Below are 56,569 nucleotides of genomic sequence, written 5' to 3'. Positions count from 1 at the left end.
AAATTGCCGCCAGTATTTTTTCTTCCAGTTCCTCTATATCGTCTAGCTCGGTGTTGCCAACAACAGGTATCAGCACCAGCAGGTCGTAGTCCGAATCGGCCCGGGCGTCGCCCCTGGCCCGCGAGCCGAATAAGATAACCCTGGCATCGGGCACAATGGCCTGGATGGCCTGTTTGCAGCGTTTGAGCAATTGGCGTTCCTCGGTGGATAAATGCTCGGGCAGGCCGGACATGCTTTCAGCTCCCGTTAATCCATTTTAAGGAAATATTAGCACTTTTCCGCCCCGCGGTCAAATTATTTGTGCACAAAGCTGGGCACAAGAAAGCATGTTGGGGCAACACTATTTTAAACTGGTTTATTTTACAGGCACTGGATGCTATACTGTTAATAGTTAACAAAACCGGGGCGGTTAATGCGGTGGCCTGTGCGGTGGAAACCAGCAGCTATGGGCAGCGGATGCAAAAGGCGGGAGAAATATGGGGGGCAGGTGCGATTAAAGCCAGTGCGCAAAGTGAACTATGATAGTTACATGGAAAAGTTGCGGTTGAAGTCACTGCATCTGTATACACAGTGGGCTGCCTCCGGGAATAGTCCGGCCCGCTCCAGTAAGCCCCGGGAGCGGGAGGAAGACGTGTTGCTTTTTTTGCTGGATTACCTGCGCTGGCAGAAGGCCCTGGATAGCGGAATGATCGAGAAGATCGGCTCCCGGAGGTATCGCTGGAATGGGTGAGCAACAAACTACCTCCACCGGGCTGCGGTTAAGGCAGGGGTGGAAGATTACCTGCAAAAGGTCTGGCAGCAGAGCCAGGCTTATTTAAAGCTGTCAGCAGAGCAATAATAGGGCGATTAATTGCGGAGAATATATCTGCCATTGACACTGGTGGGCGCTGCCTATATAATATCCCTGTCAAGTAAAAATACTTGTCAGTGCCGCCGCGGGTGCAACTGCGCCGGCGGCGCCGGAGTAGCGCATGGAAAAGCACGCCTGGATGAACCTGCTCTATGATTTCTACGGCCAGCTGCTCACCGAAAAGCAGCGCCGGCTCATGGAAATGTACTACGCCGGCGATCTCTCCCTGGGTGAGATTGCCGAGCAGCTGCATATCAGCCGCCAGGCGGTGCACGACGTGCTGCGCCGCTGCCAGCTTACCCTGCTGCGCTATGAGCAAAAGCTGGGCCTGGCGGGCCGCTTTTTGCAACAGCGGGAGCAGCTGCAGCAGGCCCGCCGTCTGCTGCAGGAGACACTGACAGTGAACCGCCAGCCTGAGCTGGTTGGGTATCTGGCCAGGTTGCACAGGTTGCTGGAGGATGTGCAGCTTTAAAGGGTAAAAGACCGGGCGGGCGGAGCGGGCGCAGTGCCTCTGGTGAGTGAAAGCAAATGAGTGGGAATAAATAAGAAGAACAATCTGCCTCAACAAAGGAGGCGCTATCCATGGTTTTTTCCGGCCTGGCCGAAAAACTGCAGGAAACCTTTCGCAAGCTCAAGGGCAAGGGCCGCCTTTCCGAGGCCGATGTGGACGAGGCCCTGAAAGAGGTGCGCCGCGCCCTGCTGGACGCCGATATCAACTTCAAAGTGGTCAAGGACTTTCAGAAAAAAGTCAAGGAGCGGGCCATTGGCCAGGACATCCTCACCAGCCTGACGCCGGGCCAGCAGGTGATCAAGATTGTGCACGAGGAGCTTACCGCCCTGATGGGCGGCACCCAGGCCAAAATCAACCTGGCCCAGAAACCGCCCACCGTGGTTATGCTGGTGGGCCTGCACGGCGCCGGCAAAACCACCACCTGCGCCAAACTGGCCAACTATTTGCGCAAGCAGGGCAGAAGGCCGCTGCTGGCGGCCTGCGATGTCTACCGCCCGGCCGCCATCAAGCAGCTGCAGGTGTTGGGCAAGCAGCTGGACATTCCGGTATTCACCATGGGCGAACAGACCAGCCCGGTGGACATCGCTCGGGCGGCCCGGGAGCACGCGTTAAATTACGGCAATGATGTGGTCATTCTGGACACTGCCGGCCGCCTGCACATCGATGAGGAACTGATGAGCGAGCTGGAGGCCGTGAAAAAGGCCGTGCAGCCCCACGAGGTGCTGCTGGTGGTGGACGCCATGACCGGCCAGGTGGCCGTGGAAGTGGCCGAGACCTTCCACAACCGCCTGGGCCTGGACGGGGTCATCCTGACCAAGCTGGACGGCGACACCCGGGGTGGCGCGGCGCTTTCGGTCAAGGCGGTTACGGGCTGTCCGGTGAAGTTTGCCGGGGTGGGGGAAAAGCTGGACGCTCTGGAGCCCTTCCACCCCGACCGCATGGCCGACCGCATCCTGGGCATGGGCGATGTGCTCACCCTGATTGAAAAGGCCCAGGCCAGCTTCGATGCCGAGCAGGTGGCCAAACTGAACCAGAAAATCCGCAGCCAGGATTTCACTCTGGAGGATTTCCTGCAGCAGATCCAGCAGGTGAAAAAGCTGGGGCCGCTGCAGCAGATTATCGGCATGATCCCCGGCCTGGGCAACATGAAAAAGCTCAAAGACCTGGGCGACATTGACGATAAAGAGCTGGTTTATGTGGAGGCCATCATCAATTCCATGACGCCCTGGGAGCGGGCCAACCCGCACCAGATCAACGGCAGCCGGCGGCGGCGCATCGCCCGGGGCAGCGGCACCAGTGTGCAGGATGTCAACCGGCTGCTCAAGCAGTTCGAGCAGACCAAAAAGATGATGAAGCAGTTTGTGGATATGGAAAAAACGCTGAAAAAAGGCGGCAAGCTGCCCAAACTGCCCTTTATGGGGCCGGGCGGGCCGCCCGACATGCTGCGCTGAGCACGGCAGCGTGCTAACATTGCCGAGCAAGCCAAACCAGTAAAGGGAGGTGTGACATTAACATGGCTGTAAAAATTAGACTGCGCCGCATGGGGGCCAAGAAAAGGCCCTTTTACCGCGTAGTGGTGGCCGATTCCCGTTCGCCCCGCGACGGCCGGTTTATTGAGGAGATTGGCTATTACGATCCTCTGCAAAACCCGGCGGTGATCAAAATTGACGAGGCCAAAGCGCAGGACTGGCTGAAGAAGGGCGCCCAGCTCACCGACGCTACCCGGGCGCTGTTCAACAAGGCTGGCCTGCTGGGCGCCGGCAAGTAAGCGGTGCCGGTGCAGTGGCAAACGATGGGCAACCGTTTTAAAGGGGGCCATATAACCAATGAAAGAACTGGTGGAAGTTCTGGCCAGAGCACTGGTGGACCACCCCGAGCAGGTGTCCGTCAGCATGGTGGAAAAGGAAAAATCCTGCAACATTGAACTGCGCGTGGCTCCGGATGATATGGGCAAGGTTATCGGCAAGCAGGGCCGCATTGCCCGGGCCATCCGCACGGTGGTGAAAGCCGCTGCCACCCGGCAGAAAAAGAAAGCCAATGTGGAAATAATGTAAAGAGGGCCGCCGGTGCCCTCTTTTACCATATTTACCGCTCATGCTCCTGCGGCGGCCTGATGCACAGCAGACATAGCGTAAACAGCTGCATCCCGCAACGCCGCAGGGCATTGCCAGTATTACCGGGATTGACTGTATTAAACTGAGTGCCATTGGGGTGGCTATTTTGCAACTACTGAATCGCCTTACCATTACCCGGCCGGTGCTGATTAAGGCCATAGTCACCGAGCAGTACAAGCAGCAGGCTGCGGCCGGGCTGCAGCAGGAACTGGCTGCCCTGGACGCCTCACTGGCGGCCGTAAAACAACGCCTGCAACAGTTGCAGGCGCAGGAGGTGACCTTGGCCCGCCCGGGGCGACCGGGTCAGCTGCAGGAGCCCGGGTGCAGTACCGAAAAATGCGGGGCGGCACAGCCGGCCGGCAGTGGCGGGTCAGTGCCAGCTGCTGCGCCACAGGCGGCGGCCGTCTCCCTTCAGCAACTGCGCCGGCAGCTGGAGGAAAACTGGCGCCAGGCTGCCGAAAAACGCGGCCGCGTGCTGGAGCAATTAAAGGCGCTGGCCCGGTTGCCCCTGGGCGCCGAAGTAGTGCAGGGCCGGGCGGAGAGCCTGGTGGAGGTAGGGCCGGGCGATGACCTGGGCGCCATCATGCAGGTGGAAATAGTGGTGCGGGACGGCATCATTGAACAAATCCGGCAGGGGGAAAAGATATGTCCGAGCAAATGATCACCATTGGCAAAATAACCGGCACTCAGGGTAATAAAGGGCTGGTGCGCGTCTATCCGCTCACCGACTACCCCGAGCGCTTTTTCAGCATGTCGCAGGTCACCCTGCTGCTGGCCGGTCGCTACCTCACCTATCATATTGCCGAGGCCCGCGCCTACAAAAAGTTCATCCTGCTCAAATTTGCCGAAGTGCCCGACATGACCGCGGCGGAAAAGCTCAAAGGGGCGCTGTTGCAGCTGCCGCGCTCCCAGCTGGTGCCGCTGCCCGCCGACACCTTTTATATCTTCGACATCATTGGCCTGGAGGTTTACGACACTGCCGGCTGCCACCTGGGGCAGGTGAGCGATGTCATCCAGACCGGGGCCAATGATGTTTATGTGGTGGAGCGCCCGGCTGCCGGCGAGCCGGTCGGGGGTGGAGGGGAGGCCGCCATGGCGGGGCAGACCCGGCGCACTGCGGGCAAAGCCCGGCCCCCTCTGTTAATACCCGCCCTGAAAAGCGTGGTCAAACAAATTGACCTGGAGGCGCGACGCATGCGGGTGGAACTGCCGCCCGGCCTGGAGGGAGACCCAAGTGCTGATTAATATTCTCACCCTGTTTCCAGCCATGTTCAGCGGCCCTTTTGACGACAGCATCATCAAACGGGCCCGTTTGAGCGGCCATCTCACCATCAATCTGGTCAACATCCGCGATTTTTCCACCAACAAGCACCACACTGTGGACGATACGCCCTACGGTGGCGGCGCGGGCATGGTTATGGGGCCCGAACCCATTTTCCGGGCCGTGGAGCAGGTGCGCCGGCAGGCCTCCTCGCCCGGCAGGTTGATCTACATGAGCCCGGCCGGGCGGGTGCTTACCCAGCCCCTGGTGCGCCAGCTGGCGCAGGAAGAGCACCTGATCATCCTCTGCGGCCACTATGAAGGAATAGACGAGCGGGTGCGGGAGGTCCTGGTGGATGAGGAGATCTCCATCGGCGACTATGTGCTCACCGGGGGCGAACTGCCGGCCATGGTGCTGGTGGATGCCGTGGCCCGCTTTGTGCCCGGCGTGCTGGGCAAGCAGGATTCGGCGCAGGAGGAATCCTTCAGCGACGGCCTGCTGGAATACCCCCACTACACCCGGCCCCGCTCCTTTCGGGGCCTGGAGGTGCCCGAAGTGCTTTTAAGCGGCCATCATGAAAACATTCGCCTCTGGCGGCGGCGCCAGTCGCTGCTGCGTACCCTGGCCGCACGGCCCGAACTGCTCAAAGAAGCCTCCCTCACCGCCGAGGACAAAAAAATATTGCGCCGGGTGCTGGAGGAAATCCAGCAGGTTCTGGACGGTACGTAAACTTTTTTTAAAATAAAAACCCGGGCCGGCGCTGCCGGATAAACTTGCCTGTGGCTGCGCCGGCGTGCTATAATATTGGCTGTTGGATCAAGGGTGGTCCTCTGTCGGTATTGCGCCGCGACACGAACACCCCCAGGAAGGAGGCAGAAAGCATGAACCTGGTGCAGTCTCTGGAAAAGGAGTACTTAAAGCAGGAAATTCCCGCGTTCAAACCCGGCGACACCGTCAAGGTGCACTACAAAGTTATTGAAGGCAACCGGGAGCGGATTCAGGTCTTCGAGGGCGTGGTCATCCGCCGCCGCGGCGGGGGCATGAGCGAGACTTTCACCGTGCGCCGTGTATCCTACGGCGTGGGTGTGGAAAGGACTTTCCCGCTGCACAGCCCCAAGATCGACCGCATTGAAGTGACAAGGCGCGGCCGGGTACGGCGGGCCAGACTGTACTACCTGCGCCAGCTGCGCGGTAAAGCCGCCCGCATCAAAGAAGCCGGGAGAAGATAGGTACGGAAACAAAAGGGACTGCCAGTCAGTCCCTTTTTTACCTCTGGTGCCGGATGCTGGCCCGGTACTCATTTGCTCCGCACTGGGAATGTGTGCGGATCAGCAAAACCTGCCGTTTTTCTTGCGGGTATGGCCGGGGCCGGTGCGCCCGGCCGGGGATAAACCGCCTGGAGGAGTGTGACATTTCCATGGCTGAGGTTTTGCCAGAAAAAAAGAAAAAATCACCCGCCCGGGAAGTGCTGGAGTCCATAGTCATAGCCGTTGTCCTGGCGGCGCTCATCCGCATGTTCATCATCCAGCCCTTCTACATCCCCTCGGGCTCCATGGAGCCCAATTTGCAGATCAACGACCGGATTATTGTCAGCAAGTTTACTTATCACTTCTGGCAGCCCCGGCGGGGTGACATTGTGGTCTTCAAATACCCCCTGGACCCTTCGCGCGACTTTGTCAAGCGGCTGATCGCCTTCGAGGGGGAAACCGTGGCCATCCGGGACGGCCGGCTGTACATCAACGGCAAACTGCAGCCCGAGCCCTACTTGCCGGTGGGTCTGAAAATGGCCGACTTCGGCCCGGTCAAGGTACCGCCCGGCCATTACTGGATGATGGGCGACAACCGCAACAACAGCGACGACAGCCGCATCTGGGGCCCACTGCCCAAAGAGAATGTGGTGGGCAAGGCGGTATTTATTTACTGGCCGATTGGGCATATTAAGATCTTGCGCTAAGACTGCTCTGTGAACTGGCGGGCGTGGCTTTCCTGAGCTATTTATTCGGGCGAGCGCAGGATGCACACCCACTCACGAAAATTGAAATTGCGCTGTAGTGCTAATTTACTATTTGCAAGGAGGTTTCGGGCTGTCGTGCAGATCCAGTGGTACCCCGGCCATATGGCCAGAGCCCGCCGGCAGGTGCAGGAAAACCTCAAACTGGTGGACGTAGCTATCGAACTGCTGGATGCCCGCATCCCCTTGAGCAGCCGCAACCCGGACATTGACGCCATCCTGCAGGGCTATCCCCGCCTGGTGGTGCTGAACAAGGCCGATCTGGCCGACCCGGCGGCCACTGCTGCCTGGCGGGAATATTTCGCCCGGCAGGGGCACACCGCCCTGGCGGTGGACAGCCAGCGCGGCGGCGGCACCGAGCGCATCCCGGCCGCCGTAGCCCGGCTGGCTGCGCCCCGGATGGCTGCCCTGACTGCCCGGGGCCGCCGCCCCCGGCCGCCCCGCTGTCTGATTGTGGGCGTGCCCAATGTGGGCAAATCCTCCCTGTTAAACCGCCTGGCTGGCCGCAAAGCCACCCGCACCGCTGACCGGCCCGGTGTCACCCGCGGTCCGCAGTGGGTACGCCTGTCCGGCGCCGTGGAACTGCTGGACACACCGGGCATCCTCTGGCCCAAATTCGCCGATCCGGCCGTGGGCCTCAAACTGGCCCTCACCGGAGCGATTAAGGAAGAGCTGTACAATGTGGAAGAATGCGCCCTGCGCCTGATTGACTACCTGTTGCTCACCCGGCCGCCGGCCCTGGAGGAACGTTACGGTTCGGCGGGGGAGGAGGTTGCCGGCAGACCGGCCGGGAGAGCGGGCGAAATGAGCACCGGGTTGCCGGATGGCACACCCGCTCTGCAGGAGATTGCTCCGCCAGCCGCTTTACCCGCCGACCCCTGGCTGCACCTGCTGCAGAGCGAGCCCTCCGCCGCCGCCCGCTGCTGGCTGGCGGCCATCGGCAAAAGGCGCGGTCTCTTGCTGCCCGGCGGACGGCCCGACCCGGCCCGCGCCGCCGTACAGCTGCTGCACGACTTCCGCGAGGGCAAACTGGGGCGCTTTACTCTGGAATTGTGTGATTGCGGCGGCGAAATGCACAATGTCCGCCTTCGATGAGCTTGACGATCTGCAGCGGGTGTGCCAATCCTGAGCGAGCCCGGCACGGAATTCGGGCGAGCGAATGATGCACACCCGCCCTGGGTAAGTGCTTGATGCAGTTCCGTATGCGACGACCGGGTGAGCGTTGCACATGCTCGCCCCAACCCCAAACCGTTCACCCAAAAAATATTTACATTCGGGGCAGGGATTTGTCCTTTCATCGCGAAAAAATGTTATACGGGAGGGTGGCGGAAATGTCCAAAACATCGGAAAATCCAGAAACGTCAAAGCCATCTGACCCGCCAGCAACTTCCGAAATTAACGCTATAGACAGCCCGGTGCCGCCGGAGTCCCTGGAAAGCCCCGCCCGGCCGCCCTCCCCCGACCAGTTCCTCCGGCAGTGCGGCCTGGAGTACATCGCCGGCGTGGACGAAGCCGGGCGCGGTCCCCTGGCCGGGCCCGTGGTGGCGGCCGCCGTCATCCTGCCGCCCGACTGCCGGCTGCCCGGCTTAAAAGACTCCAAACAGCTCACCGCCCGGCAGCGCCAGGCTCTGGCCGCCGCCATCCAGCAGCAGGCCCTGGCCTGGAACGTGGCCCTGGCCACTGTGGCCGAAATAGACCGCCTCAATATCCTGCAGGCCAGCCTGCTGGCCATGCAGCGCGCCGTCCGGGGGCTGAGCATAGCCCCCCAGCATGTGCTGGTGGACGGCCGCTTTATCGTGCCCGGCCTGGACCTGCCCCAGACCGCCCTGGTGCGGGGTGACACTTTAAGCCCCGGCATTGCCGCCGCCTCGGTGCTGGCCAAAGTATACCGCGACGACCTGATGCAGGCCCTGCACCAGCTCTACCCGCAGTACGGTTTCGACCGGCACAAGGGCTACCCCACTGCCGAGCACCGGGCCGCCCTGCGGCAGTTCGGTCCCAGTCCGGTGCACCGCCGCACTTTCCGGGGTGTATGTCAATAATTGCTGGTCTACCAGCCAGTCAACTTGCAGTATAATAACACAGTGAGCCATTGTCCAGGCTAGAATCACGCACAGAAAGGGGGGAAACCAATGCTTTCCGACTGGGGCGCAATCGCCATCTTCCTCATCGTGGGCATCGTCTTTGGCGCCGGGGGCATCATCACCAGCTTCATCATCCACCCGCGCCGCACTACGCCGCAAAAAGTGGAAGTTTACGAATGCGGTGTGGACACCATCGGCCCCACCTGGGTGCAGTTCAAAACCAGCTACTTCCTGTACGCTCTGCTCTTCGTCATCTTCGACGTAGAAACCATCTACCTGTACCCCTGGGCCGTCAAATTCACCAGCCTGGGGCTTTTCGCCTTCATTGAAATGATCATCTTCATCTTCATCCTGATTGTGGGCTTGTGGTACGCCTGGAAGGAAGGAGCATTAGAATGGATGTAAACAAAGAAGTCCATCCGGTGGAAAAGCTGACCAAAGACCCGGCCATCATCAATGAAGTGAAGCGTCTGGTCTATCTGGCTCCGCTGGAAAAACTGCTGAACCTGGCCCGGGCCCACTCTCTTTGGCCGCTGGGCTTCGGCCTGGCCTGCTGCGCCATCGAGGGCCTGATGGCCGCCAACATGGCCCGCTTCGACCTCTCCCGCTTCGGCTACGAGGTGATGCGCGGGTCGCCGCGCCAGGCCGACGTGATGCTGGTGGCCGGCACCATCACCAAAAAGGCCGCTCCCTTTGTGGTGCGCCTGTACGAGCAGATGCCCGAACCCAAGTGGGTGATCGCCATGGGCAGCTGCGCCATTTCGGGCGGCCCCTTTGTGGACTCCTATCACGTGGTGCCCGGGGCGGACAAACTCATCCCCGTGGACGTATATGTGCCCGGTTGCCCGCCGCGGCCCGAGGCCGTTATTGAAGCCTACCTGATGTTAAAAGAAAAAATCCTCAATCCCAAGGTGGTGAACCAGATCCGTGGCCCAAAAGCAATTACCGGCTGAACTGCTGGCAGCCCTAAGTGAAAAATTCCCCGGCCTGCAGGTGGCGGAGAACCAGGTGCTCACGGTGGACGCCGCTCAGCTCCTGCCGCTGATGCAGGAGCTGAAGGAAAATCCGGACTACGCCATGGATTACCTCACCAACCTCACCGGGGTGGATTACGCCGATCGTTTTGAAATGGTCTACAACCTGATTTCCTTTGAACACGGCTACGAACTGATGGTCAAATGCCCTCTGCCGGACAAGGAAAACCCGTCCGTGCCTTCGCTTTGCCCGCTCTGGGGCGGCGCCAACTGGCAGGAGCGCGAGGTCTACGACCTGATGGGCATCAACTTCACTGGCTACCCGGGTCACCCCACGCGTATTTTCCTGGAAGACAACTTCCCGGGCCATCCGCTGCGCAAGGACTTTCAGTGGGAAGGGGGCAGAGAGGCGTGAAAACCCAAACCTATGTGCTGAACCTGGGCCCCCAGCACCCCAGTACCCACGGTGTCTTCCGCATTATTCTGGAGCTGGACGGGGAAACCGTGGTCAAGGCCACGCCCGTGCCGGGTTACCTGCACCGGGGCATTGAAAAGCTGGCCGAGGCCCGCACCTACACCCAGGTCATTCCCTACACCGACCGCATGGACTACCTGGCGGCCATGCTAATGAACTGGGGCTATGTGGCGGCGGTGGAAAAGCTCATGGGCATTCAGGTGCCCGAGCGGGCCGAGTACATCCGGGTCATTGTGGGCGAGCTGTCCCGGATTGCTAGCCACCTGGTGGCTACCGGCGCCTATGGTGCCGACATCGGCGGGCTTACCGCCTTCATCTACACCTTCCGGGACCGGGAAGACGTGCTGGACATGCTGGAAATGATCTGCGGCTCGCGCATGACCTTCAGCTATTTCCGCATTGGCGGGGTGGCCGAGGACCTGCCCGAGGAGTTCTATCCCAAAATTAAGGAGTTCATTGCCAAATTCCCGGCCTGCTGTGACGAGTACGACGGCCTGATCACGGGCAACGAGATCTTCCAGGCCCGGACCAAGTTTGTGGGCGTCATTCCCCCCGAAGTGGCCGTCAACTACAGCCTGAGCGGTCCGGTGCTGCGGGCCAGCGGCGTCAACTTCGACCTGCGCAAAAACCGGCCTTACAGCGTCTATGACCGCTTCGACTTTGAGGTACCCCTGGGCAAGAACGGCGACTGTTTCGACCGCTTCCGCCTGCGCATTCTGGAGATGCGCCAGTCCATCCGCATCATCGAGCAGGCGCTGGAGCAAATGCCCGAAGGCGAGATCATGGCCAAAGTGCCCAAAGTGCTCAAGCCGCCGGCGGGCGATGCCTACGCCGAAATCGAGAGCTCCAAGGGTATATACGGCGCCTACGTTGTCAGCGACGGCTCCACCAAACCGTACCGCGTGCATTTCCGCCGCCCCTCCTTCATCAACCTGGGCTACCTGGGCCAGCTGTGCGAAGGCTGGAAGATTGCCGACGTCATCGCCATCCTGGGCAGCATCGACATCGTGCTGGGCGAAGTGGACTGCTAGCAAATTCCATGTAGGGGAGAAGAGGTATGGGTGAAAATCTTTTTACAGGGATAGCCGCCGGACTGCGCGGTGCGCTGGAGGGGCTGGGTCTGCCCGCCCTGGGTGCCGACACCGTGGTCATGGTGGTCAAGCTGCTGGCTATCCTGGTGTTTATTCTGGTCAACGCGCTCTGGCTGGTGTATATGGAGCGCCGGGTGGCCGCCTTTATCCAGTGCCGTCTGGGCCCCAACCGGGTGGGTCCCAAGGGCCTTTTGCAGACCACGGCCGACATCGGCAAGCTGCTGGCCAAGGAGATCATCCTGCCCAAACATGCCGACAAGGTGGTCTTTTTACTGGCGGCTGCCCTGATCTTTGCGCCGCCCTTCATGATTTACGCCGTGGTGCCCTTCGGGGAGAACATGGCCGCGGTGGACATGAACATCGGCGTGTTCTACTTCCTGGCGGTGGCCTCGCTATCCACCATCATCTTCTGGATGGCCGGCTGGTCCTCCAACAACAAATACTCGCTGATCGGCGGCATGCGCGTGGTGGCGCAGATGGTCAGCTATGAGCTGCCGCTGGTGCTGGCCCTGCTGGGCGTGGTCATGATCACGGGCACGCTGAATATGTCCGAAGTGGTGAGCGCCCAGAAAAACATCTGGTTTATCTTTACCCAGCCCCTGGCCTTTTTGATTTACTTCATCGCCGGCGTGTCCGAAACCAACCGTACCCCCTTCGACCTGGTGGAAGGGGAATCCGAGATCATCGCCGGTCCTTACACCGAGTACAGCGGAATGGGCTTTGCCATGTTCTTCCTGGCCGAGTACGCCAACGTCATGCTGGTTTCGGCCATGTGCACCGTGATGTTCCTGGGCGGCTGGCTGGCCCCCTTCGGCCTGACCTTCATCCCGTCCTGGGTCTGGTTCTTCCTCAAGATGTACGTGATGATCTTCATCTTCATGTGGATTCGCTGGACTTACCCGCGCATCCGGGTTGACCAGCTCATGGGCTTCGGCTGGAAGGTGCTGGTGCCCCTGTCGCTGGCCAACATCTTTATTACCGGGGTAGGCATGTACCTCTACCGGGCGATGGGGTGGTGAGAGCATGTTCGGACAAGGGTTACTGAAAGGACTGCAGATTACCTGGGGCTGGTTCTTCCGCAAAAAGGTGACGGTGGAATACCCCGACGAGAAAATACCCATGGCTCCCCGCTTCCACGGCCGCTTCGAGCTGGATGTGGACAAGTGCATCGCCTGCGGGCTGTGTGCCAACGCCTGTCCCAACAAGGTGATCCAGTTGGAGCGCACCAAAGTGGGCACAAAGCAGTACCTGACCAAATATATCATGCGCATTGAGTACTGCCTGTTCTGCGGCCTGTGCGTGGAGTCCTGCAACAAGGACGCCTTGAAATTCAGCAATGTGATTGATATGAACCAGTACACCCGCAATTGGGTGCGCCTGACCCTGGTGGACCGCCCGGCTCCCCCGCCCGAAGTGGTGGCCCAGGCCGAAGCCGAGGCCAAAGCCGCGGCCGAGAAGGCTGCTGCCGCCAAGGCCGCCGCGGCCGCCAAAGATGCTGCGGCCAAAGAAAAGCCGGCGGCCAAAGCCAAAGAGGGCGCCCCGGCCAAGGAGGGTAAGTAGTCATGGAAAGCAGTATCTGGACTGCGCTGGCCTTTTATGTTCTGGCGGCCACCATTGTGGGCTCGGCCCTTTTGGTGGTGTGCCTGCGCAACATCGTGCACTCGGTGCTCTGGCTGGCCGTTTGCTTTATCGCCATGGCCGGGCTCTTCCTCACCCTGGACGCCGACTTCCTGGCCGCCGTGCAGGTCATGGTCTACGCCGGCGCGGTCTGCATCATGGTGGTTTTCGGTATCATGCTCATTCAGCGCGGCAATATGGGCCAGACCAACCTGTTTAACAGCCAGACCAAAATTTCGGCTGCTGTGGTGGCCCTGGTGATCACCCTGTGCGGCGCCCTTTCCGCCCGCACCCAGTGGCTGGATGCCGGTGCCCCGGTGCCCGAGAAAACCGTGGAAAATATCGCGCAGCTGCTGCTCAGCAAGTACGTCATTCCCTTTGAAGTGGCCGCGCTCTTGCTGCTGGTGGCTCTGGTGGGGGCCATCTTCCTGGCCCGGGAGGTGAAGGAGTAAATGCAACCTTTAACCATCGGCCTGGTGCACTACACCGTGCTGTCGGCCATCCTCTTCGGCATCGGCCTGTTTGGCGTGCTGGCCAAGAAAAACGCGGTATCGGTGCTCATCTGCATTGAGCTCATGCTCAACGCGGTCAATATCAACCTGATTGCCTTTAGCAAGTACGTCACGCCGGGCGATTTCATCGGCCAGATTTTCGCCATCTTTGTGATCACGGTGGCCGCCGCCGAAGTGGGCGTGGGCCTGGCCATTATCATCGCCATCTACCGGAACAAGCTCACCGTCAACCTGGACGAGTTCGACTGGCTGAAGTGGTAAGGGGGGTGTGGAAGATATTATGGTAGAATTTGCGCTTTACCATGCCTGGCTGGTGCCGCTGCTGCCCGCCCTGGCATTTGTGATCATCATATTCCTGACCAAGCCCTGGCCCAAGCTGAGCGCCCTGGTTTCTATCACGGCCATGGTTAGCTCCTGTGTGATTGCCACGGCTGCCGCCTACGGGGTTTTCACCAGCCACGAGTTTGTGGAAAAACCTCTGGTGTACGCCGCCCGCTGGTTCTCCCTGGGGCCGGCCGGTGCGCCCGACCTGCAGATTAATGTGGGCATTCAGCTGGACCCCTCTTCGGCCATGATGATCTTCATGGTCACCCTGGTGGCCTCGCTGATCCAGATTTACTCGGTGGGCTACATGGAAGGGGATCCGGGCTTCTCGGTGTTCTTCTCCTACCTGTCGCTGTTCGCTTCTTCCATGCTGCTGCTGGTGGTTTCCAGCAACCTGCTGCAGATGTTCATTGCCTGGGAGCTGGTGGGCCTGTGCTCCTATCTCCTGATCGGTTTCTTTTCGCACAAGATCTCGGCCCGCGAGGCGGCCAAAAAGGCCTTCGTCACCTGCCGGGTGGCCGACTTCGGCCTTTTGCTGGGCATCCTCTCCCTGGCCATTGTCTTCGGTACCCTGGATCTGGTGGAACTGGCGCACAAGATTGAAAACTTCCAGCAGTACACCAGCCTGGGTGTGCTGACCCTGATCGCCGTGCTGGTCTTCATCGGGCCCATCGGTAAATCGGGCCAGTTCCCGCTGCATGTGTGGCTTCCCGACGCTATGGAAGGTCCCACCCCGGTCAGCGCCCTGATCCACGCCGCTACCATGGTGGTGGCCGGTGTGTACCTGGTGGGCCGCACCATGTTCCTCTTCCACCAGGTGGATACAGCCATGCAGCTGGTGGCCGTCACCGGCGCCTTCACCGCGCTGTTTGCCGCCTCCATTGCGGTTACCCAGCGCGAGATCAAGCGCATCCTGGCCTACTCCACCGTCAGTCAGCTGGGCTACATGATGCTGGCCCTGGGGGTGGGCAGCCTGACCGCTTCTTTCTTCCACCTCTGGACCCACGCTTTCTTTAAGGCCCTGATGTTCCTGGGTGCCGGTTCGGTGCTGCACGCCCTGCACCACAAGGCCGACGTCTGGGAAATGGGTGGCCTGATCAAGAAAATGCCCATCACGGGCTGGACTTTTGTCATCGGCGGCCTGGCCATCGCCGGTATCCCGCCCTTCGCCGGCTTCTGGTCCAAGGATGAAATCCTGCTCAGCGCCTTTGAAAGCGGTCACTATGTGCTCTTTGCCATGGCGGCCTTCACCGCCTTCCTGACCGCCTTCTACATGTGGCGGATGATCTTCCTGGCCTTCTTCGGCGAGGAGAAACCGGAAAATCACCCGCACGAGTCGCCCTATGTGATGACCGTGCCCCTGATGGTGCTGGCCTTCCTGGCCACGGTGGGCGGTCTGGTGGGTACCCCCTGGACACCTGAGAAATATTCCTGGGCCCACTATATCTACTTCGGCCACCCGCACCACCTGGAGCCCAACTTCCTGATCATGATCGGATCCGTGGTGCTGGCTGTGTGCGGTATCTACCTGGCCTACACCCTGTACTGCGCGGACAAGGACAAAGCCAGAGCGCACGCCCTTGCCGACAAATACCGCGGTTTGCACACCCTGCTCTACAACAAGTACTATATTGATGAAATTTATCTCTGGCTCAACCACAACCTGGTGGACGGCGCCGCCAAACTGTTCTACCTGTTCGACATCTACATTGTCGACGGCGTGATTGTGAACGGCATTGCCGCCATCACCCGCCTGTCCGGCGAGGGCCTGCGCGTGTCCCAGACCGGCCGCCTGCAGAACTACGCTCTGGTCTTCTTCCTGGGCGTGCTGGCCGTGGCCGTGATCCTGGCCTTCACCGCCCCATCCGCCGCCGGGCTTCTGGGAGGTGTCAAGTAAATGAGCGGTTTTCCCGTCCTGACCACCATCCTGCTGGCTCCCGTGGTGGCCGCCCTGATCATGGCCTTCATCCCCCGGGGCGAGGGCAAGCTGATCAAATGCCTGGCTGCTGCCGGCACCTTTGTCTCGCTGGCCCTGTCGCTCTATGTCTACTTTGCCTATGACCAGACCCTGGGCGGCCTGCAGTTTGTGGAGAAAATTCCCTGGATTAAAGATCTGGGCGTCAGCTACTTTCTGGGCGTGGACGGCATCAGCCTGCCCATGCTTTTGCTGACCAACCTGATTGGCTTTTCGGCCGTCTTTGCTTCCTGGAATGTGCAAAACCGGCCGCGGGAGTTCTTTATCCTGCTCTGCCTGCTAATCACGGGCGTGATGGGCACCTTTGTGGCTCACGACCTGTTCATCTTCCTGCTTTTCTACGAAGTGGTGGTCATCCCCATTTACATCCTGGTGATTATCTGGGGTAGCTCCAAGCGGGTGAGCAAGGAATACGCCGGTATGAAGCTGACCATCTACCTGCTGATCGGGTCGGCCTTCCTGCTGGTGGGTGTGATTGCCTTCTTCGTCAAGTCGGTGGGCGTGCTGGGAGCTCCCGACATGAGCTTCACCGCCCTGGCCGAAGCCGGGCAGCAGTTGCCGGCCCGCGACCAGATCTGGCTGTACGCTCTGATGCTCTTCGGCTTTGGTTCGCTGATTTCCATGTGGCCCTTCCACTCCTGGTCGCCCGACGGCTACGCCGGTGCGCCCACGGCTGTGTCCATGATCCACGCCGGCGTGCTGAAGAAGATCGGCGGCTACGGTCTGGTCAAGATCGCTCTGTTCTGCCTGCCCCTGGGGGCCAAATTCTGGGCGCCCTATGTGGCCGTGCTGGGGGTAGCCGGTGTGGCCTATGCTGCCTTTGCCGCCCTGGCCCAGAAAGACCTGAAATACGTCGTAGGGTACTCCTCGGTATCCCACATGGGCTATGTGCTGCTGGCCCTGGCCTCGCTCAACGTGATTGGCGTGAACGGCGCTGTGGCCAATATGTTCGCCCACGGCGTGATGGCGGCCCTGTTCTTTGCCATGATTGGCTTTATCTATGAAAAGACCCACACCCGCTGGATTCCCGACCTGGGCGGCCTGGCCCGGCAGACGCCGCGCCTGGCGGTGGGCTTCATGATGGCGGCCATGGCTTCCCTGGGTCTGCCCGGCCTGGTCAGCTTCATCCCCGAGTTCACCATCTTTGTGGGCTCCTTCCAGGTGTACGGCGGTCTGGCCGTGGTCGGTATCGCCGGGATCATCCTCACCGCCCTCTATGTGCTGCGGGCCGGCGCCAACACCCTGTTTGGCCCACCCCGTCCGGAATACGACCACCTGGAGGACATCCACGGTCCGGAAATGGTGCCCCTGGTGGTGCTGGGCAGTGTGCTGGTGATTGGCGGTCTGCTGCCTTCCCTGATCTTCGACATGATCAACAGCGGCGTGGTGCCGCTCATGTCGCAAATCCAAAACGCCCTGCAGATCGGAGGGGTGTTCTAAATGCCGGTTAATCTCAGTCTGATTATTCCTGAAATGGCCCTGGCCGGCCTGGGCCTGGCCCTGCTCATCCTGGGCCTGATTGTGCCCAAAGACAGCCGGCAGGGCCTGGGCTGGCTCACCGCCCTGGCCCTGGCCGCCGTGGCCGGGCTGACCGTGGCCTGCTGGGGCAACCAGGGCACCACCATGTTCGGCCTCTATATCGTGGACGGCTACGCCTATTTCTTCAAGCTGACCTTCCTGGTGGCCGCCGCTCTGGTGGTGCTGGGCAGCCAGGGCTTTGTGGACCGCCAGCTGGGCGGCTGGAGTGAATATTACAGCACCCTGGTTTTCGCCACCCTGGGCATGGTGGTCATGGCCTCGGCCGGTGATTTCATGACCATGTACCTGGGCCTGGAGTTGATGACCATAGCCTTCATCATCCTGGTCTGCTTCCGCCGCACCGACGGCAAATCGGTGGAGGCCGGCATGAAGTATGTGCTGCTGGCGGGCATGTCCTCGGCCGTGCTGCTCTACGGCCTCAGCCTGGTCTACGGCATCACGGGCAGTGTGGCCGTGCTGGAGGTGGGCCGGGCCGCGGCCTTAAATCCCACCCCCGCCCTCATGCTGGGCGTGGTGCTGCTGCTGGCCGGCCTGGGCTTTAAAATTTCGGCCGTGCCCTTCCATATGTGGTCGCCCGATATTTACGAAGGCGCGCCCACACCGGTCACTGCCTTTTTGGCCGTGGGTTCCAAGGCGGCTTCCTTTGCTGTGCTGCTGCGCATCTTTGTGGCCGCCCTGCCCGGCATCTGGGACAGCTGGAACACCGTGGTGGCCATCCTGGCTGCAGTTACAATTATCGTGGGCAACCTGGTGGCCATTCCCCAGACCAACCTGAAGCGCATGCTGGCCTACTCCAGCATCGCCCAGGCCGGATACATCCTGGTGGGCCTGGTTACAGCCAGTGAGGCTGGCATTAAGGGCGTCATGTTCTACGCCTTCCTGTACGTCTTTGCCACTGTGGGCGCCTTCACTGTGGCCGCCCATTTCTACAACGCCACGGGCAGCGACGAGATCAAGGACTACGCTGGCCTGGCCCAGCGTTCGCCCCTCATGGCCGCCGTGCTGGTGGTGTCTATGCTCTCCATGGCCGGCATCCCGCCCCTGGCCGGCTTTGTGGGCAAATTCTACCTATTCAAGACCATTGTGGACAACTACCTCTGGCTGGCCTTCATCGGCCTGATCATGAGCATGGTCTCGGTCTACTATTACCTGCGTGTGGCCCTGGTCATGTACCGGGATGAGCCTCTGGACGGCACGCCCATTGCTGTAGGCGGCCCGGTCTGGGCCACCCTGGTGGTGACCATGTTGGTGACCCTGCTGCTGGGCGTGTACCCCGGCCCGGTGTCCGAGGTGGTTAACGCCGCGGCGCACACCTTCTTCCTGCACTGAATTAAAAAAGAGAAACTGGAGGTCTGTGCGGACTTCCAGTTTCTCTCCGGTAATTTTTCTGATTAAAAGTATTTCCTTAAAAGGTTTGGCCGGTTGTAGCCACCCCACCAGGGGCACGGACAGCGGCCTTTTTTGTTTACACTCACATTTCCTCGCCGTAATTGCCCTCTCCGCCATAACCGTGGCGGCCGCGTTTGGCCAGGGCGTATCCGGCCAGCAGCAGGGCGGGGATGGTGATCACATGCCAGCCCCACCAGCTGGGGTGGAGCATTTGATTGGCCTTGCGGCTGATGCGGTTTTGTTTGTAGAACATGCTTTGAGTCTCCCTTCATGGAAATAGTTTTGCGCCTGGTGTTAATACTCATCTGTTCGCCCGGCCGGGATGGGCAAATTCTTTGCAAAGGCAAGTTCTTTCACAGGCCAGACCTCAAAAGAAATTCTTTTGTCTATAGGCTGTCCATGTTGCTGGCAAAAATATGACATGAAAAAGCTGGTAAGACGTGCTATACTATCTTCAGGTGTCAGAAAATTAAGTCCGCCGGGTGCCGGCAGGGTACTGCCGGTGAAACCCGGGCAGCCGGCAGGGACTGTCGGTAAAGGAGAGGTGCGCAATGGCTGAAATGGCCTACCGGGGAACGGCCGATTATCTGGCCGATGAGGATTTGCTATACTCGGTGAATATAGCCGCCGCGCTGGGCCGGCCGCTGCTGGTCAAGGGCGAACCGGGCACGGGCAAGACCATGCTGGCCCGCAGTGTGGCGCAGGCCCTGAATATGCCGCTGTATATTTGGAACATCAAATCCACCAGCAAGGCGCGGGACGGCCTGTATGTTTACGATACGGTGCAGCGCCTGTACGACAGCCAGTTTGGCGACCGGGATGTGTCCGACATCAAGCAGTACATCAAACTGGGCCAGCTGGGGCAGGCCTTTCTCTGTGAGCAGCGGGCGGTGCTACTGATTGATGAGATTGACAAAGCCGACCTGGAGTTTCCCAACGACCTGCTGTGGGAACTGGACATGATGAGCTTTTACATCCCGGAGACCGGAGAGACCATCACCGCCCGGCACCGGCCGGTGGTGATCATCACCAGCAACGCGGAAAAGGAGCTGCCCGATGCCTTTCTGCGGCGCTGCATTTTTCATTACATCGCCTTTCCCACACCCGAAATGATGGCCCGCATTGTGCGGGTGCACTTTCCGCGGCTGGAGGAAAAGCTGCTGGCGGCCGTGCTGGAAGCCTTTTATGCCCTGCGGGCGGTGCCCGGTTTGCAGAAAAAGCCCAGCACCAGCGAACTGCTGGACTGGATCCAGGCCCTGGTGCTTGGCGGTATCACACCGGAAAAGCTGCAGAAGGAAATTCCCTTTCTGGGCGTGCTGCTCAAGAAAAATCAGGACTTCGATCTGGCCCTGCGGCGCCTGGCTGCCGGCCGGCCCCCCGAGAAAACCCGCTACAGCTGGAATTGACCGGGGTGATGACAATTGTTCACCGGATTTTATTATGAGCTGCGCCGCTGCGGTGTACCCGTGACGCCCACCGAGTGGCTGGTGCTGCAGGAGGCGCTGGATCGCGGCCTGGCCGGGGCCAGCCTGCTTTGGTTTTACTACCTGGCCCGCGCCGTGCTGGTCAAGAGTGAGGCCCACTACGACCGCTTCGATCAGGCCTTTGCCGGCTACTTTGAGCAGGTGCAGACTTCGCCCGAGCTGGCTGAAAGGGTAGCCCGCTGGCTGCAGAACGCCCTGCCGCCCCTGAAGGTGGACCGGCCAAACCGCTCGCCCTGGCAGGATTTCAGCCTGGAAGAACTGCAGCGCCGCCTGGCCGAGAGGCTGCAGCAGCAGAAAGGGGAGCACCACGGCGGCAACCGCTGGATCGGCACGGGCGGCACCTCCCCTTTCGGGCACTCCGGCTACAATCCGGCCGGTGTGCGTATCGGCGGCGAGTCGGGCAATCGGTCCGCCGTCAAGGTGGCCGGCGAAAGGCGTTACCGCGACTTCCGCCAGGACGAGACGCTGCACACCCGCCAGTTTGAGCTGGCCCTGCGCCGGCTGCGCCGGCTCAGCAGCCGGGTGGACGGCCCCAAAGATGTGCTGGATGTGGAAGAAACCGTGCGGGAAACCTGCCGGCAGGCCGGTTTCTTGAGCCTGGTCTGGGAGCGGGAGCGGCGCAACACCATCCGGGTGGTCATGCTGATGGACTCGGGCGGCTCGATGAACCCGCACGCCCGGCTGTGCAGCCGCCTGTTCACGGCGGCTTCCCGGGCCAGCCACTTCAAGGATCTCCAGACATATTTCTTTCATAACTGCGTTTATGACAAGCTCTTCCTGGACCCCCTGTGCCTGGTCAAAAACAGTGTGAAAACCCTGGACGTGCTCCGGCAGCTTTCCCCGGATTACCGCCTGATCATTGTGGGCGATGCCAGCATGGCACCCAGCGAGCTGCTCATGGAGGGCGGAGCGCTGGACTGGAGTGCCGCCGCCAATGAAAAGGGCATTGTCTGGCTGGAGCGCCTGGCGGCGCATTTTACGCACGCCGTCTGGCTCAACCCGCTGCCGCGCCGGCTGTGGCCGGGAGACGATGCCTACGATACCATAACGCTCATCCGCCGTATTTTTCCCATGTTTGAACTTACCCTGGAGGGGCTGGAAGCGGCGGTGCGCCGGCTGAAGGTGGCGCGCTGAGCAGCGTGGCTCGCCCTGGGGGGTGAGCTGTGCGGGTATTTGCTGGGCAGCAGATGGATCCGGCTAGAAAGCATACCTGCGGAGATGAAGAAAATTGATCTAAAGAAAAAGCCCTGTCCTGGTTTTGCCGGGATAATTTGCTAAAAAGGAGGAACCCACCATGTCTAACCTGGCTGAGGAAAGGGCCCTGATGGCCCGCAATCTGGCCGGAGAACTCTTTAAAGCTGGCTTTAACTGCGCCGAGTCCATCCTGCTGGCTTTCCGGGAACTGCTCAAGCTGGATTTCCCGCCCCAGACGGTGCGCCTGGCCACCGGCCTGGGCGGCGGTTTGGGTCATGCTGGGTGCATGTGCGGCGCCCTCACGGCTTCGGCCCTGGTGCTGGGGGCGCTCAAAGGGCGCACCACGGCGGCGGAAAGCCGGGACGCCGCTTATGAGCTCACCCGCCAGTTTCACGATCTGTTTCAGGAAAAGCACGGCAATACCTGTTGCCGGGCCCTCAACCCGCACCCCTTCGACAGCAAGGAGCACCTGCGCAACTGCTTGAAAATCACCGGCGGTACGGCCAAAATGCTCATGGAGTACCTTCAGCAAAAAGGTCTGGCCTGAAAAATCACTGCCGGTGTAGTGACAGATGTCACTACACCGGCCGGAGCCGCCGGGTGATGACAGTCCCGCTGGAGCGTCGCCGGGCGGCCCTTTTTTTACCCGGCCGGGGAGTGAATTGTCATTGGGGGTTTTAGCTGGGTATGTGAAATATACCACAATATGTTGTTGACACTGGTCGGAGTCTGCCTTAAACTTATTGTTAAACAGGCCGGGAATTAATCGCTCAGCGGACCGGGTTGTCGGGCGGTCCGCTAAAAAACGCGGCAAATCCGGCACAGGGCGGTACCCGGCGGTGGCCCGTCCGCAGGGTGTGGACACAAAATATAATGTGAAAAATAATACAAAAAACCTCTTGACAAGTGTAGTGACACAATTCTAGACTCAAAGCAACACAGCAGGAAAGGCGGGAGGGGGCAGACGGCAAGGGCATAAAGCATTCGGTCAAATTGCGCAAGTGATAGTAAAAACTATCACATACCTAAAGCCAATGCCAGCGCTTAAAGCGCATGCTAATTAGAAAAGGTAAACTGGTGGGTGGCCAATCGGTTAACTGGTCAGTCGTTATATCCAGCCGGTGCGCAAGGCGGCACGGCGTTCCACTGGCGAAGTGACGAGCGGAGGGAGGTGAGAGAGGTCTACAGCGGTGCACATTACTGGGGAGAAAGCAACCCGTAGTAAAAAATGCGAGCAATTTTGGAGGTAGTAATTTTGTGAAGAGGAGGTAGTGTAACCATGCGTGCTGTATATAACACGCTGATGACGGCGGCGCGGGCGCAGGCCCGCTGGGAAATTGAAACCAGCCAGGTCATTTTGCGCGACCGGCGCAAGCTGCTCATTCTGCTGATCATGACCCTGCCCATCATTGTGCCGGCCATAGCCTTTGCTGCCGGTGCCCTGCCCGGATTTATCGGCAGCAAGTCGGCCTTCGGGCCGTCCCATTACACCCCCACCATATTTTACGGTTCCATTCTGGTGGGAATATGCGCCGGTTTGATCACCGGGTGTATTGGCGCCGGGGGCGGCTTTGTAATCACTCCCGCCCTGATGAGCCTGGGAGTTAAAGGTATCCTGGCCGTGGGTACCGATATGTTCCACATTTTTGCCAAGGCGATTATGGGTACCACAATTCACAAAAAGCTGGGCAATGTCAACCTGGCTCTGGCGGTAGCCTTTCTGGTGGGTTCCGGTCTGGGTGTGACCGGCGGAGGGGTGCTCAACCGGGCCCTGTTCAACTACAACCCCGTGCTGAGCGACTTTGTAATCAGTTCGGTTTACGTGGTCATGCTGGGATTCCTGGGCTTTTACGCCCTGTATGATTTCATGAGCTCGCGCAAGGCCCGGCAGCAGGGAACAGCGGGCGGACATGATGATGTGCACGGGGGCGGCTCCGGTGACCTGACAGCCCTGGCTCGCAAGCTGCAGTCAGTCAACCTGCCTCCCATGATCAAGTTCGATGAAGACATTGTGCCCGGCGGGCGCAGAATTTCGGCCGCGTTTGTGGCCCTGTGCGGTGCGGTGGTCGGCTTTGTGGCCTCCATCCTGGGTGTGGGCGGCGGCTTCCTCACCTTCCCCATGTTTGTGTACGGCCTGGGCGTATCCACCTTTACCACGGTGGGCACCGATATTTTGCAAATTATTTTCACGGCCGGTTATGGTGCCATAGCCCAGTATGCGGTTTACGGTTATGTTTTCTACACTCTGGCCATGGGTATGCTGTTGGGTTCGCTACTGGGCATTCAGCTGGGCGCTCTGACCACCAAATGTGTACCGGGCATCTATATCCGCGCTTTTTACGCCCTGGCTATCCTGGCCGGTTTTGTGAACAGACTGTTTGCTCTGCCGGAAAAAATGTCGCAGATGGGCTATATCAAGTTAGATGCCGCTACCGGCAAGCTGATTGCCAGTATCGGCGCCTGGGTCTTCTTCGTCCTGGTGGCTATTTTCGCCCTCTGGATCATTACCGCCTTTATCCGTAATATCCCCCGCTTGCGGGCGGAAAGCGCCATGGCGGCGGCTGGAAAGGAGTGATCAGGTATGATCCGCAACTCCCGTTCTTTTGTCATCGGTCTGCTGCTCCTGGTTTCCTTCATCGGGATTTACTTCTATATCATGTCGCCCTCCTTCGGCAATGGCCGCAACGGGCTGGAGTACGCCGATGACATGTTCAACTCGCTGTCCAAGGGTTCGGCTTACTTCATCCCGGAGGAAATCAGAAAGGCCCACAAACAGGACGGCAATGAGATCGCCGTCACCCTGAAGGCCAGGGATGGCAAAGAGGCAGAAAAATGGGCCCAGCTTTATACCAAGGCTGGAGCCCGCACAGAGATAAAGGATGTAAGTGTGAAAGTGCAGGGTGATCTGGGCAAAATCATGGTCCATGTGCTGGAAGACTGTGACGCTATGTACTACAACAGAGGAGGGCAGTTGCAGAGCAAATACGGTCTGGAGGCGCGGGAAGCCCTTTATGGATGGTATCAGTCCTTCAAGGCCATGGACAGCAGCTTCAAGAAACAGCAGCTTTTCAAAGAATCCAGCGCCATTAACAGCGTCATGAAAAAAGGGCTGGAGCCGGCCTACAACTACTACGGTATTGAAATCAAACATGTGCGCGACAACAAGGCTTCGGTCAGCATTATGCTCATTTTCTACCTGCTGTACACGGTTTGGTACGGTGCGGCCATCTACTACCTGTGTGAAGGCTTCGGTCTGACCACCAGCAAGCCGGTGAAAAAAGCCGAAGTGTAACCGGCCGCCGCCGGTGCAGAGAACAGCCGGCAGGCAGTCCAACCCAAACATGTTATATCGATGGTTTTTTCAAAAATCCATTATCGGGCGACCGGAAACCGGCGCCCTTTTTGTTTGGGACGGTGCTCGCGGTTCCGGTGCTGGTGGCGCAGGGACAAGATCTGGTCCCGGGTGGGCCGGGTTGCGCCGGCCTGAATCTGCGGCCCGGAAGGGCTTTTGCCGGAATATCAGGCAAACCGGTAGCTTCCTCCAAAATGCCACAGGTAGCGCGGGCCGTCCATTTCCCAGCACCAGGCGGGGGCTCTGCCGCTTTGCTGCACGCTGCCCAGAGCCACCGGCTGCAGGCTGGCAATCAGGGACTGGCAGCTTTGGGTTTCCACCAGTTCACCCGGCCGAACAATGCAGTAGGCACCCTGATAGTCGGGACGGCTGAAAATGTACAGGTAGCAGTCGCCGCTGCTCAGGCGGGTGACGGGCGGGCAGTGGAAAAAGTTGCTAATGGCCGTATTGGGAGTAATATCATAGCTGAAAGCGCTGTGCCAGATGGTGGCGGTGCGGGTAAATTCCTTTTTCACCAGATATTTTTGCAGGCAGCGCCAGAGACCTGGCCGGGCCGGGGCAGCCGCTGCATTGGCCGGCAGGGTTCCGGTAAAGGCGGACATGTTTCTCCCCCTCCTTGGGCCTGTTGGAAAGGCAATTATTTGAATTTTATTGTACATTGTCACCACAGTTTTGGCAAGAGAGCGGGTTGCTTGGGAATGTGATTGATGTAACTTGTCATTGGGGTGGGTAAACCAGATTTTTAGACCGTTTGGTTTGCAATGTGGTTTAACCATGGTGCAAATAGGTCGGGGACAACACAAAATATGTGAAATATATCACTCCAAAAAGTTGTGCCGGGCGGAAATTTAAGCTAATTTTTATTGGGCGGCCCCCGCAAAGGATGTCCAAAAGAATGTTCCGACGAGCACCTGGCCGGCGATAAAATACTTGCCCGGGGCCCCCTTTCGGGCATAAAATGCTGCTAGTACAGGGTGCGGCCTGGGGACCGCGGCCTGCCAACGGCCGCGAACCCAAAGCCGCGCCGCGGACAGGGACAGGAGAGTAGCCTTGATGAAAAAGAGATTGTGGCAGCTGCGGGACCACGATCCGGCCCTGCAGTATGTTTTATCCAGAAGACTGGGCCTTTCCGCCGTGACGGCCGGGCTGCTGGTGGGACGGGGGATCTGCACATCGGCCGAAGCCCGGCACTTTCTGGCCGGTGATCTGAACGATCTGTACCCGCCACTCCTGCTGCGGGATATGGACCGGGCGGTGGAGCGGCTGGTGTGGGCGGTGCGGCGGGGTGAATCCGTGCTGGTGTACGGTGATTACGATGTGGACGGAGTAACCGCTACGGCGCTGCTGGTGGATGCCCTGCGCTCCCTGCAGCTGCCCGTGCGGTATTACATACCCGACCGCATTACCCAGGGGTATGGACTGCACCGCGCGGCCCTGGAGCAGCAAATTGACCGGGCCACTCTGCTGGTGACAGTGGACTGCGGCATTAGCGCCCGGGAGGAAGTGGCCTGGCTGCAGGAGGCCGGCGTGGACGTGATCATCACCGACCATCACGAACCGCCGCCCGAACTGCCGGCGGCGCTGGCCGTGATCAACCCACGCCGCCCCGGCTGCCAGTATCCAGATAAAGAGCTGGCCGGGGTGGGGGTGGCCTTCAAGCTGGTGCAGGCCCTGTATGCCGCGCTGGGCCGGCCGCCCCGCGAGGCCTGGCGCTATCTGGATCTGGTTTGCCTGGGTACCGTAGCCGATGTGGTGCCGCTGCGGGGGGAGAACCGCCTGCTGGTGCGTTACGGCCTGCCCGAACTGGAGGCTGCCGGCCGGCCCGGCATCGCCGCCCTGTGCCGGGCGGCCGGTGTGAACGGGCGGGCCCTGGGTACCCGGGAGGTGAGCTTTGCATTGGCGCCGCGCCTGAATGCCGCCGGCCGGATGGGCGACGCCGGGCCGGCCGTGGAACTGCTGCTGACCCGGGAGGAGACCCGGGCCGGGGAGCTGGCCGGGCAACTGCAGCGGGCCAACCAGCAGCGGCAGCAGGTGGAAAATCTGGTGCTGGCCGAGGCCATGGGCATGGTGGACGGTGACCCGGTGCTGGCCGGGCAGGGCGTGCTGGTGCTGGCGGGGGAAGAGTGGCACCCCGGTGTGATCGGCATTGTCGCCGCCCGGCTGGTGGAAAAATACAGCCGTCCGGTGCTGCTGATCAGCCTGCAGGGGGAGCACGGCAAGGGGTCGGGGCGCAGTGTGCCCGGCTTTCACCTCTACGAGGCGCTGGCCGCCTGCGCCAGCTATCTGGAGAACTACGGCGGGCACGAGCAGGCGGCCGGCTTTACCATCGCCCGGCAGAACATCGCCGCCTTCGCCCGGGCGATCAACGACCATGCGGCCGGTTTGCCGGAGAGCGGTGCGGCCCGGCCGGTGCTGGAGCTGGATGCGCTGGTATCCCTGCCCGACTTGAGCGAGGAGCTGGTGCGCGAGCTGGCGCTGCTTTCACCATACGGATATGATAACCCCTCCCCCGTACTGGCCTGCCGGGAGGTGGCCCTGGTGCACTGCCGGGCGGTGGGCAAAAACGGTGACCACCTGAAAATGACGGTGCGCGAACAGGGCGTGGAGCTGGACTGCATCGCCTTCAACCTGGCGGCGGCCCGGGAGGAAATCGCGGCGGCCCGGGCGGTGGATCTGGCTTTTGCGCCGGCTATCAACGAGTGGCAAGGGCGGCGGGCCCTGCAGCTAAAGGTGAAGGATATTCGGCCGGCGGCCCGCTGGGAGGAGCGGGAGCGCGGCCGGCAGGGGCGGCAGGCGCTGCGCGGGCTGGCGGAAACCGCTTTCTGGCCCGAGGCGGCCGTGTACATCTGGCAGCACGGTCGGGCCGGGGCACCGTCCTTCCTGCCGTCCGAGGTGGCGGCCAAATATTGCCCGCCCGCGGCGCCCGGCAAAAGGCATCACCCCCTTGCGCTGCATAAAATAATCAAACCGTGCCCGAACCGTTACCGCGAAGCAGCTCTGCTGGACGCCCTGCGCCGGGTGGAGAGCGCTCTGGTGCTGGTGCACATTCCAGCCGATACAGTGGAAGTGGCCGCTCTGCTGCGCCGGGAGTTTTTAGCGGTCACCTGCTGCCATCCCGGCCTGCCCGCCGGGGTGCGCCAGCAGCAGTGGCAGGCCTGGCGGAGCGGGGAGTACCGGGTGCTGGTGACCACCTACGGCATGCTGGAACCGGATCTATCCAGCGAACTGGTGGTGCTGTACCAGCTGCCCTGGTTACCCCGCCAGTACCTGCTGGCTTTGGCCGCGGGGGAAAGTGTGCTCTGCCTGGGCCAACAGGAAGAACTGGCGGAAAACGAGCGATTTCTAGCCGCCCTGGCGCCGGAGCGGGCGGTGCTGGGCGATCTGTACCGTTTTCTGGTGCAGCGGCGGGCCGGGCAGGTGGATTTGGCGGAACTGCTGGGCCTGCCCGCGCTGTCCGCCGCCGGGTACGATGCCGCTACTCTGACCCTGGCCACGGCCCTGACCGTGCTGGCCCAGCTGGAACTGGTGGATTTTCAGCGGCAGGGGGAACAGCTGGCCTTCTTTTGTCCCGGGGAGCGGGCGAAAAAAGACCTTGAACGGGCGAAAATGTACCGTCTGGGGCGGCGCTGGCAAGAGGATACCGCCCGCTGGTGCCGAAGTTTAATCTTTTAATGTGCTTTAAGTTCGAGAATAATGTCGCAAGGGGGTGGAGAAAGATGACACTGGAAGATGTGGTGCAAAGGCTGATTCTGTATAATCCGGCCGCCGATGTGGCCCTGCTGCGTAAAGCGTACAGCTACGCCGAACAGGCCCACCGGGGGCAGCGCCGCATTTCCGGTGAGGAATATATCACCCATCCCCTGGCGGTCACCCACATCCTGGCCGACCTGGAACTGGACCTGGCCACGCTGCTGGCTGGCCTGCTGCACGATGTGGTGGAAGACACCGGCTTTACGCTGGAGGACATCGAGCGGGAATTTGGCGGCGAAGTGGCCCGGCTGGTGGACGGCGTGACCAAGATCAGCAAGCTGGAGTTCAAGAGCAAGGAGGAGCGCCAGGCGGAAAACCTGCGCAAGATGCTTTTGGCCATGGCCCGGGATATTCGGGTGATTTTGATCAAGCTGGCCGACCGCCTGCACAACATGCGCACGCTGCGCTACCAGCCCGAGCCCAAGCAAAAGGAGATCGCCCGGGAAACCCTGGAGATATACGCGCCATTGGCGCACCGGCTGGGCATTTACCACCTGAAGTGGGAGCTGGAGGACCTGGCCTTTCGTTTTCTGGAGCCGGCCAGCTACTACGAACTGGCCGAACGCATTGCCAAAACCCGGGCCAAGCGCGAGGAATATATTGCCGGGGTGATCAAGATCCTGCGTTCCCGCCTGGCGGCGGTGGGGCTGGAGGCCGACATTTCCGGCCGGCCCAAGCACCTGTACAGCATCCACCTCAAAATGCAGGAACAGAACAAGGACCTGAACGAAATTTACGACGCCATGGCCGTGCGCATCATTCTGCCCTCGGTGAAGGATTGTTACGGCGCCCTGGGCATTGTGCACACCCTGTGGAAGCCCATCCCGGGACGCTTTAAGGATTACATTGCCATGCCCAAGTCCAATATGTACCAGTCCCTGCACACCACGGTGATTGGTCCGCAGGGGGAGCCGCTGGAAATCCAGATCCGCACCCGGGAGATGCACCGCACCGCCGAGTATGGCATAGCCGCCCACTGGCGTTACAAGGAAGGTGGGCTGGGCGACAGCGATTTTGACAAGAAGCTGGCCTGGCTGCGCCAGCTGCTGGAATGGCAGCACGACCTGCGGGATGCCCGCGAGTTTATGGAAACCCTCAAGATCGACCTGTTTGCCGATGCGGTGTTTGTTTTTTCGCCCAAGGGCGACGTTTTTGAGCTGCCGGCCGGCTCGGTGCCCGTGGATTTTGCCTACCGGGTGCACACCCAGGTGGGCCACCGCTGTGTGGGGGCCAAGGTGAACGGCAAGATTGTGCCACTGGATTACCGCCTGCAGAACGGAGACATCGTGGAAATCCTCACCTCCAAACACGCCAGCGGTCCCAGCCGGGACTGGTTGACCCTGGTGAAGACTTCCCAGGCCAAAAACCGCATCCGCCAGTGGTTTCGCAAGGAACAGCGCGAGGAAAACATGGCCCGGGGCCGGGAACTGGTGGAAAAAGAGGCCAGAAAACAAGGCCTGGAGATGGAGCAGATCAAAAGCGAAAAGCTGGCCGAAAAGCTGCTGGAGCAGGGGCGCAAGCACGGCCTGCAGGTGCTGGATGATGTTTACGCGGCCATCGGCGATGGTCTGCTGACTCCCACCAGTGTGATTTTGCGCCTCAAGGAAGAGCTGAAGGCCGAGAAGAAAAGCAGCGGGGAGGAAATGGTCCGGGAGGCCGTCCGCCCGCTGAAAGCGCGCCAGGACTGGGGGCGGCCCACCCAGGGCATCCGGGTGCGCGGTGTGGATAATCTGCTCATCCGCCTGGCCCACTGCTGCAATCCGGTGCCCGGCGACCCCATTGTGGGCTACATCACCCGGGGGCGGGGGGTATCCATCCACCGGGCCGACTGCCGCAATATGGCTGCTTTCCTAAACGGGGAGAGGCAGCGGCTGGTGGAAGTGAGCTGGGATAAGGATTTTCAGGCCCCCTTTCAGGTTAAACTGGAAGTAACCGGCCTGGACCGGGCTGGCTTTTTAAACGATGTGCTGGCCGTGCTCATGGAGATGAAGATCAGCGCCAGCGGGGTGACCGCCCGGGGCCGCCGCAATGGGGCCTGGGTGGAGCTGGTGCTGGAGCTCAAGAGCAAGGAACAGCTGGACTTTCTATATACCCGCCTGCTCAAGGTGAAGGATGTATACGATGTACGGCGTACCAGTTGATGGCCGCGGCTTATAGGCGGCGGGTCAGGAAAGTGTAGCAGTTTGGGTAGGAAAGCGAGGTAGGTATTGAAGATGGGAGCTATTTTTCACCAACTTTCGGTCGGCCCGATGGATAACAACTGTTATATTATCGGCTGTCCGGAAACCAAAGAAGCGGCGGTGGTGGATCCGGGGGCGGAAGGCTCCCGCATTTTGCAAACCCTGGAGAAACTGGGCCTGAAGTGCACGCAGATTATCTGCACCCACGGTCATGTGGATCACATCGGGGCGCTGGGTGCGGTGCAGCGGGCCACCGGGGCCAGCGTGCTCATCCACAGCGCCGATGCCGACATGCTCACCAGCCCGGCCCGCAACCTGTCCATGTTCATGGGGGCCAGCGTGCAGTACCGGGCCGCCGACCGGCAGCTGGCCGATGGCGACCTGATTCAGGTGGGCCGGCAGGTGCAGCTCAAGGTGCTGCACACTCCCGGGCACACTCCGGGCGGTATTTGCCTGGAGGTGGTGGGGGAGGGCATCCTGATCACCGGCGATACCCTGTTTGCCGGTTCGGTGGGGCGTTCCGACTTTCCGGGCGGCAACCACGAGCAGATGATTGACTCCATCCGGCGGCAGATTCTGGTCTATCCGCCCGAAACCAGGGTGTACCCCGGGCACGGCCCTTCCTCCACAGTGGGTGAGGAGGCTCGTTACAATCCCTTTCTTAACGGGACATGGTAGGCCATGGGTTTCGCCCGTTTGGCGGCTGGGGAAATGGCTGCTGGAAAAACTGTTTTACCGGCCTTAGCGGCCTGCTGGCACAGGCCGCAGCAATATTTTAACAGGGGGTGGAGCCGGTGCAGGTGCTTTATCAGGATTATCTGGTACCGCTGGGGCGCATGCTCTTTGTGGAGAAAGAGGGCGGCATAAAAAGGGAGCAGCTGGTGGTGGAGGCTACCGGGCCCTGTGAGGTTCTGGAAAAAGAGGATTGCTTTATGATCCGCAATGCCGACTGCTGCAAAAATATCCTGGTCACAGTAAAGGTGCGCGAGGAAGGTGGCGGCAGTTGATCACCCGGGAACTGATCGACCGCATCAATGAACTGGCCCGCAAACAGCGCAGTGCGGGGCTGACCGCGGCGGAAAAGCAGGAACAGGACCGGCTGCGCCGCCAGTACCTGGACGGCATCCGCGCCCAGGTGGTCGGCCAGCTGGAGGCCATGGGCTTTAAGCCGCGGCAGGCGGATGGTCGGCCCGCCCCGGCCCGGGGCGGTGGGCCGGGGACGACCGGTCACCCGGCCCACCCGGACTGTGGCTGTTCTTGCTGTCATGCTGCGGAAAAGGATAGACCCCGGCTGCGGCTGGTTCACAGTTCCAGCACCAGGGTGCGCAAAGCCCGCCGGTCCAACTGACCGTCTTTTTGCAGCGGCACGGTGGCGATGGGCTCCAGCTATTGCTAATGTTAAGAATTGATAACACTATAAAAAACCCGGCCCTGTTACAGGCTGGGTTTCGGTTCTGTTTCAGCTCTGCTTGCCGCCGGGCAGCTTGACTTCGCTCCTCACGTGCAGTTCTCGGAGTTGGCCCGGGGTGGCCGGGCCAGGGGCGCCGGTCATCAGACAGGTAGCGCTCTGGGTCTTGGGGAAGGGGATAACGTCGCGGATGGTCTTCTTGCCGGCCAGCAGCATGACCAGCCGGTCGAAACCAAAGGCGATGCCGCCGTGGGGCGGGGTGCCGTACTCAAAGGCGTCCAGCAAAAAGCCGAATTTCTCCCGCGCTTCCTCCGGGGTGAGGCCGATGGCGGCAAACATCCTTTCTTGAATATCGCGGCGGTGGATGCGGATGCTGCCGCCGCCCACCTCGATGCCGTTGAGCACCAGGTCGTAGGCGCGGGCCCGCACCCGGCCCGGCTCGCTCTCCAGCAGGGGCAGGTCCTCCTCCCGGGGGGAGGTAAAGGGGTGGTGCATGGCCACATAGCGTTTTTCTTCTTCGTCGTACTCCAGCAGCGGGAAGTCCACCACCCAGAGAAACCGGAAGGTATCAGGCGGGATCAGGTTCAGGCGTGCGGCCAGGTGGGTGCGCAGCGCGCCCAGGGCGGCGTGGACCACGGGCGGAGCATCGGCTACAAAAAGCAGTAGATCGCCCGGCTCGGCTCCCATCCGCCGGGTGATGGCCGCCAGTTCATCCTCGCTGAAGAATTTGGCAATGGGTGATTTGATCCCTTCCGGGGTGATGAACAGATAGGCCAGTCCTTTAGCCTTGTAAATGGCGGCGAAAGCGGTCAGGTCGTCAATTTCCTTGCGGCTGAACGAGGCGCAGCCCCGGGCATTGATGCCCTTGACCAGGCCGCCGGCTTCCACGGCGGCCCGGAACACTTTGAAATCGCAGCCCCGGGCGATGTCAGAGATGTCCACCAGTTCCAGCCCGAAGCGCAGGTCGGGTTTGTCCGAGCCGAAGCGCTCCATGGCCTCGCGGTAAGTCAGGCGGGGGAAGGGGGTGACCACCTCCAGGCCGGTGGTTTCCCGGCAGAGATGGGCGATCATCTGCTCGGTCAGTTCAATCACATCATCCACATCGACAAAGGACATTTCCATGTCGATCTGGGTGAATTCGGGCTGGCGGTCGGCGCGCAGGTCCTCGTCGCGGAAACAGCGCACAATCTGGAAATAGCGGTCGTAACCCGCCACCATCAGGATTTGCTTGAACAGCTGGGGCGACTGGGGCAGGGCGTAGAAACGCCCCGGGTTGACCCGGCTGGGTACCAGATAGTCCCGCGCCCCCTCCGGGGTGCTCCTGGTCAGCATGGGCGTTTCGATTTCCAGAAAGCCGTGTTCGTCCAGAAAGTCGCGCACCGCTTTGGCCGCGCGGTGGCGCAGGAGGAGGGCCTTTTGCATTTCCGGCCGGCGCAGGTCCAGGTAACGGTAGCGCAGGCGCAGGTTCTCATCCACGTCGATGTCGTCTTCGATATAAAAGGGCGGCGTTTTGGCCGGGTTCAGGATGCGCACCTCGCTGGCCTGTACGTCCACTTCGCCGGTGGGCAGCTGGGGATTGACCGTGCCCTCGGGGCGGGGCACCACCCGGCCCCGCACGGCCAGCACATATTCATTGCGGATGGTTTCCGCTTTATTGAAAGCGGCGTCGGCCATGTCCGGGCTGAACACTACCTGGACGATACCGCTGATGTCGCGCAGATCCACAAAGATCAAGCCGCCGTGGTCGCGGCGGCGGGCCACCCAGCCCATGAGCACTACTTCCTGACCGGCGTGGGACAGCCTTAGCTCCCCGCAGCGATGGGTGCGGGAAAGTCCCTGCATGCTTTCCGGCATGGTTTATCGCATCCTCCCTTGCAGAAAATCTACCAGTTGCTCCAATGGTACGGTGTGCTGCTCCCCGGTGGACATTTCCTTTACCGCCACCCGGCCCTGTTCCAGTTCCTGGCTGCCGGCGATGACCGTAAAAGCTGCTTCCAAGCGCCCGGCCTGTTTCATCTGGGCTTTCAGGCTGCGGCCCAGGTAGTCGCGTTCGGCGGCCAGGCCGGCGGAGCGCAGTTCGGTCAGGAGGCGCACCGCCCGGTCGGCGGCCGCCGCATCGGCCACGGCCACATAGACGTCCATTTGCCGGGCGCGGGGCCAGGGCAGGCCCTGGCTTTCCCGGGCCAGAATGATCCGCTCCAGGCCCAGGGCGAAGCCGATGCCCGGTGTGGGCGGCCCGCCGCAGACTTCCACCAGTCCGTTGTAGCGGCCGCCGCCCCCGATGGCGCTCTGGGCGCCTATACCGCCCACCAGGATCTCAAAGGCGGTGTGGGTGTAGTAGTCCAGGCCGCGTACCAGCCGGGGATTGACCTGGTAGGATACGCCCAGCAGATCCAGCTGGTGCCGCACGGCGGCGAAGTGGGCGGCGCATTCCGGGCAGAGGCAGTCCAGGGCGGAAGGGGCCCCCTGGCCCAGGGACTGGCATTTTTCATTTTTGCAGTCCAGCAGGCGCAGCGGGTTGCGGTGGTAGCGGCTTTGACAGTCCGGGCAAAGTTCCTCCCGGTGCGGGGCGAAAAATTCCTGCAGGCGCTGGCGCAGCACCGGCCGGCACTGCGGGCAGCCCACGCTGTTCACCTGCAGGCAAAGGCCACTTAAACCCAGGCGGGTGTAGTAGTCCATGGCCAGGGCCATGATCTCGGCGTCCAGGCCCGGATCGTGGGAGCCAAAGGCTTCGATGCCCACCTGGTGGAACTGGCGGTAACGGCCGGCCTGGGGCCGGTCGTAGCGGAACATGGGGCCCAGGTAATACATTTTCACCGGCTGGGGTCCGGCGTACAGATTGTTTTCCAGATAGGCCCGCACCGCCCCGGCCGTTCCCTCCGGGCGCAGGGTGATGCTGCGGCCGCCCCGGTCGTTAAAGGTGTACATTTCCTTTTCCACCACGTCGGTGGTATCGCCCATGCCCCGCACAAACAGCTCGGTGTGCTCGAAGATGGGCAGGCGGATTTCGCCGTAGCCGTACTGGTGGCACACTTGACGGAATGTGTCTTCCAGGTAATACCATTTGTGTATGTCGGCGGGCAGTATGTCGCTGGTACCGCGCGGTCGGTTGGTGAGCATTTCTTTCCCTCCAGGCAATGTGGTGTATAAAAAGCCAAAACCCCCTCTCCGGCCCGTGCAATGACAATAACACGGCCAGGGACGGGGCTTTCTTCCCGCGGTGCCACCCTGATTGGATTACCCGGGGAGGGTAATCCCGCTTGCTTTTTGGCCGGTAACGGGGCCAGCATGCCGTGCCGGCTACTGGGAGCAGGTTTCCCGATGGGGAAAGCCCGTCCGGTTCGCCCGGCCGCTCCCGGGGGTTCTTCAGCACCAGCAGCCGCAGAGGGACTTGCAGTCACGATCCCTCCTCCCTGGGCGGTGCACAGGCGCTTACTTGCCCGGTCATCGCTTTGCGCTATGCCCGGCAGGGTTCTGCCCCGGCCGGAAATGGCCGGCGGCTTTAGCCGGTCGTTTCTTCTGGTATATTGTAAGCAGTGGCGCAGAATTTGTCAACCGGCCGGATGGTAGCGCTTTTTTTGTTAACAAAACCTTAAATTTATCTGTTGATTTGCTAAAAAACATATAGTACAATATTTGCAAATATATAATATTGCAATATTACATATATGTAATCTTGCCATAACTGGAGGTATGGTTGTGCGGGCGCCCATGCCTTTGCATTACCAGATCGCTTCCGAGCTGCGGCAGGCCCTGCAGCAGGGGCGGTGGAATGTGGGCGATCTTTTTCCCACGGATAAAGAGCTGATGCAAAAATACGGTGTGAGCAGCACCACGGTGCGGCGGGCCATATCCGAACTGGTGCGTGAGGGGTGGCTGGAAAGGCACCCGGGCAAAGGCACCTTTGTTAAACGCGAGCATGTGGAGAATTTGGGGCGGCTCACCGGTTTTTTTGAAGAGATTCGTTCCAGTGGCCACCGGCCCAGTGCCCGCCTGTTGTCCACCCGGGAGCTGACCGTGACCACCGCTTTGCTGAACCGGCACCCCGAGCTGGCAGTTTTTGGGGGACAAAAGCTCTTCCTGGTGGAAAAAGTGCACTTAATGGATGGCAATCCCGTGGTGTATGTCAAGAGTTTCTGGCCGGTTAAAATTGGCCGCAGTCTGCTTCAGTACAATTTACAAGAACGCGGCCTGTACGAGATAGTGCATACTGAACTGGACATTGCTCTGGAAACTGCCCGGCAGGATATTTCGGCCGGGGCGGCCGACTCCGAGGTGGCTGCTCATCTGGGTCTGGCGCCGGGCGCACCGGTGCTGGTGATGAGCCGGCTGGTCTATAGTAACGAGCGGCCGGTGGAGTATTCCTACAATGCCTATCGCCCGGATCGTTACAAGTACCGGGTGGAGCTAAAGCGAGACCTGCCCAATCCGGCCCGCGGCGTGATCATTGAGCCGTAAGGGCCGGTTGACCGGCGCGGAGAGGCGGCGCCGCAATCCGGAGTAGTGGTAATACCTATTACCACAAGACAGGGTGCCTGGAGTCTGGCGCAGATGCTGGGGGTTTTTAACAGAATGGAGGATGATTAAATGCCACTGGTGACATTGCGCGAAGTGCTGGCCGGATCGGCCGGGTCAGGGGCCGTGGGCGCATTCAGTACCTATGATCTGTACACCGCTCAGGGGATTATTGCCGGTGCGGAAAGGGTTGGCCTGCCGGTAATTGCCATGCTGGGTGCCGCTGTGCTGGCCCGGCCCGGCAATGAGCAGGTGGGGGAGATCATGGTCAGTTTGGCCCGCCGGGCTGCGGTGCCCGTAGTGGTCCTGCTGGATCACGCCCGCGATCTGGTTACCTGTGTACGGGCCATCCGCCTGGGTTTCAGCGCGGTGATGATTGACGGTTCCCATTTGCCCTTGGAAGATAATATTGCTCTCACCTGTCGGGTGAAGCAGGTGGCCGACGCAGTGGGGGTATCAGTGGAAGCCGAACTGGGTGCCCTGGCCGGTGTGGAGGACGGAGAAGAGGTCAGGCACGGCAAGATGACCAATCCGGCCCAGGTGCGGGAGTTTTGTGCGGCTACCGCTGTGGATGCCCTGGCGGTTTCCATAGGGAATGCCCATGGTTTTTACAAAGGTTGTCCCAATTTAAATTTCGACCTGCTGGCCGAGCTGGCCCGGGTGAGTACGGCACCGCTGGTGCTGCATGGTGGTACAGGTTTGGAGCCCCTGCAGTTTGCCCGCGCGGTGCAGTACGGGATTAAAAAAATCAACATTGGTACCGAGGTTAAAAAGACATATATAGATACCTTTATCGAGCGGCAAATGGCTGCTCCGGCCGCCTACGACCTGATTGGCCTTCCCCAGGCCTGCAAAGAAGCGGTGGCGGAGCTGGTAGCCGGAAAACTGCGCTTTTTCCACAGTGGCTGGCGGCAGCTGATGGAGTGACGGAGCAATAATTATTGTAAGTGAAGGCAGGAGATAAAATGACTGCAGCAGGGGATGGAATACTGGTTGTTGCCCAGACGGGTGGGCCCAGCGCGGTGATCAACAGCACGCTGGCCGGAATTATCGCCGAATCCCGGGAATGTGGCCGAATCAAGCAAGTTCTCGGATCGCTCTATGGCCTGGAAGGGCTGCTGCAGGGGCGGCTGGTGGATTTGACCGGGCTGGGCGCCGAACAGCTGGATCGGCTGCGCCGTACGCCGGCCGCTTTTCTGGGCTCCAGCCGGCTGGCCTTGCGCGAGGAAGATTTTCCCCGCCTGGCGGGAGCGCTAAAAAAACTCCGGGCGGACTACTTTTTGCAAATCGGGGGCAACGGCACCATGTATGCCGCCCACAGGCTGGCACAGGCCGCCCGGACGCACGGTTGCGACCTGCAGGTGATCGGCGTGCCCAAAACGGTGGATAACGATATTGCCGGTATGGATCACACCCCGGGATATGGCAGCGCAGCCCGCTATGTGGCGCAGGTGACGCAGGATCTGGGCCTGGATCTCTACTCCATGCGCACTTTTGAGCAGGTACGCGTTCTGGAAGTGATGGGCCGAAATGTGGGCTGGCTGGCGGCTGCTTCCGCCTTGGGCAAAGAACAACCCTGGCAGGCGCCGCACCTGATTTACCTGCCTGAACACCCGCTGGATGTGGAGGAAATGGTGCGGGAAGTCAGGGCGGTTTATCAGGAATATGGCTTTGCTGTGGTGGTGGTGGGCGAGGGGGTGCGCGGTGCGGACGGCAGGCCGCTGGGCAACCGTCCCTTTGCCCGGATCAAGCAGGGCAGCCAGGTTTACGGCGGTGCAGCGGCCTACCTGGCCGGTGTGCTGGCCGAGAGGTTGGAACTGCGGGTGCGCAGCCAGGAACTGGGAATGGCCCAGCGCTGTTTTGCCGCTTATCGCTCCTCCCGGGATGAGCAGGAAGCGTATCAGGTGGGCCGGGCAGCAGTGCAGGCAGCGCTGGTGGGACAGGGCGACCATATGGTGCGCCTGGAAGGTTCGCCTCTGCCCCTGGAGCAAGTGGGGGGCCGGGAGAAAAAGGTGCCGGTCAGTTTTTACGACAGCCGCAGTAAACAGGTAACAGGTGAGTTTTTACGCTGGCTGGCTCCTTTGACCGGTGCCATTGCCGATAATTATCTTTGCTTGTTTGACCTAGCCTGAAGATGAGCTGTACGGGAGGAGTGTGGCAATATGTCGGGCCTGGCGCTGCGTAACATAGGTAAGTCCTTTAAAAATGTGGAGGTTATCAAGGAGATCAACCTGGAAATAGCCGACGGTGAGTTTATTGTGCTGGTGGGCCCCTCCGGTTGTGGCAAGAGTACCATTTTGCGCATGGTGGCCGGTCTGGAAGAGCCCAGCCGGGGGCAGATCATCATTGGCGGGCGCGATGTGACCCGCCTGGAACCCAAGGACCGGGACATAGCCATGGTTTTTCAGGATTATGCCTTGTATCCCCACATGACCATTGCTGAAAACATCGCCTTTGGCCTTAAACTGCGCAAAATCCCCAAGAGCGAACTTGCCAGCCGGGTGGCCATGGCGGCGGAGATTCTATCTATTCAACATTTGCTGGACCGCTATCCCAAACAGCTCTCGGGCGGCCAGCGGCAGCGGGTGGCGCTGGGACGGGCCATTGTCCGCCAGCCGCAGGTCTTTTTGATGGACGAACCTCTCAGCAACCTGGATGCCAAGCTGCGGGTGCAGATGCGGGCGGAGCTGGTTAAGCTGCAGCGGCAGCTGAAGACCACTACTATTTATGTGACCCACGATCAGGTGGAAGCCATGACCATGGGCGATCGCATTGTGGTGCTCAATGGCGGACAAATTCAGCAGGTGGGCACTCCGGATGAGATTTACCACCAGCCGGCCAATCTTTTTGTAGCCGATTTTGTGGGTTCGCCGGCCATGAACTTTATCAAGGGCACCCTGGACAAAAGCAGTGTTCCGCGCTTTTGCTGCGACGGCTTTACCATCCCCCTGCCTGCGGCGGCGGCAGGGATTGCCGAAAAAGAGGTTATTCTGGGGGTGCGGCCGGAGAATATCTCCCTGCGCCAGAAAACCGGACGGCGCTGGAGTGAGGAACTGGCCGGCCGCGTGGTGCTGGTGGAGGACCTGGGAGCACAAAAGGTGATCTTTTTGCAGATGGGCAGCCAGGAGGTTACCGCCTGTATCAATGATCACCACCTGGTACAGGCCGGTGTCGGTGAACCGGTGCCGGTATACATGGATCTGGACAGGCTTTACCTGTTCTCAACCGCCGTTGGCCAGAGGCTGTTGTGAGCAGGGGTGAACCAGTGGAGTGTAGAGGTAGGAGGTATCAACGGCGGAGGTGATGCTGTCGGTCCGGGTGCCTGGTTTTGGATGAAGGGCTGGCCCGGCAGGATACATTAGCGGTACGAGGCTTAAGTGTTTAAACAATGGACACAGTCAGTATGTGGAAAAATTAAGGAGGTTGGAAAAATGTTTAAAAAATGGCGTCCGGGTACTTTACTGGCCACAGCCGCCCTGTCCCTGTCCCTGCTGGTTGCGGGCTGCGGGGGTTCAGGCAACAGTGCCGACAAAGCGGCCGGAGAAAAAGTGACCATTCGTTTTGCCCACTGGCGGGGGGAAGATGCTGAGGTCTTTAACAAGATTATTGACAAGTTCCAGCAGGAGAACCCCAACATCAAAGTGGAGATGAATATTTCCGGCTCCGAGGCTTACATTGCCGCCATTCAGGCCGAACTGCAGTCCAGCAAGGGGGCGGATATTTTCACCGCCTATCCCGGCAGCCATTTCAATTCCATCAGCAAGGCCAATGCTTATGTTGACCTGACCAACGAGCCTTTTGTACAAAACTTTGAGCCCAATTTGATCAAGGCCGGTCAGAAGGACGGCCAGCAGCTGGCCCTGCCCTATCAGCTGGTCTACAACATACCCATTTACAACAAGGCCATTTTTGCCAGGTACAACCTGGAGCCGCCCCAAGACTGGAATGGCTTTCTGGCTCTGTGTGAAACGCTGAAGAAAAACGGCGTTACTCCCATTCTGCTGCCCGGTGATAACGGCCCCGGCCAGTTTATCAACCCCATGCTGATGAATAATGCGCCCGATGAGGAGATCTTCCAGAAAGTGATGGACGGGCAGGCCAAACTGACCGATGAGTGGTTTGTTCAGACGCTGGCCCAGATCAAGGAACTGAACGACAAAGGTTACTTCCAGAAAGATGTGCTGGGCAGCAAGAAAGAAGGGGTTACCGCCCAGTTTGCCCAGGGACAGGGAGCCATGCTGGCCATGGGGTCATATCTGATGGTTACGGTGAAAAAGCAAAATCCGCAGATGGAAATGGGCCTGCTGGCCCCCATTACCGTGCCGGCGGACAAAGCGGTGTGGGAAGGTATTCACACTACCACTTTTATGCTGGGGATCAATGCTAAATCCAAACACCAGGCCGAAGCCAAGAAGTTTCTGGAGTTTCTCACCCGGCCGGAGGTTGCTTCCCTGTATGCCAATGAAACCGGCCAGATGCTGACGGTAAAAGGCGTCAAGTACGAATCGGCCGAACTGCAGGAACAGGCCAAATGGTTGAATAAGAAGACCCGCTTCCAGCCGCGCTATACTATACCCGATGAAGAGGTGAAGAAAGCAGTGGAAGTGGCCTTCCAGGATGTGATTGCCGGCCTGTCTCCTCAGGAAGCGGCGGGCAGGGCCCAGGCCGTGGTGGAGAGAGTGCGGGGCAAAAAATAAGCGGCTTTGCGACTTGAAGCAGAGTAATGTCGGTCAGGTAATTTCAAATTGCTGATACTGACAGATGGGCGGGGCCAACCCGTCGGGGTGCCCCGCCCGATCATATCTGCCGGATGAAGAACCGGCAGGGGCCAGAGCGGTCGGGGAGGTTTTCTTATGCGCAAGTACCGGGGGCTCATCTTTTTCCTGGTGCCGGGGCTGCTGATGTATTTGGTCTTTTTTGTTACCCCCACACTGTCAGCCCTGGGTCTTTCGCTGACCGATTGGAACGGTATCTCGCCCGATTACAACTGGGTGGGGCTGGACAACTACAAGTTTATGATCGGTCAGGATCCGGTTTTTCATCAGGCCTTGGGGAACAACATCAAGTACACCTTATTTGTGGTAATATTTCAAACCGCTTTTTCCTTGCTCTTTGCTCTCTTGCTGGTCAAAAACACCCGTCTGAATATTTTTTACCGGGCCCTGTTTTTTCTGCCCACCATTATTGCTTCGGTTTCGGTGGCGTTTATCTGGATATTCATGTACGACCCCAGTATTGGTTTTTTGAATCTGACTCTGCAAAAACTGGGTCTGGAGGTACTGCAGCATTCCTGGCTGGGCGATAAAAAAATTGCTATTTACAGCATTGCCTTTGTGCAGGTATGGGCGCATACCGGTCAGGTGATGGTGATCTTCATAGCCGGTTTGCAGTCCATTCCCCATTCGCTGTACGAGGTGGCCCGCATCGAAGGGGCCTCCCGCTGGCAGACCTTTCGCCGGGTGACCTGGCCCCTGCTGGCGCCTTCGGCGACCATTGTCGCGGCCTATACTACGTTGCAGTCCTTCAAGGCCTTTGATTTGATCCTGGCCATGACCGATGGGGGACCTTCATATGCCACGGAAATATTGTCCATATTCCTTTACCACGAAGCTTTCCGCAACTTCAAATTTGGTTACGCCTCGGCTTCAGCCGTGCTGTTCATGTTGATCATCGCCAGCATCACCTATATGCAGTTCAAAATCTTGCGGGCCAACCGGGTTACTTACTGAGGAGGGGTGAGGTGTGCACAAAGAACTGGCAATCAATACTGCAGCCGGACAGAAAGGCCGCGGTTCCGGGGATCTGGGCGCGGCCATAACCAGGCATGCGCTGCTGCTGGTTTATGCCGTTCTGATTCTGGTGCCCATGCTTATGGTGGTGGTCAGCACCTTCAAAGACACCCAGCAGCTGTACCAAAATCCGCTCGGTTTACCCCAAACCTGGAGCCTGCAGAACTATGTAACCCTGTTTACCGGCGAGCAAATGCTACGCTACTTTCTAAACAGCGTGCTGGTGACCCTGGTGGGGGTGGCGGCGATCATTTTTCTGGCCAGCATGATCTCCTATGCCATCATCCGCCTGCCCAACTGGCTGGGCAATGTTTTATACGCCTTTTTCACCCTGGGCATGATGATCCCTACCCAGGTGAACATGATTCCCCAGTACCTGCTGCTGGACAGGCTGTATTTGCTGGATACCCTGACCGGTCTGGTGCTGGTGACGGTGGCTACACTTTTGCCCATTGCCGTATTCATCCTGGCCGGTTTTATGAAAACCCTGCCCAAAGGCTTGATCGAGGCGGCCATGATTGACGGGGGCAGCCACTGGCAGATATACTCGCGCATTGTCATTCCCCTGTCCCTGCCTTCACTGGCCACGGCGGCCATCTTTTGCTTCGTGATCGTCTGGAACGATCTTTTGTACCCACTGCTCATTCTCAAATCCAAGAGCCTGCAGACCCTGCCGCTGGCTTTGCTCAGCTTCCAGGGTGAATATCTGACCAACTATCCGCTGATCTTTTCCGGCGTGGTACTGGCCTCTTTGCCCATGGTGCTGGTGTACGTTTTTCTGCAGCGCTACTTCATTGCCGGTATGACAGCCGGTTCCATGAAGGGATAAGGAGCAGCTTTTTTTCGGCAGCGGAGCGCGGGGTACTTGGTGCCGGAGGGCGGATATAGTCTGCTGGACAGTTTTTTATTGAAGGATGATAGTTGGGAGGCCGCAGCCATGTCTTTGCAAATAGCCTACCTGCCTCTGGGGCGGGTGACCTTTCATCAGCCCAGCGCAGAGAGCATTTTTCAGCAGTCGGTGCAGGTGCTGCAAGAATTGTTTCCAGAAATAAATATTTCACCGGGTCTGTTAACCTCACCCGAAATGGTGGAGGATTATTTGCGTCGCCTGCCGCCCCAGGACCTGGTTATTTATCAGTGCACCACCTTTGTCGGCGGCGAGTTTGCCGCCACGGTCACCCGGCTGGCCAGCTGTCCGGTGCTGGTCTGGGCGGTGGACGAGCCGGTTATTGATGGCGGCAGGTTGCGTCTCAATTCCCTGACCGGGGCCTTTGCCGCCGGCAATAGCCTGACCGCCCAGGGCCGGCCGTACCTGTTTGTTTCCGGCGCCCCGACCGAGCAGCGGGTGCGCCGTAAGCTGCAAGAACTGCTGGCCGTCCTGCGCACTCGCGCTGCCCTGCGCCAGCTGGTGGCCGGTGTGGTGGGCAGTTTTCCCCCCGGCTTCGCCTTTGGCGATTTGGACGAATCATTGCTGGCCGGCCAGCTGGGTGTGCGGGTGGTGCGCGTAGAAGCTGCTGCATTGATGGAGCGGGCGCGCGGTTATCAGCCGGACGAGGTGGCACAGGCCCGGCAGCGCCTGCTGGCCGCTGTGGCCAACCCGCAGCAGGTGGAGGAACCATACCTGGAGAAGTACGCTCGCCTGATGCAGGCTTATCAGGATTTCGTCCGGGAAAACAAGATTGGTGCGCTGGCCTCCCGCTGCTGGCCCGATTTCTTTGTCCAGTACGGGGTGCCGGTTTGTGCGGTGCTGTCCTTGCTTACGGACAGCGGCGTGCCGGCGGCCTGTGAGGCCGACCTGGGTGGAGCGCTGTCCATGTTCACAGGCAGCCAGCTGGCCGGGGGTCCGGCCTATCTGGGCGATCCGGTAGCTCTGGAGGAAGAGCATAACTCCCTCATCTTCTGGCACTGTGGAGCGGGAGCCTGCTCACTGGCCCGGCCCCAGCCGGGGGCCCGTCTGGGAGTGCACCCCAACCGGCAAATCGGGCCCACCATGGAGTTCGGCCTGAAACCCGGGCGGGTAACCGTGCTGCGCCTGGGCAAAAAAGACGGCCGGCTGCGCCTTTTTGCGCTGGGGGGAGAGGCTCTGGACACGCCGCAAAAGTTTCTGGGCACTTCTGTGGCCGTACAGCTGGACGGTCAGGCCCGGGCGCTGGTGGAACGGGTGGTGGCCGATGGCTGGGAACCGCACTTTGCGCTGGTTTACGGTGACATCAGGGCCGAGCTGAAATTGCTGGGCCGTCTGCTGGGCATCGCAATGGTGGATTATAGCACGTTGTCCTGAGCGGGTGTGGCTTTTAGATGCACAAAACTGAAACCAGAAAAATAGGTGAGAATTCATGAACGATAATCCGGCCACCAGAAAGCTGGAGCTGGCCGAGAAAACCCGCCGGCTGGAACAATTGCTTTCCGGGCGGGGTTTGGCCGGTGTGGCTTTGTTCAAGTTTAGCAATTACGCCTGGTACAGCTGCGGCGGCAGCAACCGGGTGGTCACCGGTTCGGAGCGCGGTTGCTCCGTGCTGGTATATCTGGAAGGCCGGCGCTATGTGCTGGCTCCTGTCAATGAAATAGAGCGCCTTTGTCAGGAGGAACTGGCCGGCCTGGACTTTACCCCGCTTACATATCCCTGGTACGAAAATCCGCTGCCGGTGCTGGAAAAATTGGCGGCCGGACGACCTCTGGCCGCCGATGTGCCGCTGCCCGGACTGACCGACCTGGGCAGCGAACTGGACCGCCTGCGCTTTGTTCTGACAGCCTCTGAACTGACCCGGGCCAGGGAACTGGCCGCCATTTGCGCCCGGGAGACCGCCGCCCTGTGTGCTGCTTTGAGGCCGGGAATGAGCGAGTGGCAAATCAGCGCGGAGCTCTCCCGGGCACTGCTGAACCAGGGGGTGCGGCCAGCCGTGTTGCTGGTGGGAGTGGATGAGCGGGTGACCGCTTGCCGCCACCCGGTGCCGGGTAACAGAGAGCTGGAGAGGTACGCTTTGATCAGCCTGGTGGGCGAAAAATGGGGCCTGCACGTCACCTTGACCCGCTGTGCGTATCTGGGAAGCCTGCCGGCCGGGCTGCGGGAAAGGCATCGCCGGGTGTGCGAAGTGGATGCGGATTTAATGGCGGCCAGCCGTCCCGGTCTGGAGAGTGGGGAAATATTCTCTCTGGTCCGGCAGGCCTATGCCCGGGTGGGGTATCCGCAGGAATGGCAGTGCCATCATCAGGGAGGAGCCATTGGTTACGCTCCCCGCGAATATCGCCTGGGAGAGCGGGAGGAGGTGCTGCTGGCCGGGCAGATGTTTGGCTACAATCCTACCATCAGCGGTACCAAGAGTGAGGATACCATACTGCTGACCGAAAACGGTTTGCCCCAGGTGCTGACGCCGGTGCCTGCCTGGTGGCCGCAAGAGAGGTGCGAGGTGGCGGGTGGAGTGCTGTTGCGTCCGGCCATTTTGGAGCTATAGATAAATACTGCGCTGCGCCCGGGAGGACCCTGGTCCGGGCGCCGCATGCGGGTTTTTCCCGGGCCAGTGCTTTGGTTAATAGTAAAGTTGGAGGTAATGCTATGCTTGGCTGGCAAAAAGACGGCGAGCGGTTGCAGCTCTTTCTGAAAGGGCAGCTGGTATTCCGCCACGAACCGGATGCTCCTTTTTTGTATGCCGGACGGGGCCGGGCGACCTTTGATATGCACCACGGCAACTTTCTGATCGAGGATAGCCTGGAGGAAAAACAGCCCCTCAGTTACTACCGGCTGGTGGAAGAGGGGGAAAATGAGCTCACCATATACTGGTGGCGCGAAGCGGGGCGGGAAATTTGCACCCGGCTGCTGCTGCAGGAGGACCGGCTGGTGGTGGAGTTTGACCGGGAGGGAGCGGACTTCAACCGGCTCTGGATCAACCTGTGGGCCGAAGAGTCCGAGTGCATTTACGGCCTGGGCGAGCAGTTTTCCGAGCTGAATATGCGGGGCCGCCGGGTGCCCCTCTGGGTTTCCGAACAGGGGGTGGGACGGAATAAGCAAGACGCGGTTACTTTCCAGGCCGATGTGGCCGACCGGGGGGGCGGGGACTGGTATACCACTTATTACCCCCAGCCCACATTTGTCTCTACGCGCAATTATTTCTGCCATGTAGATGACAGCCATTATATGGAGTTTGATTTTCGCGACCCGCACCGCCATCAGCTGGCCATATGGGCGGTGCCCCAACGGTTGATCATTTCCTTTAGCCCCACTGCTGTGCAGGTGCTGGAGGACCTGACCGCTTTGCTGGGCCGGCAGCCCGAATTGCCCGACTGGGCCTATGACGGGGTCTGGCTGGGTCTGCAGGGCGGTACCCGGGTGGTGCTGGACAAGCTGTCCCGGGCCCTTGAACATGGCCTGGAGGTGGCGGCGCTCTGGTGCCAGGACTGGGAAGGGCGGCGGGTAACCGCTTTTGGCAAACAGCTGATGTGGGATTGGGTTTATCACCGGGAAATGTATCCTGATTTGCCCTCCACCATTGCTGAATTGCGCCGCCAGGGCATTCGCTTTCTGGGATACATCAATCCTTTTCTGGCTCTGGAAGGGCAGCTCTACCGGGAAGCGGCTGCCCGGGGCTATCTGCTGCGCCGGCCGGACGGCAGCGAGTACCATGTGGAGGTGACCACCTTCCCCGCCGCTTTGCTGGATTTGACCAATCCACAGGCCGTGGCCTGGATTAAAGAGGTCATCAAGCAAAATATGCTGGGGATTGGCCTGGCGGGCTGGATGGCCGACTACGGCGAGTATACGCCGGTGGATGCTGTTTTTCATTCCGGGCAAAGCGGTGCAGAGGTGCATAACCTGTGGCCGGTGCTGTGGGCCAGGGCCAACCGTGAAGCGGTGGAGGAAGCGGGGCAGCTGGGTGAAGTCGTGTTTTTCACCCGGGCCGGTTACAGCGGCACAGCCCGCTATTCCACCCTGATGTGGGCGGGCGACCAGCTGGTGAACTGGAGCCTGGACGACGGACTGGCCTCGGTCATCCCGGCCGCCCTGTCCCTGGGCATGAGCGGCTTTGGTTTGCACCATTCTGACATTGGTGGTTTTACCTCTTTATATGGTGTGGTGCGGGAAAAGGAATTGTTTATGCGCTGGGTGGAACAGGCCTGCTTTTCGCCGGTGATGCGCACTCACGAAGGCAACCGGCCGGATGATTGCTGGCAGTTTGATTCGGATGAAGAAACCCTGCGCCATTTTGCCCGCTTCAGCCGGATCCATGTGGCCCTAAAACCCTACTTGCAAGAGGCGGTGCGGGAAAATGCGCAGCGCGGTCTGCCGGTGATGCGCCATCCTTACATTCATTATGAGCAGGACTGGGAACTGCACCGGCACAAGTACCAGTATCTGCTGGGGCGGGATCTGTTGGTGGCACCGGTCATCCAGCCCGGGCAGGACAGCCACCGCGTGTACCTGCCCGATGACCGCTGGGTGCACCTCTGGACCGGTGAGGTTTACGGTGCAGGTCGGCACACCGTGCCGGCTCCTTTGGGCCGCCCGCCGGTGTTCTACCGCACTGCTTCGCCTTTTGCCGGTCTGCTGGCAGCAGTGGGAGGCATGTAAAGGCCTGTCCATTATTTGGTATATCTGATACCGGGTGCGTTAAGCGGGGTGCGCTTGCAATAAGTTTAAGAGTATGTTAATATAGTTTCAGCGAAATCAATACCCTGCTTTGCCCGTGAAAACCTTAGAAGTGTTTGACCAACACTTACAAAGAGGGAGCCCGGGCTCTGGCTGCAGCGTGCAGGCCCCCGCGGTAGGGGAAGCGCAAAGCAGTCAGGAGGGCACCCACCTGCTTGAGAACAGGTCTAAACTTTGGGGTATCACGGCAAAAGTGGGGTTAATAATTTGGGCCCATAATATTTATGTTTGATTGCTGAAATTCCGCCATACTATAATGGGTGTGGCGGAATTTTGATTTGTGCGGCGTGGTCCATTTTCCGGGCGGGGGGCGGCCGGTATTTGCCGCCGGCTGAAAACCGATTGCCGGCCAGGGGGTGAGACATGCCGGACAGGGGGATTGAGCAGGTATGGAAGACATTTTCGCCCGCACCCGGCTGCTGATTGGTCAGACCGGTGTGGACAGACTGGCGGCGGCCGGTGTGGCCGTATTCGGGCTGGGCGGTGTGGGATCGTTTGCGGTGGAAGCCCTGGCCCGGGCCGGGGTGGGGCGGCTGATCCTGGTGGACTTCGACCGGGTGGCGCCCAGCAATATCAACCGCCAGCTGCACGCTCTGACCGACACCGTGGGGCGGTACAAAACCGACCTGATGGCGGAACGGATTGCCCGCATCAACCCGCGGGCCGGGGTGGTAAAAATCTGCCGGCGCTACCAGCCCGGTGACGGCGCCATCTGGGGTGAGCCTCCTCCTGATTACTGCGTGGATGCCATTGATGATGTGGAGGCCAAGGTGGAGCTGATCAAAACCTGTCTGGCGCGGGGCGTGCCGGTGATTTCCGCCATGGGCACGGGCAACAAATTGAACCCGCTGGCCCTGCAGGTGGCCGATATTTCCCGCACGTCGGTCTGTCCGCTGGCCCGGGTTGTGCGCCGCCGCCTGCGCCAGGAGGGCATTGGCGGCGGGGTGAAAGTGGTCTTTTCCCCCGAGCCGCCCGGATCGGTGCAGCGGGAGGAGGAAGCGGCCAACGCGACGCCGGGGGAACGCCGGCCGCCGGGCAGTTTACCCTTCGTACCACCGGTGGCCGGGCTGGTCATGGCTGCGGAAGTGGTGCGGTTTTTGCTGGGGCTGCCCTCATCCGGCTGACCGGGTATATGGTGTAAATCATTATTTACGAACGGCGGCCCGGCTGAATTGACAAGGTAAATTACGGGATATTATAATCATTACGGACAGTCTTTTTTTGTACGCGAGACTGCTGGGCGGGGTTTTTTCTTGTCATTCCCGGAGGCGGGGATGGTTTTTCCGGTCTGCTACTGTAAAGAAAGGGGAGGAGAGGTATGGCCAGTGATCTGGTAAAAGCCCTCAGCGATGCCGATTTTAAAGAATATGTGGCCGGTTCGCCCGTGCCCGTGCTGGTGGATTTCTGGGCGGCCTGGTGCGGCCCGTGCAAGATGATTGCGCCGCTGGTGGAAGAACTGGCGCAGGAGTACCAGGGCCAGCTGGCGGTGGCCAAACTGAATGTGGATGAAAACCGATCTACAGCGGCGGAGTTTAAAGTGATCAGCATCCCCACCCTGGTCCTGTTTAAAGGTGGCCGGGAAGTGGATCGTTCGGTAGGTTTTAAAAGCAAGAAGGATCTGAGCGACTTTATCAGCAAGCACCTGTAAGATCAGGTTCCCTGCGCCCGCGGCCGGAAAGCCGGGGCGTTTTTATTTTTTATAAAAATATGTTCATACCGGGATTATTTAATTGAGAAAATGACCATACTATTAGCAAAGCCTGTGAACAGCAAGTGCAGGAGGTGAAAATGTATGGTCGATACTCCCCTGGGAGAATATTTTATCAAGGTCAGCGACCGCCTGCCGGAAGAGGCCGAGCGGGTGCTGCGGGCGCTGGTGGATCAGGGCAGCATGAACAAAGAAGAACTGTCCCTGACCGCCAAAGTGAAGAGGGCTGTGCTGGATCACGTGATCATGCAGCTGTACGCCCTGGGGCTGGTGGAAGTGTCCACCGAGGGCAAGAGCAAGATCTGCAGCCTGACCAGACTGGGAGATGAGTTTTTAAACCTGCTGGATGCCAAGGCCAGCTAGTTATTTTGCTGGCAGTGGCTGGCAAAAAAACCGGGATGCGTCCCGGTTTTTGTTTTGGCGTGGTTTAATGCCCAAATAATTACGGCACGGCGGTAAATCTTTAAGGTATGGCCCTGTGCTATAATTAATTTACAATCGGCCCAGGCCCAGACCTGGGTTAACAAACATCATAAAGCCATGTCGGGTAGTATTTTTAGCGCGGGAGGAATGATCATGCCGCAGGCTCTCAATACAAATGCTCACTACACTTATGGTGATTATCTCACCTGGCCGGAAAATGAACATTGGGAAATTATTAACGGTCAGGCACTGGCCATGTCGCCTTCTCCCGGTCCAAACCACCAGCTGGTGGTGGTGGAACTGGTGCGGCAGTTTGCCAATTATTTATCTGGTAAACCCTGTCGGGTTTTTGCTGCACCGCTGGATGTGCTCTTGCCCGGCACAGGTGGCAATGACCTGCCGGAGCACTTGATCAACAACGTGGTGCAACCCGATATTTTTGTTGTCTGTGACCCGGATAAAATAGGCCGGAACTGCATTAAAGGAGCACCGGATCTTGTGGTGGAAGTGTTGTCGGCCAATTCGGTACGGCGCGACCGCTATGAAAAGTTTCATCTCTACGAACAGGCCGGTGTGAAGGAATACTGGCTGGTAGAGCCGGAGGCCAGGTTGTTGACTGTCTTTAAATTGGGCGCGGACGGTCGCTATGGCCGGCCGGAAATCTACGCCGGGACAGAGCAGGTTCCGGTAGCAATCTTAACCGGCTTAACCGTTAACCTGCAGACTGTGTTTGCTGGAGTAGAAACTGACAATTGCTGAGGTGATGCCGGTGAAGAACCTGTTTGAACATGCCGGGGAGGCCCGCCAGCTCACCCGGGCGCCGCTGGCCGAGCGGATGCGGCCGCGCAGTTTTGCCGAATTTGCCGGGCAGGCTCATATCGTGGGTGAGGGAACGCCGCTGCGCCGGGCCATTGAGGCCGATACGCTGCAGTCCATCATCCTGTTTGGCCCGCCCGGAACGGGCAAGACCACCATCGCCCGGCTGATTGCTTCCTCCACCCGCGCTCATTTTGAGACGATCAACGCCGTGACAGCGGGGGTGGCCGAACTGCGCCAGGTGATCGCCGGGGCCCGGGAACGGCTGAATTTTTACGGGCAAAAAACCGTGGTGTTTATTGACGAGATCCATCGCTTCAATAAAGCGCAGCAGGATGCGCTGCTGCCGGCCGTGGAGAGCGGCCTGATCATACTCATTGGGGCTACCACCGAAAACCCGCTTTTCACCGTGAACAAACCCCTGCTCAGCCGCTCCCGCCTTTTCCAGCTCCAGCCCCTTAAGGACGGTGAGATTGCCGCCCTGTTGCAGCGGGCCCTGCAGGATGCCGAGCGCGGGCTGGGCAACTACCGGATCCAGCCGGCGGAAGGGGTGCTGGCCTATCTGGCTGATGTGGCCAACGGCGATGCCCGGGCGGCCCTGAACATGCTGGAAATGGCTGCGCTGTCCACTCCGCCCGGGGAGGATGGAGTGCGCCATATCACCCTGCAAATGGCCCGGGAGGTGGCCGGACAGCGCTTTGCCGGATTTAACCGGGCGGATGAACACTATGATGTGATTTCGGCCTTCATCAAAAGCATGCGGGGCAGCGATCCCCAGGCCGCCGTGTACTGGCTGGCCCGGCTGCTGTACGCCGGCGATGATCCGGCCTTTGTGGCCCGGCGTATGGTCATCTGTGCCGCCGAGGATGTGGGCCTGGCCGACCCCCGCGCCCTGCAGCTGGCCACCGCCGCGGCCCAAGCGGCCGAGATGGTGGGCATGCCCGAAGCGCGGATCATTCTGGCCGAAGCGGCCATCTACATCGCCCTGGCGCCCAAGAGCAACGCGGTCTATCGGGCCATCAACGCCGCCTGGCAGGCTGTGGAAAATGAGCGCCAGACCGCGGTGCCCGCCCACCTGCGCGACAGCAGCAACCTGCGGCTGGCGGCGCTGGCCGGGGAAGCGTCTGGGGAAAAGTATAAATATCCCCACGATTATCCGGGGCATTATATCAAGCAGCAGTATCTGCCCGCCCACCTGGCCGGCCGGCAGTTTTACCTGCCCACGGGCAACGGTGAGGAGGCCGGCCTGCGGGAAATCCTGCACCGTCTGAGCGAGCCTGAATGATCTGGGCGGCACATCCGCGATTGGCCGGTGACAAAAACCACGCTGCATTGCTCATCTGCGAGCCGGCTTGACAGTTATTGTACCCGGTGTTATGATTTAAACAGATAATTCCGATTGGATTACTATGTTATGAAAACATGTCCCAATAACCAGGCCGGGAGCGGTGGGGGGTGAAAGGTTGCGGCTTTCCACAAAGGGTCATTACGGCTTAAAAGCCATGTTTGACCTGGCCATGCACTACGGCCACCAGCCGGTGCCGCTCAAGACGGTGGCGGAAAGACAGAATATATCGGAAAACTACCTGGAACAGTTGATTGTGCTGCTGCGCAAGGCCGGTCTGGTGAGCAGTGTCCGGGGGGCCCAGGGCGGGTACCGCCTGGCCCGCCCGCCCGGGGAAATCCTGGTGGGCGATGTGATCCGGGCCATGGAAGGGCCCATTGCTCCGCTGGACTGCGTGCACGAATCCGCTCCCGCGGAGTGCGACCGGGCGGACTGCTGCATCACCCGCCTGGTCTGGGAGAAGGTGCGGGACAGCATCATTGCCGTGCTGGATTCCATGACCCTGGCCGATATGTGCCGCGAGGCGGAAAAAATGGAGCACAAATGCTGAGCCAGCGATATTACCAATTGCGAGGAGGCAGTTCAAAGTGCGCAGAGTTTACTTCGACCACAGCGCCACCACTCCGGTTCACCCCGAGGTGGCCAGCATTATGTGCGAATACTTAAAGGAGCATTTTGGCAATCCCACCAGCCTGCACTATTTCGGCCGCAAGGTGCGCAAGGATGTGGAGGCGGCGCGGGAAACCGTGGCCCGGGCTATTGGTGCCGATCCTTCGGAGATAGTTTTCACCAGCGGCGGCACCGAGTCCGACAACATGGCCATTCACGGCGTGGCCTATGCCAACAAAAACCGGGGCAACCACATCATCACCTCGGCCGTGGAGCACCACGCCGTTTTGAACACGGTGAAGGCGCTGGGCAAGGAGGGCTTTTCGGTCACCATTTTGCCGGTGGACAAACACGGCCTGGTCAGTGTGGAAGATGTGGCCAGCGCCATCAATGACAAGACCATTTTAATCACCATCATGCACGCCAACAACGAGGTGGGCACCATTCAGCCCATTGCCGAGATCGGCAAACTGGCCCGGGAGAGAAAAATCATCTTCCACACCGATGCGGTGCAGAGTTTCGGCAAGATCCCGGTCAATGTGGACGAACTGGGTGTGGACCTGCTGTCTATTTCCGGACATAAGATATACGGCCCCAAGGGCATTGGCGCCCTGTACATCCGCAAGGGCACCCGCTGGCGCCAGACCCTGTTCCACGGTGGGGCCCAGGAGCGGCTGCGCCGGGCCGGCACCGAAAACGTGCCGGGCATTATCGGCTTGGGCAAGGCGGTGGAGCTGGCCATGGCCGAAATGGAAAGCGAGTCGGCCCGCCTGCGCCAGCTGACCGATCGCCTGATTGCCGAAGTCACCCGCCTTCCCTATGTGGAACTGACCGGGCACCCGGAAAAGCGCCTGCCGGGACATGCCAGCTTTGTTTTCCGCTTTATTGAAGGCGAGTCCATGCTGCTCAGCCTGGACATGAAGGGTGTGGCCGCTTCCAGCGGTTCGGCCTGTACCTCGGGCTCGCTGGAGCCCTCCCATGTGCTGCTGGCCATGGGCATCCCGCATGAAGTGGCCCACGGTTCCATCCGCATCACCATGGGCCGCGATAACACTATGGAGGACATTGACTATTTCCTGGAAGTCATGCCGCCCATTGTGGAAAGACTGCGGGCCATGTCGCCCCTGGATCAGGAGACCGAATTCGCTATGAACAGCGACTGCGCCGCCTGTAAAGTGAGCGCATCCTGCAGTAAAGTGCAGCCTTGAGGAGACGGACGAGGGAATAATAACTGCCAGGTCTGAAAGAAAGTGTGCCGGAAGACCCGTGCTCACGGCGGGATATGCCGGGGGATATAAAGGGATTTGGGAGGTATAATAAATGTACAATGAAAAAGTGATGGACCACTTTGAAAACCCGCGCAATGTGGGTGAAATCCCCGATGCCGACGGTGTGGGGCAGGTGGGCAACCCCACCTGCGGCGACATCATGAAGATATACCTGAAAATCAAAGACAATGTGATTGAGGATGTCAAGTTCAAAACCTTCGGCTGCGGGGCGGCCATTGCCACCAGCAGCATGGTTACCGAACTGGTCAAGGGCAAGACCATTGACGAGGCGCTGCAGATCAGCAACAAGGCCGTGGCCGAGGCCCTGGGCGGCCTGCCGCCCAAAAAGATGCACTGTTCCAACCTGGCGGCCGACGCGCTGCACGCCGCCATCAAGGACTATCTGGAGAAACAGGGCCAGTAATAACGGGCGGAAGCACCGTAAGAAGTGGTCCGTAAAAAGAGCAGATGGCGGGTGAGTAATTTTTGACCGCATCTCGAAAAGGAAAACGAGTGCTGGTGGCCATGAGCGGCGGCGTGGACAGTTCTGTCACCGCCGCCCTTTTGCTGGAACAGGGCTATGAGGTGATCGGGGTGACCATGCAGATCTGGGACCCGCAGGTCACCGAGGTGGCCGGCCAGCATGTGGGCTGCTGTTCCCTGGCGGCGGTGGACGACGCCCGCCGCGTGGCCGATCGACTGAACATCCCCTACTATGTGCTCAACTTCCGGCAGCTTTTTGCCGAGAAGGTGATCGACTATTTTGTGGATGAATATATGCGGGGCCGTACCCCCAACCCCTGCATTGCCTGCAACCGCCACATCAAGTTTACCGCCCTGCTGCAGAAGGCCCTGGCGCTGGAAGCCGACTATGTGGCCACGGGGCATTACGCCCGCATTGTGCCGAGCGGTGGGCGCTACGGGCTGAAGCGGGCGGCCGACAGACACAAGGACCAGACCTATGTGCTGTACAACCTGACCCAGCCCCAGCTGGCCCGGTTGCTTTTTCCCCTGGGAGAATACACCAAACCGCAGGTGCGCGAGCTGGCCCGGCGGTACGGCCTGGCTGTGGCCGAAAAGCCCGAAAGCCAGGAGATCTGCTTCATTCCCGATAACAACTACCCGGCCTTCATTGCCGGGCGGCGGCCCGATGCCCGGCGCCCCGGGCCCTTTCTGGACCTGCAGGGTAACCGGCTGGGCACCCACCGCGGTATCGCTTTTTACACCATCGGCCAGCGGCGCGGCCTGGGCATTGCCACTGGCCAGCGCACCTATGTGGTGGAGATTGACCCGCAGCGCAACGCGGTGGTGCTGGGGCCGCCCGAGGCCATATATGCGCCGGGGCTGCTGGCCGGGGACATCAACCTGATCATGTATGACCACCTGACCGGGCCGCTGTCCGTGCAGGCCCAGATTCGCTACAACAGCCAGCCGCAGCCGGCTACCCTGTACCCGGAAGGGGAAAGCATCCGGGTGGTTTTTGACCGGCCGCAGCGGGCCATCACGCCCGGCCAGGCCGTGGTCTTTTACGATGGCGACCTGGTGGTGGGTGGAGGAACCATTGAACGGGTGCTGCGGGATTAACCCGTGCATTTTTTTTTGCCCGGCTGGACATAATAGGTAATAAATCATGCGGCGGGAGGTAGGGGGGTTTTGTTCTGTCCGGTATGCGGTGGCAGGGCCACCGGCAAGGTGGGCACCGAGCAGTATTACTGCTGGGACTGCTGTGTGGAATTCCGCAAAAACAAAGAGGGTGTGCAGATCTTCGAGGTGGCCGAGGACGGCAGCCTGGTTTCCTTTGATCCCCACAACCAGGCCACGCTTTTATAATATTGCAGCGTAATTTATAAACAGCTGGTTGCGGGTGTGCATCCTGCGCTCGCCCGAATTTCGTACCGGGCGGCACCGGCGGCCCGGTTGCGGGCGGGCCGGGCCGCTCCGGATTCGATATCAAACAGCAGGGGGGATGGACATGAACAAAGGTTACTGGCGGGGCGTGCTGGCCGGGGGACTGCTGGGGGCCATGGCGGCTTTGGCCATGCGGCCGCAGCGCCATGCGGATTGGCGGGAAAGGCATGCGCCCGACCGGCCGGAAAAACAGGCCGAGCGCTTTGTACGGGGTATCGGCAAGCGGCTGATGGGTGACTGACGGCCAAAGGTGGGTGGTTTCCGACGTCCTTTTCCGGGCCGCGGGAACCGCCCGCCTTTGTTACTTTGGGGGTATAACTTAGATGGTATTTGATCAGCAGTGCGGCAAACTCCAGATACACTGCCAGACTGAGCGGATGCCAGAGTTATTATCAGGCACATTGGTGTTCGGTTAAGCCCCGAATATCCCATTAACAACCAGAGATGGCACT

The 56,569-nt window shown here is 60.0% G+C and carries 59 protein-coding genes and 1 other RNA gene (1 of these 60 cut by a window edge); 55 read left to right on the top strand and 5 right to left on the bottom strand.

Features of this window, described 5'->3' with window-relative positions:
- On the bottom strand, positions 1–232 hold the 5' portion of the coding sequence (locus tag ACUVTU_RS04790) for a nucleotidyltransferase domain-containing protein (protein ID WP_445888816.1). Its footprint begins 128 nt before the window's first position; 232 of the gene's 360 nt are visible here — the first part of the coding sequence; the start codon lies at positions 230–232; the stop codon falls past the left edge of the window.
- 255 nt (positions 233–487) lie between these two features.
- Between ACUVTU_RS04790 and ACUVTU_RS04785 the strand changes: the two genes are divergently transcribed.
- From ACUVTU_RS04785 to ACUVTU_RS04675, 23 genes are all read left to right on the top strand, one after another.
- Positions 488–730 carry a hypothetical protein gene (locus ACUVTU_RS04785; protein ID WP_445888815.1) on the top strand — a complete coding sequence of 81 codons (243 nt, stop codon included), beginning with the start codon at positions 488–490 and terminating at the stop codon, positions 728–730.
- A 241-nt stretch (positions 731–971) separates the two neighbouring features.
- On the top strand, positions 972–1,322 hold the full coding sequence (ylxM, locus tag ACUVTU_RS04780) for a YlxM family DNA-binding protein (RefSeq protein WP_445888814.1): 351 nt from the start codon (positions 972–974) through the stop codon (positions 1,320–1,322).
- A gap of 110 nt (positions 1,323–1,432) precedes the next feature.
- Positions 1,433–2,812: a signal recognition particle protein gene (ffh, locus tag ACUVTU_RS04775; RefSeq protein ID WP_445888813.1), complete on the top strand. Its 1,380-nt coding sequence runs from the start codon at positions 1,433–1,435 to the stop codon at positions 2,810–2,812.
- A 62-nt stretch (positions 2,813–2,874) separates the two neighbouring features.
- Positions 2,875–3,129 carry a 30S ribosomal protein S16 gene (rpsP, locus tag ACUVTU_RS04770; protein ID WP_445888812.1) on the top strand — a complete coding sequence of 85 codons (255 nt, stop codon included), beginning with the start codon at positions 2,875–2,877 and terminating at the stop codon, positions 3,127–3,129.
- A gap of 58 nt (positions 3,130–3,187) precedes the next feature.
- Entirely contained in the window at positions 3,188–3,415 is a 228-nt protein-coding gene (locus ACUVTU_RS04765; RefSeq protein WP_445888811.1) for a KH domain-containing protein, read from the top strand.
- Between the two features lie 166 nt (positions 3,416–3,581).
- A complete protein-coding gene (locus ACUVTU_RS04760) occupies positions 3,582–4,136 on the top strand; it encodes a YlqD family protein (RefSeq protein ID WP_445888810.1) in 555 nt (184 codons plus the stop codon).
- Positions 4,121–4,720 carry a ribosome maturation factor RimM gene (rimM, locus tag ACUVTU_RS04755; RefSeq protein ID WP_445888809.1) on the top strand — a complete coding sequence of 200 codons (600 nt, stop codon included), beginning with the start codon at positions 4,121–4,123 and terminating at the stop codon, positions 4,718–4,720. Before ACUVTU_RS04760 ends, rimM begins: the two co-directional genes overlap by 16 nt.
- Positions 4,710–5,465, top strand: coding sequence for a tRNA (guanosine(37)-N1)-methyltransferase TrmD (gene trmD, locus ACUVTU_RS04750; protein WP_445888808.1), 756 nt, complete (start codon positions 4,710–4,712; stop codon positions 5,463–5,465). Before rimM ends, trmD begins: the two co-directional genes overlap by 11 nt.
- Before the next feature lie 152 nt (positions 5,466–5,617).
- Positions 5,618–5,965 (top strand): 50S ribosomal protein L19, encoded by a 348-nt coding sequence (gene rplS / locus ACUVTU_RS04745; protein ID WP_018085606.1) that lies wholly within the window; start codon positions 5,618–5,620, stop codon positions 5,963–5,965.
- A gap of 188 nt (positions 5,966–6,153) precedes the next feature.
- Positions 6,154–6,690 carry a signal peptidase I gene (gene lepB, locus ACUVTU_RS04740; RefSeq protein ID WP_445888807.1) on the top strand — a complete coding sequence of 179 codons (537 nt, stop codon included), beginning with the start codon at positions 6,154–6,156 and terminating at the stop codon, positions 6,688–6,690.
- Between the two features lie 135 nt (positions 6,691–6,825).
- A complete protein-coding gene (gene ylqF, locus ACUVTU_RS04735) occupies positions 6,826–7,842 on the top strand; it encodes a ribosome biogenesis GTPase YlqF (protein ID WP_445888806.1) in 1,017 nt (338 codons plus the stop codon).
- Positions 7,843–8,078: 236 nt separating this feature from the next.
- Positions 8,079–8,789, top strand: coding sequence for a ribonuclease HII (locus ACUVTU_RS04730; protein WP_445888805.1), 711 nt, complete (start codon positions 8,079–8,081; stop codon positions 8,787–8,789).
- 90 nt (positions 8,790–8,879) lie between these two features.
- Positions 8,880–9,236: an NADH-quinone oxidoreductase subunit A gene (locus ACUVTU_RS04725; RefSeq protein ID WP_445888804.1), complete on the top strand. Its 357-nt coding sequence runs from the start codon at positions 8,880–8,882 to the stop codon at positions 9,234–9,236.
- On the top strand, positions 9,227–9,784 hold the full coding sequence (locus ACUVTU_RS04720; RefSeq protein ID WP_018085611.1) for an NADH-quinone oxidoreductase subunit B: 558 nt from the start codon (positions 9,227–9,229) through the stop codon (positions 9,782–9,784). Before ACUVTU_RS04725 ends, ACUVTU_RS04720 begins: the two co-directional genes overlap by 10 nt.
- Entirely contained in the window at positions 9,759–10,220 is a 462-nt protein-coding gene (locus ACUVTU_RS04715; protein WP_445888803.1) for an NADH-quinone oxidoreductase subunit C, read from the top strand. Before ACUVTU_RS04720 ends, ACUVTU_RS04715 begins: the two co-directional genes overlap by 26 nt.
- Entirely contained in the window at positions 10,217–11,311 is a 1,095-nt protein-coding gene (locus ACUVTU_RS04710; RefSeq protein ID WP_445888802.1) for an NADH-quinone oxidoreductase subunit D, read from the top strand. The genes ACUVTU_RS04715 and ACUVTU_RS04710 overlap by 4 nt, the downstream gene beginning before the upstream one ends.
- A 26-nt stretch (positions 11,312–11,337) precedes the next feature.
- On the top strand, positions 11,338–12,390 hold the full coding sequence (nuoH, locus tag ACUVTU_RS04705; RefSeq protein WP_445888801.1) for an NADH-quinone oxidoreductase subunit NuoH: 1,053 nt from the start codon (positions 11,338–11,340) through the stop codon (positions 12,388–12,390).
- 4 nt (positions 12,391–12,394) lie between these two features.
- Positions 12,395–12,931, top strand: a complete 537-nt coding sequence (locus tag ACUVTU_RS04700; RefSeq protein ID WP_445888800.1) for a 4Fe-4S binding protein — start codon at positions 12,395–12,397, stop codon at positions 12,929–12,931.
- A 2-nt stretch (positions 12,932–12,933) separates the two neighbouring features.
- Positions 12,934–13,440, top strand: coding sequence for an NADH-quinone oxidoreductase subunit J family protein (locus tag ACUVTU_RS04695; RefSeq protein WP_445888799.1), 507 nt, complete (start codon positions 12,934–12,936; stop codon positions 13,438–13,440).
- The gene (gene nuoK, locus ACUVTU_RS04690) at positions 13,441–13,761 is read left to right on the top strand and encodes an NADH-quinone oxidoreductase subunit NuoK (RefSeq protein ID WP_445888798.1); all 321 of its coding nucleotides are present in this window, start codon (positions 13,441–13,443) and stop codon (positions 13,759–13,761) included.
- A 19-nt stretch (positions 13,762–13,780) separates the two neighbouring features.
- Positions 13,781–15,721: an NADH-quinone oxidoreductase subunit L gene (gene nuoL / locus ACUVTU_RS04685; protein WP_445888825.1), complete on the top strand. Its 1,941-nt coding sequence runs from the start codon at positions 13,781–13,783 to the stop codon at positions 15,719–15,721.
- Positions 15,722–17,239 carry a complex I subunit 4 family protein gene (locus tag ACUVTU_RS04680; protein WP_445888797.1) on the top strand — a complete coding sequence of 506 codons (1,518 nt, stop codon included), beginning with the start codon at positions 15,722–15,724 and terminating at the stop codon, positions 17,237–17,239.
- Positions 17,240–18,667, top strand: a complete 1,428-nt coding sequence (locus ACUVTU_RS04675; RefSeq protein WP_445888796.1) for an NADH-quinone oxidoreductase subunit N — start codon at positions 17,240–17,242, stop codon at positions 18,665–18,667. It abuts the gene before it with no gap.
- Between the two features lie 142 nt (positions 18,668–18,809).
- Here the strand turns inward: ACUVTU_RS04675 and ACUVTU_RS04670 are convergent, their stop codons facing one another.
- Positions 18,810–18,980, bottom strand: a complete 171-nt coding sequence (locus ACUVTU_RS04670) for a hypothetical protein (RefSeq protein WP_445888795.1) — start codon at positions 18,978–18,980, stop codon at positions 18,810–18,812.
- A gap of 298 nt (positions 18,981–19,278) precedes the next feature.
- Here ACUVTU_RS04670 and ACUVTU_RS04665 point away from each other — a divergent pair, with 298 nt between their 5' ends.
- From ACUVTU_RS04665 to ACUVTU_RS04645, 5 genes are all read left to right on the top strand, one after another.
- Positions 19,279–20,133, top strand: coding sequence for an AAA family ATPase (locus tag ACUVTU_RS04665; RefSeq protein ID WP_445888794.1), 855 nt, complete (start codon positions 19,279–19,281; stop codon positions 20,131–20,133).
- A gap of 15 nt (positions 20,134–20,148) precedes the next feature.
- Positions 20,149–21,345 (top strand): vWA domain-containing protein, encoded by a 1,197-nt coding sequence (locus tag ACUVTU_RS04660; protein ID WP_445888793.1) that lies wholly within the window; start codon positions 20,149–20,151, stop codon positions 21,343–21,345.
- Positions 21,346–21,505: 160 nt separating this feature from the next.
- Positions 21,506–21,952 carry a C-GCAxxG-C-C family protein gene (locus ACUVTU_RS04655; RefSeq protein WP_445888792.1) on the top strand — a complete coding sequence of 149 codons (447 nt, stop codon included), beginning with the start codon at positions 21,506–21,508 and terminating at the stop codon, positions 21,950–21,952.
- 732 nt (positions 21,953–22,684) lie between these two features.
- The gene (locus tag ACUVTU_RS04650) at positions 22,685–23,980 is read left to right on the top strand and encodes a TSUP family transporter (RefSeq protein ID WP_445888791.1); all 1,296 of its coding nucleotides are present in this window, start codon (positions 22,685–22,687) and stop codon (positions 23,978–23,980) included.
- Between the two features lie 6 nt (positions 23,981–23,986).
- A complete protein-coding gene (locus ACUVTU_RS04645; protein WP_445888790.1) occupies positions 23,987–24,697 on the top strand; it encodes a hypothetical protein in 711 nt (236 codons plus the stop codon).
- Between the two features lie 227 nt (positions 24,698–24,924).
- On the opposite strand, the gene ACUVTU_RS04640 is transcribed toward ACUVTU_RS04645, so the two are convergent.
- Positions 24,925–25,359, bottom strand: a complete 435-nt coding sequence (locus ACUVTU_RS04640; RefSeq protein ID WP_445888789.1) for a hypothetical protein — start codon at positions 25,357–25,359, stop codon at positions 24,925–24,927.
- Between the two features lie 451 nt (positions 25,360–25,810).
- On the opposite strand from ACUVTU_RS04640, the gene recJ reads away from it, so the two are divergent.
- The 5 genes from recJ to ACUVTU_RS04615 all read left to right on the top strand — a co-directional run bounded on the left by recJ (position 25,811) and on the right by ACUVTU_RS04615 (position 32,035).
- Positions 25,811–28,429, top strand: a complete 2,619-nt coding sequence (gene recJ / locus ACUVTU_RS04635; protein WP_445888788.1) for a single-stranded-DNA-specific exonuclease RecJ — start codon at positions 25,811–25,813, stop codon at positions 28,427–28,429.
- A 44-nt stretch (positions 28,430–28,473) separates the two neighbouring features.
- The gene (locus ACUVTU_RS04630) at positions 28,474–30,648 is read left to right on the top strand and encodes a RelA/SpoT family protein (RefSeq protein WP_445888787.1); all 2,175 of its coding nucleotides are present in this window, start codon (positions 28,474–28,476) and stop codon (positions 30,646–30,648) included.
- Positions 30,649–30,720: 72 nt separating this feature from the next.
- Positions 30,721–31,365, top strand: coding sequence for an MBL fold metallo-hydrolase (locus ACUVTU_RS04625; RefSeq protein WP_445888824.1), 645 nt, complete (start codon positions 30,721–30,723; stop codon positions 31,363–31,365).
- A gap of 116 nt (positions 31,366–31,481) precedes the next feature.
- Positions 31,482–31,694: a hypothetical protein gene (locus ACUVTU_RS04620; protein ID WP_445888786.1), complete on the top strand. Its 213-nt coding sequence runs from the start codon at positions 31,482–31,484 to the stop codon at positions 31,692–31,694.
- The gene (locus tag ACUVTU_RS04615; RefSeq protein WP_445888785.1) at positions 31,691–32,035 is read left to right on the top strand and encodes a DUF896 domain-containing protein; all 345 of its coding nucleotides are present in this window, start codon (positions 31,691–31,693) and stop codon (positions 32,033–32,035) included. The genes ACUVTU_RS04620 and ACUVTU_RS04615 overlap by 4 nt, the downstream gene beginning before the upstream one ends.
- A gap of 111 nt (positions 32,036–32,146) precedes the next feature.
- Here ACUVTU_RS04615 and aspS read toward each other — a convergent pair whose 3' ends face one another.
- On the bottom strand, positions 32,147–33,949 hold the full coding sequence (aspS, locus tag ACUVTU_RS04610) for an aspartate--tRNA ligase (RefSeq protein WP_445888784.1): 1,803 nt from the start codon (positions 33,947–33,949) through the stop codon (positions 32,147–32,149).
- Between the two features lie 3 nt (positions 33,950–33,952).
- Positions 33,953–35,215, bottom strand: a complete 1,263-nt coding sequence (hisS, locus tag ACUVTU_RS04605) for a histidine--tRNA ligase (RefSeq protein ID WP_445888783.1) — start codon at positions 35,213–35,215, stop codon at positions 33,953–33,955.
- Positions 35,216–35,794: 579 nt separating this feature from the next.
- Between hisS and ACUVTU_RS04600 the strand changes: the two genes are divergently transcribed.
- The 22 genes from ACUVTU_RS04600 to ACUVTU_RS04495 all read left to right on the top strand — a co-directional run bounded on the left by ACUVTU_RS04600 (position 35,795) and on the right by ACUVTU_RS04495 (position 56,358).
- Positions 35,795–36,553, top strand: coding sequence for a GntR family transcriptional regulator (locus ACUVTU_RS04600; protein WP_445888782.1), 759 nt, complete (start codon positions 35,795–35,797; stop codon positions 36,551–36,553).
- A 129-nt stretch (positions 36,554–36,682) separates the two neighbouring features.
- Positions 36,683–37,537, top strand: a complete 855-nt coding sequence (locus ACUVTU_RS04595; RefSeq protein ID WP_445888781.1) for a class II fructose-bisphosphate aldolase — start codon at positions 36,683–36,685, stop codon at positions 37,535–37,537.
- 38 nt (positions 37,538–37,575) lie between these two features.
- Positions 37,576–38,742, top strand: coding sequence for a diphosphate--fructose-6-phosphate 1-phosphotransferase (locus ACUVTU_RS04590; RefSeq protein ID WP_445888780.1), 1,167 nt, complete (start codon positions 37,576–37,578; stop codon positions 38,740–38,742).
- 30 nt (positions 38,743–38,772) lie between these two features.
- On the top strand, positions 38,773–39,861 hold the full coding sequence (locus ACUVTU_RS04585; protein ID WP_445888779.1) for an ABC transporter ATP-binding protein: 1,089 nt from the start codon (positions 38,773–38,775) through the stop codon (positions 39,859–39,861).
- Between the two features lie 180 nt (positions 39,862–40,041).
- Complete coding sequence (locus ACUVTU_RS04580; RefSeq protein ID WP_445888778.1) at positions 40,042–41,307, top strand: ABC transporter substrate-binding protein; 1,266 nt, start codon at positions 40,042–40,044, stop codon at positions 41,305–41,307.
- A gap of 156 nt (positions 41,308–41,463) precedes the next feature.
- On the top strand, positions 41,464–42,339 hold the full coding sequence (locus ACUVTU_RS04575) for a carbohydrate ABC transporter permease (protein ID WP_445888777.1): 876 nt from the start codon (positions 41,464–41,466) through the stop codon (positions 42,337–42,339).
- A gap of 13 nt (positions 42,340–42,352) precedes the next feature.
- A complete protein-coding gene (locus tag ACUVTU_RS04570) occupies positions 42,353–43,228 on the top strand; it encodes a carbohydrate ABC transporter permease (RefSeq protein ID WP_445888776.1) in 876 nt (291 codons plus the stop codon).
- 108 nt (positions 43,229–43,336) lie between these two features.
- Complete coding sequence (locus ACUVTU_RS04565; RefSeq protein WP_445888775.1) at positions 43,337–44,680, top strand: L-fucose/L-arabinose isomerase family protein; 1,344 nt, start codon at positions 43,337–43,339, stop codon at positions 44,678–44,680.
- 55 nt (positions 44,681–44,735) lie between these two features.
- Positions 44,736–45,851: a M24 family metallopeptidase gene (locus ACUVTU_RS04560; RefSeq protein WP_445888774.1), complete on the top strand. Its 1,116-nt coding sequence runs from the start codon at positions 44,736–44,738 to the stop codon at positions 45,849–45,851.
- Between the two features lie 101 nt (positions 45,852–45,952).
- Complete coding sequence (locus ACUVTU_RS04555; protein WP_445888773.1) at positions 45,953–47,962, top strand: alpha-glucosidase; 2,010 nt, start codon at positions 45,953–45,955, stop codon at positions 47,960–47,962.
- 98 nt (positions 47,963–48,060) lie between these two features.
- Positions 48,061–48,244, top strand: a non-coding RNA gene (ssrS, locus tag ACUVTU_RS04550) — 6S RNA.
- A gap of 185 nt (positions 48,245–48,429) precedes the next feature.
- Positions 48,430–49,164, top strand: a complete 735-nt coding sequence (locus ACUVTU_RS04545) for a tRNA threonylcarbamoyladenosine dehydratase (RefSeq protein ID WP_445888772.1) — start codon at positions 48,430–48,432, stop codon at positions 49,162–49,164.
- A gap of 194 nt (positions 49,165–49,358) precedes the next feature.
- The gene (gene trxA / locus ACUVTU_RS04540; protein ID WP_445888771.1) at positions 49,359–49,688 is read left to right on the top strand and encodes a thioredoxin; all 330 of its coding nucleotides are present in this window, start codon (positions 49,359–49,361) and stop codon (positions 49,686–49,688) included.
- A 144-nt stretch (positions 49,689–49,832) separates the two neighbouring features.
- Positions 49,833–50,111: a transcriptional regulator gene (locus ACUVTU_RS04535; RefSeq protein WP_445888770.1), complete on the top strand. Its 279-nt coding sequence runs from the start codon at positions 49,833–49,835 to the stop codon at positions 50,109–50,111.
- Between the two features lie 213 nt (positions 50,112–50,324).
- Positions 50,325–50,930 (top strand): Uma2 family endonuclease, encoded by a 606-nt coding sequence (locus ACUVTU_RS04530; RefSeq protein ID WP_445888769.1) that lies wholly within the window; start codon positions 50,325–50,327, stop codon positions 50,928–50,930.
- A 4-nt stretch (positions 50,931–50,934) separates the two neighbouring features.
- A complete protein-coding gene (locus ACUVTU_RS04525) occupies positions 50,935–52,272 on the top strand; it encodes a replication-associated recombination protein A (protein WP_445888768.1) in 1,338 nt (445 codons plus the stop codon).
- A gap of 178 nt (positions 52,273–52,450) precedes the next feature.
- On the top strand, positions 52,451–52,882 hold the full coding sequence (locus ACUVTU_RS04520; RefSeq protein WP_445888767.1) for an RrF2 family transcriptional regulator: 432 nt from the start codon (positions 52,451–52,453) through the stop codon (positions 52,880–52,882).
- A gap of 37 nt (positions 52,883–52,919) precedes the next feature.
- The gene (gene nifS, locus ACUVTU_RS04515) at positions 52,920–54,149 is read left to right on the top strand and encodes a cysteine desulfurase NifS (protein ID WP_445888766.1); all 1,230 of its coding nucleotides are present in this window, start codon (positions 52,920–52,922) and stop codon (positions 54,147–54,149) included.
- 112 nt (positions 54,150–54,261) lie between these two features.
- Positions 54,262–54,633 (top strand): Fe-S cluster assembly scaffold protein NifU, encoded by a 372-nt coding sequence (nifU, locus tag ACUVTU_RS04510; protein WP_445888765.1) that lies wholly within the window; start codon positions 54,262–54,264, stop codon positions 54,631–54,633.
- A 62-nt stretch (positions 54,634–54,695) separates the two neighbouring features.
- Positions 54,696–55,793: a tRNA 2-thiouridine(34) synthase MnmA gene (gene mnmA, locus ACUVTU_RS04505; RefSeq protein WP_445888764.1), complete on the top strand. Its 1,098-nt coding sequence runs from the start codon at positions 54,696–54,698 to the stop codon at positions 55,791–55,793.
- A 69-nt stretch (positions 55,794–55,862) separates the two neighbouring features.
- The gene (locus ACUVTU_RS04500; protein ID WP_445888763.1) at positions 55,863–56,039 is read left to right on the top strand and encodes a hypothetical protein; all 177 of its coding nucleotides are present in this window, start codon (positions 55,863–55,865) and stop codon (positions 56,037–56,039) included.
- 142 nt (positions 56,040–56,181) lie between these two features.
- Complete coding sequence (locus ACUVTU_RS04495) at positions 56,182–56,358, top strand: hypothetical protein (RefSeq protein WP_445888762.1); 177 nt, start codon at positions 56,182–56,184, stop codon at positions 56,356–56,358.
- Positions 56,359–56,569 lie beyond the last annotated feature (211 nt).

This window comes from Desulfurispora sp., assembly GCF_052744395.1.
Note: the sequence above shows the minus strand (reverse complement) of the source record. Positions and strands in the feature narration are given on the sequence as shown.

Excerpts from the sequence above, each read along its gene's own strand:
- nuoL (WP_445888825.1), top strand. The coding sequence starts at position 13,781 with ATGGTAGAATTTGCGCTTTACCATGCCTGGCTGGTGCCGCTGCTGCCC.
- ffh (WP_445888813.1), top strand. The coding sequence starts at position 1,433 with ATGGTTTTTTCCGGCCTGGCCGAAAAACTGCAGGAAACCTTTCGCAAG.
- ACUVTU_RS04525 (WP_445888768.1), top strand. The coding sequence starts at position 50,935 with ATGCCGGTGAAGAACCTGTTTGAACATGCCGGGGAGGCCCGCCAGCTC.
- ACUVTU_RS04565 (WP_445888775.1), top strand. The coding sequence starts at position 43,337 with ATGTCTTTGCAAATAGCCTACCTGCCTCTGGGGCGGGTGACCTTTCAT.
- ACUVTU_RS04595 (WP_445888781.1), top strand. The coding sequence starts at position 36,683 with ATGCCACTGGTGACATTGCGCGAAGTGCTGGCCGGATCGGCCGGGTCA.
- rimM (WP_445888809.1), top strand. The coding sequence starts at position 4,121 with ATGTCCGAGCAAATGATCACCATTGGCAAAATAACCGGCACTCAGGGT.
- ACUVTU_RS04695 (WP_445888799.1), top strand. The coding sequence starts at position 12,934 with ATGGAAAGCAGTATCTGGACTGCGCTGGCCTTTTATGTTCTGGCGGCC.
- ACUVTU_RS04725 (WP_445888804.1), top strand. The coding sequence starts at position 8,880 with ATGCTTTCCGACTGGGGCGCAATCGCCATCTTCCTCATCGTGGGCATC.
- ACUVTU_RS04530 (WP_445888769.1), top strand. The coding sequence starts at position 50,325 with ATGCCGCAGGCTCTCAATACAAATGCTCACTACACTTATGGTGATTAT.
- recJ (WP_445888788.1), top strand. The coding sequence starts at position 25,811 with ATGAAAAAGAGATTGTGGCAGCTGCGGGACCACGATCCGGCCCTGCAG.
- ACUVTU_RS04700 (WP_445888800.1), top strand. The coding sequence starts at position 12,395 with ATGTTCGGACAAGGGTTACTGAAAGGACTGCAGATTACCTGGGGCTGG.
- ACUVTU_RS04580 (WP_445888778.1), top strand. The coding sequence starts at position 40,042 with ATGTTTAAAAAATGGCGTCCGGGTACTTTACTGGCCACAGCCGCCCTG.
- ACUVTU_RS04630 (WP_445888787.1), top strand. The coding sequence starts at position 28,474 with ATGACACTGGAAGATGTGGTGCAAAGGCTGATTCTGTATAATCCGGCC.
- ylxM (WP_445888814.1), top strand. The coding sequence starts at position 972 with ATGGAAAAGCACGCCTGGATGAACCTGCTCTATGATTTCTACGGCCAG.
- ACUVTU_RS04535 (WP_445888770.1), top strand. The coding sequence starts at position 49,833 with ATGGTCGATACTCCCCTGGGAGAATATTTTATCAAGGTCAGCGACCGC.
- rpsP (WP_445888812.1), top strand. The coding sequence starts at position 2,875 with ATGGCTGTAAAAATTAGACTGCGCCGCATGGGGGCCAAGAAAAGGCCC.
- ACUVTU_RS04730 (WP_445888805.1), top strand. The coding sequence starts at position 8,079 with ATGTCCAAAACATCGGAAAATCCAGAAACGTCAAAGCCATCTGACCCG.
- ACUVTU_RS04545 (WP_445888772.1), top strand. The coding sequence starts at position 48,430 with ATGGAAGACATTTTCGCCCGCACCCGGCTGCTGATTGGTCAGACCGGT.
- ACUVTU_RS04765 (WP_445888811.1), top strand. The coding sequence starts at position 3,188 with ATGAAAGAACTGGTGGAAGTTCTGGCCAGAGCACTGGTGGACCACCCC.
- rplS (WP_018085606.1), top strand. The coding sequence starts at position 5,618 with ATGAACCTGGTGCAGTCTCTGGAAAAGGAGTACTTAAAGCAGGAAATT.
- ACUVTU_RS04640 (WP_445888789.1), bottom strand. The coding sequence starts at position 25,359 with ATGTCCGCCTTTACCGGAACCCTGCCGGCCAATGCAGCGGCTGCCCCG.
- ACUVTU_RS04665 (WP_445888794.1), top strand. The coding sequence starts at position 19,279 with ATGGCTGAAATGGCCTACCGGGGAACGGCCGATTATCTGGCCGATGAG.
- ACUVTU_RS04560 (WP_445888774.1), top strand. The coding sequence starts at position 44,736 with ATGAACGATAATCCGGCCACCAGAAAGCTGGAGCTGGCCGAGAAAACC.
- ACUVTU_RS04720 (WP_018085611.1), top strand. The coding sequence starts at position 9,227 with ATGGATGTAAACAAAGAAGTCCATCCGGTGGAAAAGCTGACCAAAGAC.
- ACUVTU_RS04585 (WP_445888779.1), top strand. The coding sequence starts at position 38,773 with ATGTCGGGCCTGGCGCTGCGTAACATAGGTAAGTCCTTTAAAAATGTG.
- aspS (WP_445888784.1), bottom strand. The coding sequence starts at position 33,949 with ATGCCGGAAAGCATGCAGGGACTTTCCCGCACCCATCGCTGCGGGGAG.
- lepB (WP_445888807.1), top strand. The coding sequence starts at position 6,154 with ATGGCTGAGGTTTTGCCAGAAAAAAAGAAAAAATCACCCGCCCGGGAA.
- nifU (WP_445888765.1), top strand. The coding sequence starts at position 54,262 with ATGTACAATGAAAAAGTGATGGACCACTTTGAAAACCCGCGCAATGTG.
- ACUVTU_RS04645 (WP_445888790.1), top strand. The coding sequence starts at position 23,987 with ATGATCCGCAACTCCCGTTCTTTTGTCATCGGTCTGCTGCTCCTGGTT.
- trxA (WP_445888771.1), top strand. The coding sequence starts at position 49,359 with ATGGCCAGTGATCTGGTAAAAGCCCTCAGCGATGCCGATTTTAAAGAA.
- ACUVTU_RS04555 (WP_445888773.1), top strand. The coding sequence starts at position 45,953 with ATGCTTGGCTGGCAAAAAGACGGCGAGCGGTTGCAGCTCTTTCTGAAA.
- ACUVTU_RS04590 (WP_445888780.1), top strand. The coding sequence starts at position 37,576 with ATGACTGCAGCAGGGGATGGAATACTGGTTGTTGCCCAGACGGGTGGG.
- ACUVTU_RS04625 (WP_445888824.1), top strand. The coding sequence starts at position 30,721 with ATGGGAGCTATTTTTCACCAACTTTCGGTCGGCCCGATGGATAACAAC.
- hisS (WP_445888783.1), bottom strand. The coding sequence starts at position 35,215 with ATGCTCACCAACCGACCGCGCGGTACCAGCGACATACTGCCCGCCGAC.
- nuoK (WP_445888798.1), top strand. The coding sequence starts at position 13,441 with ATGCAACCTTTAACCATCGGCCTGGTGCACTACACCGTGCTGTCGGCC.
- ACUVTU_RS04495 (WP_445888762.1), top strand. The coding sequence starts at position 56,182 with ATGAACAAAGGTTACTGGCGGGGCGTGCTGGCCGGGGGACTGCTGGGG.
- nuoH (WP_445888801.1), top strand. The coding sequence starts at position 11,338 with ATGGGTGAAAATCTTTTTACAGGGATAGCCGCCGGACTGCGCGGTGCG.
- ACUVTU_RS04655 (WP_445888792.1), top strand. The coding sequence starts at position 21,506 with ATGTCTAACCTGGCTGAGGAAAGGGCCCTGATGGCCCGCAATCTGGCC.
- ACUVTU_RS04670 (WP_445888795.1), bottom strand. The coding sequence starts at position 18,980 with ATGTTCTACAAACAAAACCGCATCAGCCGCAAGGCCAATCAAATGCTC.
- ACUVTU_RS04575 (WP_445888777.1), top strand. The coding sequence starts at position 41,464 with ATGCGCAAGTACCGGGGGCTCATCTTTTTCCTGGTGCCGGGGCTGCTG.
- ACUVTU_RS04650 (WP_445888791.1), top strand. The coding sequence starts at position 22,685 with ATGCGTGCTGTATATAACACGCTGATGACGGCGGCGCGGGCGCAGGCC.
- ACUVTU_RS04680 (WP_445888797.1), top strand. The coding sequence starts at position 15,722 with ATGAGCGGTTTTCCCGTCCTGACCACCATCCTGCTGGCTCCCGTGGTG.
- ACUVTU_RS04675 (WP_445888796.1), top strand. The coding sequence starts at position 17,240 with ATGCCGGTTAATCTCAGTCTGATTATTCCTGAAATGGCCCTGGCCGGC.